The organism is Cohnella sp. OV330 (assembly GCF_900112065.1).
In the GTDB taxonomy this organism is placed as follows: Bacteria; Bacillota; Bacilli; order Paenibacillales; family Paenibacillaceae; genus Cohnella.
In genome coordinates, this window is sequence record NZ_FOKE01000003.1 from 446,957 (window position 1) to 504,627 (window position 57,671).

At 61.4% G+C, this 57,671-nt stretch carries 46 protein-coding genes (1 of these 46 cut by a window edge); 38 read left to right on the forward strand and 8 right to left on the reverse strand.

Annotation, left to right across the window (positions count from 1 at the left end; all coding sequences use genetic code 11):
* The first annotated feature begins 244 nt into the window (after positions 1–244).
* The 6 genes from BM235_RS09005 to BM235_RS09030 all read left to right on the forward strand — a co-directional run bounded on the left by BM235_RS09005 (position 245) and on the right by BM235_RS09030 (position 9,031).
* Positions 245–427, forward strand: a complete 183-nt coding sequence (locus tag BM235_RS09005; RefSeq protein WP_090111829.1) for a GapA-binding peptide SR1P — start codon at positions 245–247, stop codon at positions 425–427.
* Positions 427–3,099, forward strand: a complete 2,673-nt coding sequence (gene ppdK / locus BM235_RS09010; RefSeq protein ID WP_090111831.1) for a pyruvate, phosphate dikinase — start codon at positions 427–429, stop codon at positions 3,097–3,099. Before BM235_RS09005 ends, ppdK begins: the two co-directional genes overlap by 1 nt.
* Positions 3,100–3,236: 137 nt before the next feature.
* Positions 3,237–3,890, forward strand: coding sequence for a helix-turn-helix transcriptional regulator (locus BM235_RS09015; protein ID WP_090112258.1), 654 nt, complete (start codon positions 3,237–3,239; stop codon positions 3,888–3,890).
* 158 nt (positions 3,891–4,048) lie between these two features.
* Positions 4,049–4,663 carry a LysE/ArgO family amino acid transporter gene (locus BM235_RS09020; protein WP_090111833.1) on the forward strand — a complete coding sequence of 205 codons (615 nt, stop codon included), beginning with the start codon at positions 4,049–4,051 and terminating at the stop codon, positions 4,661–4,663.
* A 107-nt stretch (positions 4,664–4,770) separates the two neighbouring features.
* Positions 4,771–5,823: a LacI family DNA-binding transcriptional regulator gene (locus BM235_RS09025; protein WP_090111835.1), complete on the forward strand. Its 1,053-nt coding sequence runs from the start codon at positions 4,771–4,773 to the stop codon at positions 5,821–5,823.
* Positions 5,824–5,884: 61 nt separating this feature from the next.
* Positions 5,885–9,031 carry an alpha-mannosidase gene (locus BM235_RS09030; RefSeq protein WP_090111837.1) on the forward strand — a complete coding sequence of 1,049 codons (3,147 nt, stop codon included), beginning with the start codon at positions 5,885–5,887 and terminating at the stop codon, positions 9,029–9,031.
* Between the two features lie 83 nt (positions 9,032–9,114).
* Here BM235_RS09030 and BM235_RS09035 read toward each other — a convergent pair whose 3' ends face one another.
* Both BM235_RS09035 and BM235_RS09040 read right to left on the reverse strand, forming a co-directional pair.
* The gene (locus BM235_RS09035; protein WP_090111839.1) at positions 9,115–9,462 is read right to left on the reverse strand and encodes a MocE family 2Fe-2S type ferredoxin; all 348 of its coding nucleotides are present in this window, start codon (positions 9,460–9,462) and stop codon (positions 9,115–9,117) included.
* Positions 9,440–10,525: a fatty acid desaturase gene (locus BM235_RS09040; RefSeq protein ID WP_090111841.1), complete on the reverse strand. Its 1,086-nt coding sequence runs from the start codon at positions 10,523–10,525 to the stop codon at positions 9,440–9,442. The genes BM235_RS09035 and BM235_RS09040 overlap by 23 nt, the downstream gene beginning before the upstream one ends.
* A gap of 129 nt (positions 10,526–10,654) precedes the next feature.
* Here BM235_RS09040 and BM235_RS09045 point away from each other — a divergent pair, with 129 nt between their 5' ends.
* The 18 genes from BM235_RS09045 to BM235_RS09135 all read left to right on the forward strand — a co-directional run bounded on the left by BM235_RS09045 (position 10,655) and on the right by BM235_RS09135 (position 33,290).
* Positions 10,655–11,560, forward strand: coding sequence for a helix-turn-helix transcriptional regulator (locus BM235_RS09045; protein ID WP_090111843.1), 906 nt, complete (start codon positions 10,655–10,657; stop codon positions 11,558–11,560).
* Between the two features lie 400 nt (positions 11,561–11,960).
* Complete coding sequence (locus BM235_RS09050; protein WP_090111845.1) at positions 11,961–13,280, forward strand: BNR-4 repeat-containing protein; 1,320 nt, start codon at positions 11,961–11,963, stop codon at positions 13,278–13,280.
* Between the two features lie 18 nt (positions 13,281–13,298).
* Positions 13,299–14,756, forward strand: coding sequence for an arylsulfatase (locus tag BM235_RS09055; protein ID WP_090111847.1), 1,458 nt, complete (start codon positions 13,299–13,301; stop codon positions 14,754–14,756).
* Positions 14,757–14,914: 158 nt separating this feature from the next.
* Positions 14,915–16,708: a cache domain-containing sensor histidine kinase gene (locus BM235_RS09060; protein WP_090111849.1), complete on the forward strand. Its 1,794-nt coding sequence runs from the start codon at positions 14,915–14,917 to the stop codon at positions 16,706–16,708.
* Positions 16,671–18,311 carry a response regulator gene (locus BM235_RS09065; protein ID WP_090111851.1) on the forward strand — a complete coding sequence of 547 codons (1,641 nt, stop codon included), beginning with the start codon at positions 16,671–16,673 and terminating at the stop codon, positions 18,309–18,311. Before BM235_RS09060 ends, BM235_RS09065 begins: the two co-directional genes overlap by 38 nt.
* Positions 18,312–18,428: 117 nt before the next feature.
* Positions 18,429–19,805 (forward strand): ABC transporter substrate-binding protein, encoded by a 1,377-nt coding sequence (locus BM235_RS09070; RefSeq protein ID WP_090111853.1) that lies wholly within the window; start codon positions 18,429–18,431, stop codon positions 19,803–19,805.
* A gap of 92 nt (positions 19,806–19,897) precedes the next feature.
* Entirely contained in the window at positions 19,898–20,797 is a 900-nt protein-coding gene (locus BM235_RS09075; RefSeq protein WP_255374244.1) for a carbohydrate ABC transporter permease, read from the forward strand.
* Between the two features lie 166 nt (positions 20,798–20,963).
* Entirely contained in the window at positions 20,964–21,746 is a 783-nt protein-coding gene (locus BM235_RS09080) for a carbohydrate ABC transporter permease (protein ID WP_255374293.1), read from the forward strand.
* Between the two features lie 28 nt (positions 21,747–21,774).
* On the forward strand, positions 21,775–23,916 hold the full coding sequence (locus BM235_RS09085) for a heparinase II/III domain-containing protein (protein WP_090111857.1): 2,142 nt from the start codon (positions 21,775–21,777) through the stop codon (positions 23,914–23,916).
* Positions 23,917–24,031: 115 nt separating this feature from the next.
* Positions 24,032–24,355 (forward strand): cupin domain-containing protein, encoded by a 324-nt coding sequence (locus BM235_RS09090; RefSeq protein ID WP_090111859.1) that lies wholly within the window; start codon positions 24,032–24,034, stop codon positions 24,353–24,355.
* Between the two features lie 900 nt (positions 24,356–25,255).
* A complete protein-coding gene (locus BM235_RS09100) occupies positions 25,256–26,905 on the forward strand; it encodes an ABC transporter substrate-binding protein (RefSeq protein WP_090111863.1) in 1,650 nt (549 codons plus the stop codon).
* An 88-nt stretch (positions 26,906–26,993) separates the two neighbouring features.
* Positions 26,994–27,944, forward strand: a complete 951-nt coding sequence (locus tag BM235_RS09105) for an ABC transporter permease (RefSeq protein ID WP_090111866.1) — start codon at positions 26,994–26,996, stop codon at positions 27,942–27,944.
* A gap of 4 nt (positions 27,945–27,948) precedes the next feature.
* Entirely contained in the window at positions 27,949–28,794 is an 846-nt protein-coding gene (locus BM235_RS09110; protein WP_090111868.1) for an ABC transporter permease, read from the forward strand.
* Between the two features lie 314 nt (positions 28,795–29,108).
* On the forward strand, positions 29,109–30,119 hold the full coding sequence (locus BM235_RS09115) for an ABC transporter ATP-binding protein (RefSeq protein WP_090111869.1): 1,011 nt from the start codon (positions 29,109–29,111) through the stop codon (positions 30,117–30,119).
* Entirely contained in the window at positions 30,112–31,014 is a 903-nt protein-coding gene (locus BM235_RS09120) for an ABC transporter ATP-binding protein (RefSeq protein WP_090111871.1), read from the forward strand. Before BM235_RS09115 ends, BM235_RS09120 begins: the two co-directional genes overlap by 8 nt.
* A gap of 115 nt (positions 31,015–31,129) precedes the next feature.
* On the forward strand, positions 31,130–31,588 hold the full coding sequence (locus BM235_RS09125; protein ID WP_177244213.1) for a hypothetical protein: 459 nt from the start codon (positions 31,130–31,132) through the stop codon (positions 31,586–31,588).
* A 161-nt stretch (positions 31,589–31,749) separates the two neighbouring features.
* Complete coding sequence (locus tag BM235_RS09130; protein WP_090111873.1) at positions 31,750–32,346, forward strand: Uma2 family endonuclease; 597 nt, start codon at positions 31,750–31,752, stop codon at positions 32,344–32,346.
* A gap of 137 nt (positions 32,347–32,483) precedes the next feature.
* Complete coding sequence (locus tag BM235_RS09135) at positions 32,484–33,290, forward strand: polysaccharide deacetylase family protein (protein ID WP_090111875.1); 807 nt, start codon at positions 32,484–32,486, stop codon at positions 33,288–33,290.
* A 91-nt stretch (positions 33,291–33,381) separates the two neighbouring features.
* Here BM235_RS09135 and BM235_RS09140 read toward each other — a convergent pair whose 3' ends face one another.
* On the reverse strand, positions 33,382–35,328 hold the full coding sequence (locus tag BM235_RS09140) for an ABC transporter permease (protein WP_090111877.1): 1,947 nt from the start codon (positions 35,326–35,328) through the stop codon (positions 33,382–33,384).
* Between the two features lie 34 nt (positions 35,329–35,362).
* The gene (locus BM235_RS09145) at positions 35,363–36,130 is read right to left on the reverse strand and encodes an ABC transporter ATP-binding protein (protein WP_090111879.1); all 768 of its coding nucleotides are present in this window, start codon (positions 36,128–36,130) and stop codon (positions 35,363–35,365) included.
* A gap of 202 nt (positions 36,131–36,332) precedes the next feature.
* On the opposite strand from BM235_RS09145, the gene BM235_RS09150 reads away from it, so the two are divergent.
* From BM235_RS09150 to BM235_RS09160, 3 genes are all read left to right on the forward strand, one after another.
* On the forward strand, positions 36,333–37,004 hold the full coding sequence (locus BM235_RS09150; RefSeq protein WP_090112262.1) for a response regulator transcription factor: 672 nt from the start codon (positions 36,333–36,335) through the stop codon (positions 37,002–37,004).
* Complete coding sequence (locus BM235_RS09155; RefSeq protein WP_090111881.1) at positions 37,001–38,020, forward strand: sensor histidine kinase; 1,020 nt, start codon at positions 37,001–37,003, stop codon at positions 38,018–38,020. The genes BM235_RS09150 and BM235_RS09155 overlap by 4 nt, the downstream gene beginning before the upstream one ends.
* 86 nt (positions 38,021–38,106) lie before the next feature.
* Positions 38,107–39,315: a sn-glycerol-1-phosphate dehydrogenase gene (locus BM235_RS09160; protein WP_255374249.1), complete on the forward strand. Its 1,209-nt coding sequence runs from the start codon at positions 38,107–38,109 to the stop codon at positions 39,313–39,315.
* Between the two features lie 109 nt (positions 39,316–39,424).
* Here BM235_RS09160 and BM235_RS09165 read toward each other — a convergent pair whose 3' ends face one another.
* Positions 39,425–40,321: a helix-turn-helix domain-containing protein gene (locus BM235_RS09165; RefSeq protein WP_090111883.1), complete on the reverse strand. Its 897-nt coding sequence runs from the start codon at positions 40,319–40,321 to the stop codon at positions 39,425–39,427.
* Between the two features lie 185 nt (positions 40,322–40,506).
* Here BM235_RS09165 and BM235_RS09170 point away from each other — a divergent pair, with 185 nt between their 5' ends.
* From BM235_RS09170 to BM235_RS09215, 10 genes are all read left to right on the forward strand, one after another.
* Positions 40,507–41,589 (forward strand): glycoside hydrolase family 172 protein, encoded by a 1,083-nt coding sequence (locus BM235_RS09170; protein WP_090111885.1) that lies wholly within the window; start codon positions 40,507–40,509, stop codon positions 41,587–41,589.
* 139 nt (positions 41,590–41,728) lie between these two features.
* Positions 41,729–43,399, forward strand: coding sequence for a ribulokinase (locus tag BM235_RS09175; protein ID WP_090111887.1), 1,671 nt, complete (start codon positions 41,729–41,731; stop codon positions 43,397–43,399).
* A gap of 120 nt (positions 43,400–43,519) precedes the next feature.
* Positions 43,520–44,629 (forward strand): glycoside hydrolase family 172 protein, encoded by a 1,110-nt coding sequence (locus BM235_RS09180; RefSeq protein WP_090111889.1) that lies wholly within the window; start codon positions 43,520–43,522, stop codon positions 44,627–44,629.
* Positions 44,630–44,657: 28 nt separating this feature from the next.
* Positions 44,658–45,782 (forward strand): DUF4185 domain-containing protein, encoded by a 1,125-nt coding sequence (locus tag BM235_RS09185; RefSeq protein ID WP_255374250.1) that lies wholly within the window; start codon positions 44,658–44,660, stop codon positions 45,780–45,782.
* Positions 45,783–45,821: 39 nt separating this feature from the next.
* Entirely contained in the window at positions 45,822–47,270 is a 1,449-nt protein-coding gene (locus BM235_RS09190) for an ABC transporter substrate-binding protein (protein WP_255374251.1), read from the forward strand.
* A 109-nt stretch (positions 47,271–47,379) separates the two neighbouring features.
* Entirely contained in the window at positions 47,380–48,267 is an 888-nt protein-coding gene (locus BM235_RS09195; RefSeq protein ID WP_090111891.1) for a carbohydrate ABC transporter permease, read from the forward strand.
* 32 nt (positions 48,268–48,299) lie between these two features.
* Positions 48,300–49,124: a carbohydrate ABC transporter permease gene (locus BM235_RS09200; protein ID WP_090111893.1), complete on the forward strand. Its 825-nt coding sequence runs from the start codon at positions 48,300–48,302 to the stop codon at positions 49,122–49,124.
* A gap of 24 nt (positions 49,125–49,148) precedes the next feature.
* Positions 49,149–51,440 (forward strand): DUF6259 domain-containing protein, encoded by a 2,292-nt coding sequence (locus BM235_RS09205; RefSeq protein ID WP_090111895.1) that lies wholly within the window; start codon positions 49,149–49,151, stop codon positions 51,438–51,440.
* Between the two features lie 91 nt (positions 51,441–51,531).
* On the forward strand, positions 51,532–53,574 hold the full coding sequence (locus tag BM235_RS09210) for a glycoside hydrolase family protein (RefSeq protein ID WP_090111897.1): 2,043 nt from the start codon (positions 51,532–51,534) through the stop codon (positions 53,572–53,574).
* Between the two features lie 39 nt (positions 53,575–53,613).
* Positions 53,614–54,636 (forward strand): LacI family DNA-binding transcriptional regulator, encoded by a 1,023-nt coding sequence (locus BM235_RS09215; RefSeq protein WP_090111899.1) that lies wholly within the window; start codon positions 53,614–53,616, stop codon positions 54,634–54,636.
* Between the two features lie 86 nt (positions 54,637–54,722).
* Here the strand turns inward: BM235_RS09215 and BM235_RS09220 are convergent, their stop codons facing one another.
* From BM235_RS09220 to BM235_RS32000, 3 genes are all read right to left on the reverse strand, one after another.
* Positions 54,723–55,505 (reverse strand): SDR family NAD(P)-dependent oxidoreductase, encoded by a 783-nt coding sequence (locus tag BM235_RS09220; protein ID WP_090111901.1) that lies wholly within the window; start codon positions 55,503–55,505, stop codon positions 54,723–54,725.
* Between the two features lie 19 nt (positions 55,506–55,524).
* On the reverse strand, positions 55,525–56,265 hold the full coding sequence (locus tag BM235_RS09225) for a FadR/GntR family transcriptional regulator (protein WP_090111903.1): 741 nt from the start codon (positions 56,263–56,265) through the stop codon (positions 55,525–55,527).
* 237 nt (positions 56,266–56,502) lie between these two features.
* The gene (locus tag BM235_RS32000; protein WP_158543710.1) at positions 56,503–56,676 is read right to left on the reverse strand and encodes a hypothetical protein; all 174 of its coding nucleotides are present in this window, start codon (positions 56,674–56,676) and stop codon (positions 56,503–56,505) included.
* A gap of 225 nt (positions 56,677–56,901) precedes the next feature.
* On the opposite strand from BM235_RS32000, the gene BM235_RS09230 reads away from it, so the two are divergent.
* Positions 56,902–57,671, forward strand: partial view of an FAD-linked oxidase C-terminal domain-containing protein gene (locus BM235_RS09230; RefSeq protein ID WP_090111905.1) — the 5' portion only. The gene runs 646 nt beyond the window's last position; 770 of the gene's 1,416 nt are visible here — the first part of the coding sequence; it begins with the start codon at positions 56,902–56,904; its stop codon lies beyond the right edge, outside the window.

Sequence of the window (57,671 nt, forward strand, 5' to 3'; positions counted from 1 at the left end):
CGCCTCAGTTACACGGTTTTTCCGGCCAACTTGCCACTCTCGTTCCGTCAACCGTCTAAGTTACACGGTTTTACGCCTAATTCTCGAGATATTTGATTCACTTATCTAATTATTGGTCGCATTAATCATTTAATATTTATTTTAATGCTGCTTATTGCATTATTAATGACTCATATATATAATTATGACACACAATAAAATTTAAATGGCGGCATCATTCCGAACCGCCGGGAGGAGAATCAGCATGTCGAACGCCACGAACGCCTTACAGGGAACCGCGCCAGGACTCGAACTCGGTATGGTCATCTGCAAGCATTGTCAGCAGCTCATGTATACGATTCCGACCAACGGCGTGAAAAAAATATACGGCGTGTGCGGGCAGGAAGACTGCTTGGAGACGGTCGAAGCGAGCGAGGTCGAAGATTAATGAGTTTGCAATCCTGGGTTTATTCCTTTGAAGAAGGCAATGCCGGCATGCGGACGCTGCTGGGCGGGAAAGGCGCCAATCTGGCGGAAATGACGCGCGTCGGACTTCCGGTGCCTCCCGGCATCACGATAACGACGGAGGCGTGCCGGGCTTTTTTCCGAGCAGGCAACCGGATTTCGGGCGAGCTGCAGCTGCAGATGAGGGAAGCCGTCGCGCGGCTGGAGGAGAAGAAAGGGCAGCGGCTCGGCGATTCCGAAGACCCGCTGCTCGTATCCGTCCGGTCGGGATCGGTCGACTCGATGCCCGGGATGATGGACACGATTCTCAATCTGGGATTGAACGACGAGACCGTGCAGGGACTCGCCGCAGGTACGGGCAATGCCCGTTTTGCCTACGATTGCTACCGGCGGCTCATCCAGATGTTCGGTCAAGTGGTCCTCGGTATCGAGTCAATCCGCTTCGAGCGTCTGCTGCGTCGGCTGAAGCGGGAGCTTGGCGTCGAGCAGGATCAGGAGGTGTCGGCCGAAGGCTGGATGCAGCTGATCGGGGAGTACAAAGGCTGCGTCAAGGCGTATTCGGGCATCGACTTTCCCCAAGACGTGCATGAACAGCTCACGCTCGCGACCGAGGCCGTGTTCAAGTCCTGGCACAATCAGCGTGCGCAGGTCTACCGCAAGATCAACCGCATTCCCGACGAGCAGGGCACGGCGGTCAACGTTCAGAGCATGGTGTTCGGCAATAAAGGAGACGACTGCGGCACCGGCGTCGTGTTTACGCGCAATCCGTCTACCGGCGAGCGGGCGCTGTTCGGCGAGTACCTGACGAACGCGCAGGGCGAGGACGTCGTCGCCGGCGTGCGAACGCCGCAGTCGATCGCGACTTTGAAGGACGTCATGCCGCGCGTATACGAGGAACTGTCCGAGCTGTGCGCGCGCCTCGAGCTGCATTACGCGGACATGCAGGACATCGAGTTCACGGTGGAGCGCGGCGAGCTCTACGTGCTGCAGACGCGCGGCGGCAAGCGCAACGCCCAGGCGGCGCTGCGGATCGCCGTGGACCTCGCGGCCGAAGGCATCGTCTCGCGCGACGAAGCGCTGATGCGCATCGAGGTGTCCCATCTGGAACAGCTGCTGCATCGCGGCATCGACGAGACCGCGGCGGAAGAGCCGATCGCGTCCGGCCTGCCTGCGTCTCCGGGCGCAGCCGTCGGCATGGCCGTCTTCGACGCGGACACGGCCGCGGCGTGGGCGCAGGCGGGCAAGCCCGTCATTCTCGTGCGGGCCGAGACGACGCCGGAGGATATACACGGCGTGCTCGCCGCCGAGGGCGTGTTGACCAGCCGAGGCGGCATGACCAGCCATGCGGCGGTCGTGGCGAGAGGCATGGGCAAGCCGTGCGTATGCGGCTGCGAGGAGATCCGAATCGATCCGGCGCTGCGACAGGCGGCGGCAGGCGGGCGGACGATCGCCGAAGGAGATTGGCTGACGCTTGATGGCACCAGCGGCAGCATATTCGCCGGCCGGATTCCGCTTAAGGAGGCGGCGGTGACCGACGAGCTGCAGCAGGTGCTGCGCTGGGCGGACGACATCCGTCGGCTGCGCGTCTACGCCAACGCGGATACGCCGGCCGACGCCGGGATCGCGCGCGGCTTCGGCGCGGAGGGCATCGGGCTGTGCCGGACGGAGCATATGTTTTTTGCGCCGGAACGGCTGACGGTCATGCAGGCGATGATCATGGCGGAGTCGCGCGAGGAGCGGCTGGCTGCGCTGGAGCTGCTGCTGCCGATGCAGCAGGCCGACTTCGAGGGGCTGTTCCGGGAGATGGACGGATTGCCCGTTACGATTCGGCTGCTCGACCCGCCGCTGCACGAGTTTTTGCCGCATGCGGGAGAGCTGCAGCAGAAGCTGCAGGCGGCCGGCACGGAGGAGGAGCAAGAACAGCTGCGGCGGATGATACGCAAGGTTCATGCCCTGCACGAAGCTAATCCGATGCTCGGACAGCGGGGCTGCCGGCTGGGGATCGTTTACCCCGAGATCTACGACATGCAAGCCGAGGCCGTTTTCCGGGCGGCTGCGGCCTGCATCGGCGGTGGGACCTCCGTGCATCCTGAGATCATGATCCCGCTGGTCGGCGACGCGAGCGAGCTGAGCCTGCTGCGCGAGCGAGTCGACCGTGCCGCGGATCGCGTGCTCGGCGAGGCGGGCAAGAACGCGTGCGGCTACAAGGTCGGCACCATGATCGAGGTGCCTCGCGCCGCGCTGACGGCCGATCGCATCGCGGCCCATGCGGACTTCTTTTCCTTCGGCACGAACGATTTGACGCAGATGACCTACGGCTACAGCAGGGACGACGCGGAGGGCGGCTTCATGTCGCATTATTTGGAACAGAAGCTGCTGCCGCACAATCCGTTCCAGGTACTGGACCCGGACGGCGTCGGACAGCTGATCGAATTGGCGGCGACGAAGGGGCGCTCGCGCAAGCCGGGCCTGAAGACGGGCATTTGCGGCGAGCACGGCGGGGATAAAGATTCGATCGCGTTCTGCCATCGCGCGGGACTCGACTATGTCAGCTGCTCGCCGTACCGCATTCCGATGGCGCGGATCGCTGCCGCGCAGGCGGCAATCGAGAACGCGGGCGAGGACGCAAAGAGCCGGACCATTCAGGCGATCTAAATAGATATGGAAGAGGGGCAGGCAACCGGGCTGAAAAGGAGAGCCATCGTGATCCGGCGCCGATGCGCGACGGGGATGTGATCGGGACGCGGATCGGTTACAATGGGGGAAAAGAGTCGTCCAGCCTGGAGGTTGCCATGCTCGAACTATCAACGCGCCAGCTCGAGATCGTCGACTTGGTTCGCAAGCGCGCGCCGATCACCGGCGAGCAGATCGCGGAGGCGCTAGGCGTCACCCGCCCGTCGATCCGCTCGGATCTCGGCTTGCTGGCGATGCTGGGCTACATCGATGCCAAGCCTAAGGTCGGCTACTTTCCGGCCGCGGCGCCTAGCGATGCGGGAGCGTCCGGACAGGATGCCGTCCTGCGGATGCGCGTGAAGGAAATTATGGGCGTGCCCGTCGTTCTCCGCGAGACGGCGACCGTCGGCGACGCCGTCGTCTCGCTTTTCCTCGAAAACGTGGGCAGCCTGATCGTCGTCGATGCGACGGGTTCGCTGAGCGGCATCGTTTCCCGCAAGGATCTGTTGAAGGTCGCCGTCGGCAACGCGCACGCGGATGCCGTCATCTTGGGCATGGTGATGACCCGCTACCCCAACATCGTCACCGTCGCGCCGGACGATACGGTCCTCGACGCGATGCGCAAGATGATCCAGCACGAGGTGGACGGCCTGCCCGTCGTTCAAGCGCATCCGCACGGCGGGGCGCCGGCCGCCGAAGTCGTGGGCCGAATCACCAAGACGACCATCCTCAAGCTGATTTACGAGGCTGCGGTATCGAGGGATATTCCCTGAGGCCATGCTATACACCGATCGGCAAGAGCCGGAGGCGGTCCCGACGTCGCGAGCGACGCGGATCGGCCTCTTTCTCTTTGTCGGGACAGCTTTTATGAGAACGGCGCCAAGGCCGCCGACGATTCCCATCGTACCTTAGAACGGAGAGAAACCGCATCATGCTGCAAGTCGTCATCAACGCCTTTCTCCTCGCGCTCGGGCTCATCCTTCCGCTGGGCGCTCAAAATGTATTCGTGTTTAACCAGGGGGCTTTGCAGCCCCGGTACGTCCGCGCGCTGCCGATCACGATAACGGCTTCCGTCTGCGACACGCTGCTTATCTCGCTCGCCGTATTCGGCGTTTCCGCCGTCGCGCTGGGCATCGCCTGGATCAAGGTTTCGCTGCTTTCCATCGGCGTGTTGTTCTTGCTGTACATGGGGTGGGTCATCTGGCGGAGCAAGCCGAGCGCCGCGAAGGACGGACAGGCCCGGCGGCTCGGCGCGAGGCGACAGATCGCGCTGACCGCCTCTTTGTCGCTGCTCAATCCGCACGCGATCATGGACACGGTCGGCGTCATCGGCACGAGCGCGCTGCGCTACGACGGCTTGGACAAGCTCGCTTTTGCCGTTACCTGCATCACCGTGTCGTGGCTGTGGTTCCACGGGCTCGCGCTGGCGGGCAGAATCGCGGGCAAGGCCGATCCCTCGGGCCGTTTCCTTGTCGCGCTGAACAAAATCTCCGCGCTCATCATGTGGGGGACGGCTATATATCTCGGGCTGTCGCTGTTCGAATAGGCGTTGGCGAGGGACGCGATCCTGACCGAAGGGGATATCGTTCAAACGCGAAAAAAGCCGATTGCACATGGTCATAATACGTGTTATATTCTCGGTGAGGTGCGACTATGACAGGCAAAGGCAAGACGCCGAATACCGGCAAGCGAACGACGAGCTTCGACGTGGCCAAAGCCGCGGGCGTATCCCGTAGCCTCGTGTCCGCCGTCATCAACGGCACGCCGGGCATCGGCGTCGGTCCCGAGACAAGAGCAAAGGTGCTAAAGGCGATCAAAGAATTGAATTACCAAGTCGACGCGCAGGCGAGGGCGATGAAAACCGGGCTCAGCCGGTGCGTGGCCGCGTTCGGCGACATGAAAAACCCGCTCTTCCTTCAGCTGCTCGAGGGCATGCAGAAGGCGTGCGCGGAGCGCGGCTACCACGTGCTCATCAGCGGCCAGAGCGAAGACGACCAAGACAGGCTCGACATGCTCGACTTGTACCGCCAGCGCAAAATCGACGGTATCGTCACGCTCGACGATACGGACTACGAGAGCGCGACGTGGATCGAACGCGTCCGGGAATCCGGCGTCCCTTACGTGTCCGTCGAAGGCTATGCCGGAACGGAGGGCGTCGCTTCCGTGCTCGCCGACTACCGCGACAGCATTCGCGAGGCGCTGGACTATATGGGCGGTACGGCGGATCGTTATCCCGTGTACCTCGAAGCCTACGAAGACCGGCCCGAACGGAATTGGGCGGAGCGGGACCGCAATGCCGCGTACGAAGCCTGGTGCGGCGCGAGGGGCTGGACGCCCGTCGTCCATCGCTTTCACGTGCATGACGAGGCGTGGCCCGGCCGGTTCTTGGAGACGGCCGCAGCAGGCAGGGGACTGCCGCCGATCCTGATCAATTGGTCGGTGGGCGCCGTGCCGCTGTACAGGGCGGCATGGAGGCGAGGCATTCGCATCGGGGACGAGCTCGTCGTGATGGCCGGGGACAACACCCGCAGGAGCAACGCGTACATGAGTCCGTCTCTTGCGTCCGTGGAGATTCCCTATGCCAAAATGGGAGAAGAGGCGGTTCGCTTGCTGCTGGAGCCGTTGCAGGACGAGCGCGCTTCGAAGCGCTGGCTGCGTGCGTCGATCAGGCCGGGAGACAGTGCCCCTAAGGGAGCAGGCGGGTAAAGGCGCCGCTTTTTAAGCGTTTATAACACGTGTCATAATCATTTGGAGGAGGTCTTCATTCATGTTTTGGATCGTGGAGAAGCTTCAGAAAAGAATCGAGGAATTGGCCGCTTACCGCTACCGCCATGCGCTGGCGCTGGACGAATGGGAAATGCAGGAGGACGAGGCGGGCGCGAACGGCGTGCATCGTCCGCCCGAGATCGCGGGCGAGCTTCGGATGCGCAAGGGAGACCGCTGGGTCGGATACGACCGGTACGTCTGGCTGCGGCGCACGGTTCGCGTGCCCGAAGAGTGGCAGGGCCGGGAGGTCGTCGGTTTGTTCGACTTCGGCCTGACCGGATCGGGCAATAACTCTGCTTTCGAGTCGCTGCTGTATTTGAACGGCCGTCCTTTTCAAGGCGTCGACACGAACCATCAAGAGGTCTTTCTTCCGGCGGAGCTCGCGGGCAGCGAGATCGAGCTCGTCTTCCGGCTGTGGTCGGGACTCGAAGGCGGCGGAGGTCCGCGCGACCTGGAGCATCAGTTCAAGCGCGCAGAGCTTGCCGTGCTGGACGCGGCCGCCGACGACCTGTACTTCACGGGGCGAGCCGCGCTTGAGACGGCCAAGATTCTGGAGGAATCCAACACGTCCAAGCACGACCTGCTGACGGCTGCGGACAGGGCGTTTCTGCTCGTCGATTGGTCGCGGCCGGGCTCGGACGACTTTTATGCCTCGGTCGGTCTGGCTGCGGAGGCGCTTCGCACGGCTGTATCCGAGCTGGACAAGAACCATCCGGTAACCGTCCGCGCCATCGGGCACACCCACATCGACGTCGCTTGGTTATGGCAGCTCAAGCATACGCGGGAAAAGTCGGCGCGGTCGTTTTCGACCGTCCTCCGCCTCATGGAGAAATATCCGGAGTACGTCTTCCTCCAGACGCAGCCCCAGCTATACGCCTACATAAAAAAGGACTATCCCGAGATCTACGAGCAGATTCGCGAGCGGGTCAAGGAGGGGCGCTGGGAAGCCGGCGGCGCCATGTGGCTCGAGGCGGACTGCAACCTAACGAGCGGCGAATCGCTCGTGCGGCAGATTTTGCACGGCACGCGGTTTTTCCGCGACGAATTCGGCGTAGAATGCGACTACCTCTGGCTGCCCGACGTGTTCGGCTACAGCTGGGCGCTGCCTCAGATTTTGCGCAAGTCCGGCATCAAGACGTTCATGACGACCAAGATCAGCTGGAGCCAGTACAACCGGATGCCGCACGACACGTTCAAGTGGCGGGGCATCGACGGCTCGGAGGTGCTGACCCACTTCATCACCACGCCCGAATTGGCGGATCCGAACGTCTGGTGGTACACGTACAACGGCCAGATCGAGCCGTTCACCGTCAAGGGGATCTGGGACACGTACCGAGACAAGGATATCAACCGCGAGCTGCTGCTGTCTTACGGCTACGGGGACGGGGGCGGCGGCGTGAACCGGCATATGCTGGAGATGCGGCGGAGGCTTGACGAGATGCCCGGCTTGCCCAAGATCGTGCCGGGACGAGCCGGAGACTTTTTCCGCAAGCTGCACGAAACGGTAGACGCCACGGACCGGTACGTCCACACGTGGGACGGGGAGCTGTATCTCGAGTACCACCGGGGCACGTACACGAGCCAAGCCTACAATAAAAGGATGAACCGCAAGCTCGAGCTGATGTACCGCGAAGCGGAATGGCTTCACTCGTTAAGCGCGGTCGTGGGCGGCGGCGATTGGACTGCGTATCCCAAGGAGCAGCTGCACGAGGGCTGGACGACGATCCTGCGAAATCAGTTCCACGATATCATCCCGGGCTCGTCGATCGGCGCTGTCTATGAGGATGCGCGGTCGGAGTATGCCGAAGCGGAGCGCTTAGGCAAGGAAGCGATTCAGGCTGCGGCCGAGCGGTTGGCCGGGCAGGCGGACGATCCTGTCGTCAGCGTGTACAACGGTGCCGCGTTCGATCGGACCGAACTCGTCGGCATCCCGCTGTCCGAGGGCATAGGCACGAAGGGAGCATGGCTGTCCGACGACGGCCGGCCGCTCCGTGCGGAATACAACGGCAGCGAGTGGCTCGTGCTGGCGGAGAACGTGCCGGCGACGGGCGCGGCGACGCTGCGGTTCGATCCGTCCGCCGAGCCGCTCGCGGCGGCCAAGGCGTTCGAATGGGAGGGCGGCGTGCTTCGGACGCCTCATTATGAGCTGGCGTTCGACGGGGCCGGCCGCCTGGTCCGACTGTACGACCGCGGCCTGTCGCGCGAGGTGCTGCCTCGGGGGGCTCGCGCCAACGAGCTGCAGGTGTTCGAGGACAAGCCGAAAATGTTCGAGGCGTGGGACATCGACTTGTTCTATCAGGAAAAGCAGCGGGAAGTGACGGATCTGCGCAAGTTGGATCTCGTCGAATGCGGCGCGCTGAGCGCCGTACTGCGGTTCGAGTGGGCGTACGGCGATTCCGTCATCGAGCAGCGGCTAACCGTCTACGCGCACGACCGGCGGATCGACTTCGCCACGCGGGCGAACTGGCGGGAGCGCCAGCAGCTGCTGAAGGTCGCGTTCCCGGTCGAGGTTCGCGCCACGGAGGCGACCTACGACATCCAATTCGGCAACGTGAAGCGTCCGACGCATTGGAACACGAGCTGGGACCACGCCCGGTTCGAAACCGTCGGCCATCAGTGGGTCGATCTGTCCGAGCGCGGCTACGGGGTCAGCCTGCTCAACGACTGCAAGTACGGCCACGACATTAAAGACAACGTCATCCGCCTGTCGCTCATCAAATCCGCGATCGATCCCGATCCGAATGCCGACCAGGGAGAACATCTGTTTACGTATTCGCTTTACCCGCACGCGGGGGATTGGGCTGCCGGCGGAACGGCGACAGCGGCATGGGCGCTCAACAATCCGCTGCTGACGATTCCGGGCGCGAGCGCGTTCGCGGGCAAGTCGCTGCTGCGCGCGGACGGGGAGCATATCGCCTTCGACGCGATCAAAAAAGCGGAGGACGAGGACGCGCTGATCGTCCGGCTGCACGAATACGCGGGCGGGCGCGGCGTCGCGACGCTGACGTTGGGCTGCAAGATCGCTTCGTGGCAGGAGTGCGACCTGCTGGAGCGTCCGATCGGCGAGCGTCATGACGGCGCCGAACCGCTGCAGTTTGCGCTGGCGCCATACGAGATCAAGACGTTTATGATTCGGCTTTGCGATTGACGATTCGCGAATAGCAGCGCCAAAGGCTCCCTTGCAGCAACGCGAGGGGCCTTTTCTTTGCTTCGTCCCGCGCTGACGGCCGATCAGGGAACGTCGCCCTTATCCGCGCCGCCTTCGATGCCGATATAGACGCTCCCTCCGTCGACGCGGACGGGATGCGTCCGCAGATTCACGCAGGCGGGCGCCCGCTTGGCCTGTCCGGTCGGGATGTCGAAGCGCCCGTTGTGCTTGGGGCACTCGATCGTCCGTCCCGTCACTAGACCATCCGCCAGATGGAAGCGGCCGTGCGTGCAGTGGCCGTCCGTCGCATAATAGGCGTCGTCCTCCGTCCGGTAGACGGCATAGGTCGCGTCGTCGTAGTCGAACCGGATGACGTCCTCGCGGTCGATATCCGAAGTTGCGCAAGCTTTAACCCATCGAACGGATGCCATCGTTCGTCTCCTCCTTTCGTCGCGCAGCCGTTTCCGCGAACGCGCGGATGCGGGGAACGATATAGTCCGGGTCCCGCCGGATTCGCCGCAGCGCGGCGACCGTCTCGCGCACCGCGGCGAAAAAGCTCGGCGCGGGGACGGGACAATCGTGCTTGATCTCCTCATGCAGCGCGGGCAGATTGTAGTAGGGGACCATCGGGTACATGTGGTGCTCTACATGATAGTTCATGTTCGTGTACAAAAACCGGATGACGGGATTCGCGTAGAAGGTGCGGCTGCAGAGCCGATGGTCGAGCGTATCTTCGTACAAGCCCAGATGCTGGGTCCAGATGAGCAGGGCGTTCAGGTAGACGCCGTAGAAAGCGGGCAGGCCGACGAACATCAGCGGCGCGATTGTTCCTCGGGCGATGCAATACGCGGTCAGCGCGGCGTATACAGCGATCATCGCCTGCGCTTCGATAAAAAGTTTGCGATGCTCGGAAGCAGGTATGAGCTCGCGCTCCTCCGGCGTCATCCGTCCGATCGCGTGCAGGAACAGGCCGTTGAACGTCGGCAGGACATTGTCCCGGAGCAGCTGGCGCAGCAGCCGCCTCCAGCGCGCGGGACGCGGCTCGTTGATCTCCGGATCGCTGCCCACGATGATCGTGTCCGAGTGGTGACGGACGTGCGACCAGCGGAACCCCGTAGCCTGATACAGGATCAGGCACGAGCATATCTGATAAATCGCTTCGTTTAGCCAAGCCGTGCGAAACGGCGTCCCGTGGCAGAACTCGTGCCACTTGGAAGTGGCCGAGGTCGTGTAGACGCCGCCGTACACGGCGAACGCCAGAACGTACCACCAGGTCCCCCAGGACAGCCAGGCGATCCAGCCGGTCGCGCCCAGCGCCCACAACCACAGCAGCGTATCGCGCGCAGCCGGTCCGTTCCTGCGCCGCATGAGCGCCTTCAGCCGGTCGCGACGGACGGGCGTTTGATACCACTCGGCCGATACCAGGCCCTTGGCGATCGCTTTGTCTCTTTCCGGTCCGAGAATGCTGTAATCTCTAAGTGTCGCTTGCTCCATCGCGCTTCGTTCCCTTCTCGCCGTCGTCGTTTATGCCTTGAGTGTAAGAGATTTAAAAAAGATTGACTTCCCGAATCCCGTTGAATAGGATCAGAAACATCGGGAGGATGCGAAACGGAGGAATCCGGCATGTCCATACATCTCACGGACCCGCACAGGTGGGTGCTGCGCCCGGAACGGGAAGACGGCATGGAAGCGGCCGATTCGCCGGCGCCGGCCGAGCTCGTCCAACTGGGTCGCCAGCGTTATTCGGAGGCCTATCCGATCGGGCCTCATCGCCACGACGGCGCCTACGAATTCGTGTATGTAGAGCGCGGCGCCGTCACTTGGGAGGTCGGCGGATCGACGTATTCGACGATGGCGGGTCAATGGTTCATTACGCATCCCGGCGAGCTGCACAGCGCGCGGTTCGACCATATGGAGCCGAGCCGGATCTGGTGGTTGATCCTGGCGGCGCCGGACGAACGGCCGGGCTGGCTGCGGCTGTCGGAGGAGGAGCGAAGCTGGGTGAGCGGCCGGCTCGGCGGACTGCCCCGGGTATTTCCGGACGCGGGACGGGCGCGCGAGCAATTGGCGGAGCTCAAGTCCGCGCTGGAGGCCCGGGGCGCGGAAGGCGCGCTTGGCGCGAGGCATTGGCTGCTCGATATCGTCCTCGGCTTTTTTCGCGCGCCGGCAGCCCCTGCCGATTCGGCGTTGCTCGAGGCGATCAGGCGGTCCGTCGCGGACGCGGCTGCGCGGCCGGAGCAGCGCGTGACGGTGGCGGAGCTTGCGAATGCCGTGCATTTAAGCGAGTCGCACTATTTCAAGCTCTTCCGCGCGCTGTTCGGGTTGTCGCCGGCCGTCTATCTGGATCGGGCGAGGATGGAGCGCGCGTGCGAGCTGCTGCGGGCGGGCCGTTCCGTCACCGACACGGCCTTCGAGCTCGGCTACAAGACGAGCCAGCACTTCGCCACTTCGTTCAAGAAGACGATCGGACGATCGCCGCAGCAGTGGAGAGCCGATGACGAAAGGGGGCGCGGGCACGGGGGCGAATAATCGCCGGATGCGGAAGGGCAATGCGTGCGCGCCATGGGATAAGGGAGGCGATTGGCATATGATCCGGGAGGGCATGCTGGAGGAAGGGCTCATCGCCTTCACTACATGAGAGTAATGTTTATAAATGATAGCGATTCTATTAATAAATGATACTTTTATGGTACATGTTTGATAGTGAAATGGGATAACCAGTAAGCTCAGAACGTTGAACTTACTGGTTTTTTCATGAAATCGTTTATCGAAAGTTCGATCATCACGTTGCAGGACAAGGTATTGCAAAAAATCTGCAGATAGCTTCCCTAATCCAGTTGTTTTACAACATCTCCATCGTTTTTGCTCTGTGTTATAGTAATGACACCTACCGCAGCGTAGGCCCATTATTGAGGAGGTCGATGATGGCATGGCTGAGAGAATGAAAACGGCTCGTAAGATCATGTTGACTGTACTCTGTTTATTAAGTTTGGTGTCTGCCGTCTCTGTCGCATCTGCGGAAAGCATATCAACCATCGAAAGCAATGCTTCCTATCATGCCAAAAGAACTTTTGGCAGCGGGTTGTATGACAGTACGGCGAATAAGACCTTCGTGACGTATAGCGGTCCCCAGATGGACGTTTATGTAAAGGCTTACAACCATTCGACGAATAGCTGGGAATCGGCTATCAAAGTGTATGATTGGAATGACTCTTCCACGTATGCTTATCATGACTATCCAACGATGGTGCTGCTGCCGGACGGGAAGCTGGGCATATTCATCAACGATCACGCCACGGCCGCCTATTTGATTAAGGCCCCGAATGTGCATTCTTTATCCGGGACATGGGTGCGAACGCTGATTAGCAGCGATAAAAATGCTTATCCAATGCCAGTCATCTCCGGTTCCACCGTATATTACTTCTACTCAAAAAATGACGATCAATCCTTCCCCTATCGAAGCTATAAATATATCAAGTCGACGGATAGCGGTGTGACATGGTCATCCCCGCTTGCGATCATCGACACCCAAAAAACGAATGGCCAGTTTGACGAAGTCTATGCTTACGGCGTCGCAGAGAAAAATGGAAAGATCTATATTACATGGTCGATGTCAGGCGGAAGCGGCGGACACGATCATTCTTCAAAAAATTTATATCTTGCTTACTTGAATACAGCCGACGGAGCGATGTACAACGTTGCCGGAACGACGGCAGGCAATGTGGTCAACACCTCGGATCTCGCGGGCTGTCTCATCACGGAGGCCGAACCGCTCACGACGAGCAACGTCTATAACGATCGCCATCCCATTTCGAATTCGGCCCCTTCGGTTGCCGGCGACGGGACGGTCGTAGTGGGATTCGGGCAACAGAATACCGATGGTTCCGGCACCAAGACGATCAAGCTCGCCTCCTTCCTGAACGGGGTATGGTCATTTAAAACGGTAGATACGGCCGCTTCCGGCTTTATGGACCTGGTCAAGAGCGGATCCGGCGCGCAGCAGTTCGATATTCTGTTTAGCTCGTCAACAGCGACTGTGCTGACCAGCAAGCAAACGACAGATCTTGGGGGCAATTGGACGAATTTATATACCTTTAACGTTCCGTTCTCCTCCAATGCAGACACGATGGTATACGCCAACTTTATCGAGAACAGACAGACGGTTCGCGTTGTCGGAGGAACGATTAATACGAGCGAACGACAGACGGATTATACAGGAAAATGGAACATATTCGGAGTTCTTCAATAAACCATAGGGAGTTGGACAGTGAACCGGCCAAATATTTTGTTACTAATGACGGATCAACAGCGTTGGGATTCGCTTGGTTGTTACGGCAATTCCCTCATCGAGACGGCGAATCTGGATTGGTTGGCGTCCGAAGGTACCGTGATGACGCGCGCATACACGCCAAGCCCTTCGTGCATTCCAGCCAGGGCAAGCCTCCTGACGGGGATGGATCCCTGGCATACCGGGGTGCTGGGAATGGGACGCGGTCAAGGGCCGATGGGCACCGGCTTCAGCCACACGCTGCCAGGCGAGCTGGCCAAGGCGGGCTACCATACGCAGGGGATCGGGAAAATGCACTTTTTTCCGCAACGTTCGTTAAACGGTTTCCATCATACGCTGCTGGACGAATCGGGCAGAGTGGAGGATCCCGGATTTTTGTCGGATTACAGAGCTTGGTTCGAGCGCAATAAGACAGGCGATTACGGCTTCACCGATCATGGCATCGGTTGGAACTCCTGGATGGCAAGGCCCTATCACGCGCCGGAATTTTTACACCCGACCAACTGGACGGTGAATGAGTCGATCGCCTTCTTGAAGAGGCGGGATCCTTCGAAGCCGTTTTTTCTGAAAACGTCCTTCGCGCGGCCCCACTCTCCCTACGATGCGCCACCCTTTTACTTCGAGATGTACCTCGGTCGCAGCTTGCCTGAACCTGTCGTCGGCCAATGGGCCGAAAAGCATGACCGCCCGGAGGAGGCCTGCAAGCCGGACGCATGGAGAGGCGTACGCAACACAGAGGAAATAAAGCGCGCGCGCGCCGGATACTACGGTTCGATCCATCATATCGATCATCAGATCGGACGCTTGTTCCAGTATATGATTCAAGAAGGGCTGATGGACAATACGATGATCGTATTTCTGTCCGATCATGGGGATATGCTGGGAGATCACAATCTGTGGCGCAAAACCTATGCATATGAAGGAGTTGCCCGAATTCCGTTTATCGTTCGTCTGCCTGGATCCTTCGGCATGTCGGCCAAACGGATCGACGTTCCGGTCGCGATCTGCGATGTCATGCCGACGTTGTTGGAGGCCGCGGGCGTTCCGATCCCGGCATCCGTAGACGGGGTCAGCCTGCTGCCGGCGCTCAGTGGCGAGGCGGTAGGTTGGCGCGATTATATTCACGGGGAGCATAGCGCTTGCTATGCGGAAGAGCAAGAGATGCAGTATGTGACCGACGGCAAGATGAAGTATATTTGGTTTCCAAGAATCGGTTCGGAGCAGCTATTCGATCTGACGGAGGATCCGATGGAGTGCAACGACATCGCCGGCAAGAGAGAATATGCGCAACAGCTCAAGCATTGGAGAGACAGGCTAATAACGGAGCTTGAGCCTCGCGGCCTCGGACTGACGGACGGAGACCGGCTGGTCTGTCAGGCAGGCAAGCCGCCAATCATTTCTCCGCATTACGAATTGCGAATGAGTGGAAAGATTTGAACGAGTCTAAAAGCTGACCCTGCCCACACGGCGGGGCGGCTTTTTTGCGCAAGGGTTAATGACAAGCCCGGAAGAGGTTGTTATGTTAAAAGAAGACGGCCGTTTCGTTAAGCGCATATAAACTTCGATTCTCTCTCTGCAAGGAGGAGCCCGCATTCATGAAGCAATGGTTGTTCCGGTTATCGTTCAAGCAGCGGATCTGGGTCTCCTTCGCCATCCTCACGGCTGCCGCTGTCGCCGTCACGGGCTGGGCCTCCCACGCGATCTCGTCCCGCATCGTGGAGAAGAACGCGCTCCAGCTGCGGCAGGATACGATCAACAAGTCGGCGCAGGTGCTCGACGAGAAGCTGAAAAAGATCGTTCTGTCCATCTTGTCTCTGAAAATGAGCGACCCGTATCAGGACATGCTCCGGGATACGACGAGCGGCGACGCCAGCCATTACTACGCCCGATTGACAGCGCTTCAACCTATGTTGGCCCAGCTAAAGTTTATCGACAACTTCATTCAATCCATTCTGATCACGACCCCTATTGGGGATTTCTATCCTACCACCTATAGCAGACTAAGCGAGAACGCATTCCGGGATACCGAGATGTACAGGCAAGCCAAGGCGCTCAACCGGTCGGTGTGGATGCCCGGACACGAGGATGCGCTGTTCTACGGAAGGGAGCAGGTGATCTCCCTCGTGGTGGACGGCTCCGGCTCCCAGTACCTGTCCGACGTCTATATTGTCGTCAATATCAAAGTCCGGGACCTGCAGAATCTGATCGACAGCGAGATCAGCCACTCTAAAGGGTATTACCTGATCGACCGCAACGGCGACGACGTTCTGGGCGACGGTTCGGCGCTTCCGGGAAACGGCAGGCCGGATTCCTCCTTTTTATCTCTTTTCGAGCAGAAGCGGCAAGGCGACTTCAACTACGAGAACGGCGAAGGGACGTATCTCGTGAACTACGCGGGCCTGGACATGGGCGAGGATTGGGTGCTCTATGATATGCAGTCGAAAAAAGTCGTGCTGCAGCAGGTCGAGGCGATCAAGTGGGCGACGATGGTCGCGATCGGCGGGGCGGTGCTGCTCGTCCTGCTCTTGTCCAACGGCCTCACGAATCTGCTTTTGCGACCGCTGAGAAGACTCCAGCAATTAATGAAAAGGGTTGAACACAACGACCTGAACGTGAGATACGAGAGCGATTACCGGGATGAGGTATCGCAGGTGGGCATGCGCTTTAATTTAATGCTCGAAGAGATCAAGAAACTGATCGAACAGGTGAGAAGGGGGGAGGAGGAGAAGCGGCGTACCGAGATTAAGGCGCTGTCCGCGCAGATGGAGCCTCACTTCCTTTACAACACGCTCAACACGATCCATTGCAAATCCCTTCTTGGCAATATCGACGACGCGAACGAGATGATTCTGGCTTTGGCTTCGTTATTTCAGTTAAGCCTTAACCAGGGCAAGGACATTTTGAGTCTCCGGGACGAGTTGACTCATGTAAAGTATTATCTGACGCTGCAGCAGATGTGCTATGAAGATCGCTTCGACTATCGCATTGAGGTCGAGGACGAATCTCTCCTCGATTACGCCATTCCGAAGCTCACCTTGCAGCCGTTGGCGGAGAATGCAATTCTCCATGGCTTCAAAGATATCGAGGAGGGCGGATTGATCCGTATCGCGATCGCCCGGTTCGAAGGGGAACAAGCGATGCGTGTCGTCGTCGAAGACAACGGGGCGGGTATGGAAGGGGCCTTCCCGATAAAGACGCCCGGAGGCTTGCACAGCGGGTATGCCCTTCAAAATATCAAAGACCGTCTAAGGTTGTTCAACGGGAAAGAAGCGCAGATACACTTCACCAGCAAGCCGGGTTGCGGCTGCCGAGTCGAATTCGACATTGCGCTGCGTAAGGAGGACTCCACGAATGACAGCGACCGATCAGACGATTCCATCGCCATTTAAGCTCTGCGTGATCGACGACATTCGGAGCACCGTCGAGGTGATTAAAAGCAAGATTCCTTGGTCGGCTTACGGGATCGAAGTCGTCGGCACGGCCAAGAACGGACAAGAGGGGCTGGCGCTAATCCGAGAGACGCGGCCCGATATCATCGTCACCGATATCCGCATGCCCAAGATGGACGGACTCGAGATGACCAGACAGATCGTCGACACACTCCCACGCTGCAAGATCGTCATCCTTAGCGCCTATGCGGACTTCGAATACGCAAAGCAAGCGATCAAGCTCGGAGCCTTCGACTTCGTCAAGAAGCCCTTCGCGATCGACGAGCTGACCCGGGTCGTCCTGGACGCGACGAAGGCACTCGAGAAAGAGAGGGAGCTGGACCGGCAGCTGAGGACCATGGAACGGCAAGTGCAAGAGAGCTTGCCGCTTTTACGCCAGGAATACATGGGACGGTTGCTGCGCCATGCGCTTACCACGGAGGAAGCGGAGCGATATTGGACCGAGATGCAGGCGGGTACGGTTCCGGCATCATTCGCCGTCTTGCTCGTTGAGATCGACGACGTCGCTTATTCGTCCGCGCCCACGGCGGAAGGGGAGCTTGCGAGATTCGCGGTAGGCCATATTCTTGCCGAGACGCTGCGTCAAGCAGGCGGCCTCGTCTGCCGGGACGGGCCGAACGAGTACGCCTGCCTCATCCCGTGCGGGGAGACGGATACGGCAAGGGGGGTGGCGGAGACTTGTCGCGCAAGCATCGCGGAGCATACCGTCTTCTCGGTCTCGATCGGCATAGGCAAGCTCGCGCGGAGTCTGGGGGAGCTGCCCGATGCCTACAAGTCGGCCATGGCCGCGCTGGCCTTTCGGAAGCGGGAGGAAGGCAGCCCCGTCTTCGATTATGCCTCCGTTCGCCAAGCCGATACGGCGCGAACGCCTGCCGACCGCGACAAGGAGAGGGAGCTGGAGAAGGAGCTGCTCGACGCTCTGCGCGTAGGCGACCGGGAGCGGGCTTACCGGGCGCTGGATGCCATCTTCGCCGAGATGAACCGGCTTGCGCCGCTGCCCGACTTGGCCTATGAGCGGAGCCTCTATTACGAGCTCGCGCTTATCGTGCTTCGTTCTTTGCGTGAATGGGTTCCCCAAGCCATCGTGCAACCGTACGACCGGGCGATCCGTGGACGTAGCGGTCAAGAGCAGTTCACGGTCCAGAGCTTCCGGCAACTGCTGCGGGATCTATGCGCGGACGGCAGCGCCTGGATCGAGAGAGAGAGGGCAAGCGATTCGGAGAAGGTGATCTACCGGGCGATCGAATATATAAGGGCCAACCTGCATCTGGATCTATCTATCGAGCATTGCGCGAGACAGATGAATCTGAGCGGAGGATACTTTGCGAGCTTGTTCAAGAAATACGTGGGCACGACGTTCAACCAGTTCGTCACCGGAGAGCGGATCGAGAGAGCCAAGCAGCTGCTGATCGATAACTATCAGGTGCAGGAGATCGCCGAATCGCTAGGCTACGAACACCGGCGTTACTTCAGCGACGTCTTCAAGCGCGTGACGGGATCGACGCCGTCGGAGTTCAAGGATAACTATCGCAAGGAGAGATAAAGGGCGGATTTCTGCCCTTTATCTTTGTTTCTCCGCATTACGATCCGCCCGCTCTCCATTTAGAATAGGGTCAAGTACTACGGCATGAACACCAATGAACAAGGGGAGAAGCGGTGCATGAAGAAGAGCGCTTTGCTGGCAATGGGATTGGCGTTAGCCTTGGGAGCCACGGCTTGCGGGGGAGACAACGAGACTTCGAAGGAATCGGCGGAGAGTTCCGGCGGCGCCAAGACGGGGGAGAAAATCAAAATCTCGTATTGGACGATCGACCGTCACGACGCCGATTACATCAAGCAGGTCGTCGATGAGTTCAACGCGACGAACACCGACAACATCGAGGTCGAGTACGTCGTCAAGGCGGACGATTACGCGCAGGCGCTCGACCTGGCGTTCACGGCCAAGCAGGCGCCCGACGTGTTCCGGGCGAAGGAAGGCACCATTCAAACCTACTACAAAAAAGGTTACATGGCTCCGCTGGACGACTATATGACGGAAGAGCAAAAGAAGGAATTCCAGGCGATACCGGACCTGAACCAGTTCGACGGCAAGATCTACAGCTTCCCGAACTACGGCAGCACGATGCGGCTCGTCTACAATAAGGATCTGTTCGCAAAGGCAGGTATCGCGAACCCTCCGACGACGCTGGCCGAGTTGGTCGAAGACGCGAAGAAGCTGACGGAGGCGGGCAAAGACATCGGCGCGTACGGCTTCGCTCTTCCCTTTAAGAACGCGGGCAGCGCCTGGAACAGATCCGCGAGGGTGATCGCAGAGCTGAGCGGCTACGGAGGCTTCGGCTTCGACTTCAAGACTGCGCGTTACGACTTCTCGGGCTTCAAGGAGATCGCCAAGGCATTTAAGCAAATGGTGGACGACGGAAGCACGCTGCCGGGCATGGAAGCGCTTGATATCGACCCGCTGCGGGCGCAATTCGCGGAAGGCAAGATCGGCATGTACCTGTCCTACTCCTCGGAGCCGGGCGTCTACAAGACCCAATTCCCCGCGAAGATCGACTGGGCTGCGGCGCAGGCGCCGACAATCGACGGCACGGTCAAAGGCGCTTCCGGCTTCCTCGGCGGCCAATGGCTCGCCATCAACGCCAATTCCGAGCATAAGGACGCGGCGTGGAAGTTCGTGAATTACATGTACGGCAACGAGATCCTTAAGGAATATCAGGAGAAGGGCTACGGCATCTCGATGGTCGCCGACATCATCTCCTCGGCCGAGAAGCCGGACATCAACGGCATCGAAGGCTTCATGCCGAGCAAGTACGACGGCGTCTGGCCGGTGCAGCCGACGGTGACCGTCGAAGGATCCAAGGCCGAAGACGCGTTCTGGAAATACATCCTGGTCGGCGGAGACCTGGACCAGATTGTCGGGGACCTGAACGATCGCTACAACAGCGCGCTGGACAAGGCGATCGCCGACGGAGACGTGACGATCGAGCCCGACCCGGACTTCGATTCGACGAAGCTGGCGGGCGCGTTCGCGGAATAATCCATCTCAAGCCGGAGCCGGCTGCGCAGTTGCCGCGGGGCTCCGGTTTCTTTATACCGCGGCGCATTCATCTTTGAAGGAGGGACCTGCCCGTGCATCAGATTAAAAGAAAACTTCCGGGCTTCTGGTTTACGTTGCCCAGCCTGACGCTAACCGTCGTACTCGGCGTCTATCCCATCCTGTGGGCCATGCGCTTCATGTTCTTCGATTACCAAGGTTTCGGAGCCGAGAGGTTCGTCGGCTTCGCCAACTTCGACCGTCTGTTCTCCGATCGGGAGTTCGGGACGTCCGTTGCGAACACCTTCGTGTATGCAGGTGGCAAGCTCGCGCTCACGCTGCCGCTGTCCCTGTTGCTGGCCGTACTTTTGAATCGGGCGTTCCGCGGGCGTAATCTGCTGCGGGCGATCTATTTTCTTCCTACCATTATCAGTGCCTCGGTCATGTCGATCGTCTTCTTCATCCTGTTCAACTCGTATAACGGCGTCATCAATCAATTCCTGCTTAAGCTTGGCGTCATTGACGATAGTATCGCTTGGCTCGGCCCGGACAAGGCGATGCTGACCGCCATCCTGATCGCGGTCTGGGGGGCGGTCGGCAATTACATGCTGTTGTTCATCGCGGGGCTTCAGGGCATTCCCGCCGACGTGTACGAGAGCGCGTCCTTGGACGGGGCCAATGGCGCGCAGAAGTTCTGGTTCATCACGATCCCGATGCTAGGACCGGTGCTTCAGATGGTCATGATGCTGGCCATCATCAATTCGCTCAAGGGCTACGAGAGTATTATGGTGCTGACCGAGGGGGGACCGATCGGCAAGACGGAGGTTATGTTCCTTTACGTGTATAAACTGTTCTTCCCGATCTCCACCTCGGGCAGCTCAGACGTTCAGCAGATCGGTTACGGGAGCGCGGTCGGCTTCGCCACGGCCGTCATCGTCGGCGTCGTGACCCTGGTTTATTTTGCGGCGTCCAAGAGGTTGAATCGTCTTTATTGATCTACGGAGCCGTTTTTCGTTGCGCTATCGAGCCAGTCTATCGAACAGGAGGATTACGATGACCGTCAAAGCATATGAACTTAGGCGCCAAGTCGCACGGTCGACGAGCAAGCATCGATGGGGGCCGGGACTGGGCAAGCTCGCGTTATGGGCCTTTCTGATCGGGATGGCGGCCGCCCTGCTGTTTCCCATCGTGATTGCTTTTTTAGGCTCCTTCAAATCCAACGCGGAACTGACCGCCGGAGCGACCTTCCTGCCTTCCGAATGGCACTTTTCCAACTACGGCGAAGTCTGGGAGCAGGCGCATTTTTCCACTTATACGTGGAACAGTGCGTTCATTTCCGTCTTCTCCACGATCGGAACGCTTTTGATCGCTTCTCTTGCGGCTTACGCGGTCGATCGGATGGATTTTCTCGGCAAAAAAACGTACGTTATCCTGCAGTCGGCAACGATGTTCATCTCCATTGGAGCCGTCGTGCTGCGTCCGCAATTCGAACTCATGGTCAACCTGGGCCTGCATACTTCCTTGTGGTCGGTTATTCTCATTTTGATCAGCGGGCATGCGTCGACCTTTTTTATCCTGCTGAGCTTCATGAAGGGAATTCCGAAGGATCTCGACGAATCAGCCATGATCGACGGTTGCTCGAGACTGTGGACTTACTCCCGGATCATTCTTCCTCTGCTGGCTCCGGGACTCGGGGTCGCCGGGTTGTTCGCCTTCCGCCACGCCTGGAACGAATACATCCTGCCGCTCGTCTTCACGATGAGCCAGCCGAACCTGCAGGTACTGACGGTCGGTCTGGCCGGTCTCCGGTACGGTATCTCGTCCGCGGCGCAGACGCACTACATGATGGCCGGCGCGTGCTTATCCATACTTCCGCTGCTGCTCGCATACGTCTTGGCCAACAAATCGTTCATGCAGATGACAGCTGGCTCGGTCAAGGGCTGAGGAGCGCGGAGAAGCAGGGGAGGCAGCCATGAATCGAGAGCGAATGAATCGAATCCTTTTGCAGGCTGCGGATCCTGTTTATACGGCCGCGGTCGAACGGCTTCGGACGGAGGCGGAGACCGCGCTGCGAATCCGTTACGAGATAGGTTCGAGTGAACGGTGCGACTGGTCGCACTACTATTATTGTCCGAAGGACGGGACGCGGCTGGTCTTCGACTGGGATCGTCCAGGCGAGCACCATTGTTCCTTCTGCGGCACGGTCTGCCAAGGCGAACCTTACGATGGGGCTTGGAGGAAGCTCGCTCACGAGCGAATCGGCAAGGGCGCCCGTGCCGCTTCGATCTACGGATTTCTGGCGAACGACGCGGTCGCAGCGGAGTGGGCCAAATCCGTTCTGCTCGCGTATGCCGAGCACTACGAAGGCTGCGAGATTCACGGGGGCATCCCGTACAACGGTCCCGGCAAGCTATTCGCGCAGACGCTCGACGAAGCGCATTGGATCATCGATTTGTGCGACGCCTTTCGCTTTGCCGAATCTGCGCTAACGCGGGAAGAAAATGCGCGGGTTCGCGAAGGGCTTCTGCTACCGTGCGCACGCTTCCTCGCGGCTTATCAGGAGGAGCAGATCCACAATCACGCGGTGCTGATCGCTTCCGCCCTTTCCATACTGGGTCACTTGCTCGGCGACCCCGGGATTATTCGAAGCGGACTCGAAGGTCCTTACGGGCTTCTCAAACAACTGGAGAGGGGCGTCCTCGAAGACGGGATGTGGTACGAAGGCAACTTCCACTATCACTTCTACGCGTTCGAATCGCTGCTGCGGTGCGCCATGATGGTCGAAGGGACAGGCTCGCAGCTAAACGGCCTTCCCGTGCTCGAGCGCATGTTCAACCTGCCGCTCGGCTATGTTCTGCCGGACGGCCGGCTACCGAACGTCAACGACGCCAGCTACGGGATGACGCTGGCCGACTTAGCCCCCTACTACGAGATCGCCTACGGCTGGTTCGGGCGCGAACGCTACGCCGACGCGCTTCGGCTGGCTTACGGAATGGACAGCAGGGGAGTCTTAGGAGCCGGGTTTGCCCCTGCGAAGCGCGATTCGTTCCAGGCGCTGGCTTATGGACACAAGCTGTCCAACGACAGCGACGGTCCCTCCGATTCTCCGGTTTCGCTTCGTCAAACCGTACGATCGGATGCCTCCTCCCCATACTGCGGGCTGACGAAGCTAGTCAATCGGCAGGGCTGGCATTTGCTCGTCAAGCATAGCCCGTTCGGCGGCGAACACGACCATATGGATCGGCTCGGGCTATCGTTCTCGGTCGGCTCGTTGCCGCTTTTTGTCGATCCGGGAACGACTTCGTACGCGGTGCCTGCCCACTATGGCTGGTTCAAGCACACGTACTCGCACAATACGGTCTCGCTTAACGGATGCGATCAGCCTCCGGCGGACGGAGAGCGGGTTCAGTACCTGAAGGAGACTTGGGGCTCGTGGGTGGAGAGCCGGGTGGAATGGGCGGATGACGACGACCCGTCTCGTTATCGAATGAAGGGAGCGATCGTTCTGCCGGCGGAGATGTGCACCTGGGACGAGGACGCGTACCGCGGAGTCCGGATCGGTCGCATCGACATGCTGACGGACGAGGCGTTGCTCGATATCGTGCGGGTGTCGTCCCCTGCAAAGCGAGATGTGGATCTCCTGTACCATATGAGCGGCGAGTTAGAGGAGGAAGGCCCCGAATGGAACGAATGGTACGGCCGCTTAAGCACGGGATCGTCTGACTGGATCAACGAGGTGCGGCGGCGTCCGGACGAAGCCGAAAACATGCAACGATGGCGGGTGGAGGAGGGGGCGCTTCTACAAGCCGGCTGGTGTTCCCATCCTTCCGAGGTTCTGCTCGCGCGCACGCCCGACAATCCGCCGAGCAGGCAGCGACGGACGTGGATCCGCCGCGTCGCCGACGCAAACGGACGCGACGTCATTTTTATCCATGCGTTTGCCTATGAATCGAATGCCTCCTCGGCGGAGCCGAGGGAAGGGGCGTCTCTCTCGCTTTGCGTCGAGTCCAGGGAGGAGGGACGATTGCACATACGGCTAAGCGCGGGCGGATCTGAGCGGGAATGGGAGTTGGACTGGCAACACGCTCAAGCGTACTTGAGATTAATAGAATAGAATGATAGACGATCCGGGATCTCTGGCTGTAGGGCTCCAAAGTGCAAGAAATCCCGCACATCGGCCGATGGCGGCGATCGTGCATTAAAAGGAACCGACGAGAGGAGGACAGAACATGCCGTACGAGAAGGACGATTGGGAATCGGCGGAGCCCGGCATCAAACGCCGGGTGTTCAAGCCGGGAAGATCGCTAATGATGATGGAGGTGCATTTCGAAGAGGGCGCCCAAGGTTACGCGCATTCCCATCCGCACGAGCAGTTGACTTATTGCTTAAAGGGAAGCTTCGAGTTCCGCATCGATGGCGTCAAACATCTGCTCAAGCAAGGCGAGACGCTGGTCATCCCGAGCGGTGCCGTCCATAGGACGACGGCGATCGAAGAAGGGACGCTGCTCGATACGTTCACGCCGCTTCGAGACGACTTGCTTAAACGAGTTTGAATCGCCGGAGGAATCGCGGATTGATTGGAATTTGCGCCATACGCCAGCCCGGCTCGTATGCGAATCTGTCGTGTTTGACCGTCGGACCCGCAATGGCATGCCGCATTGGGCTTCATGAGAACGATTCTGAATGAGATGAAAGAAAGCATTATCTCAAGCGAATGAAGAGCGTTGTTTATAAACATTACCCACACGTGTGTTCGAAGTGAAGCTGTTTCGCGATCCGGCGAACGGCTTCTTTTTTTGCATAACAGCCTTGTGTTCCGGAGCGTCCCCTCATCCATTTTAAATCTTATAGCAGGGATCAGAGGCGATCGGCCTCCAGGCGCGTGCATGATGCTTCATCGCCTTCCCTACAGGAGGCGATCTGCCTTCGTGCACCCGCATGATGCTCATCGCCTTCACTACAGGAGGCGATCGGCCTCCAGGCGCCCGCATGATGCTCATCGCTTTCCCTACAGGAGGCGATCGGCCTCCAGGCGCCCGCATGATGCTCATCGCCTTCACTACAAGAGGCGATCGGCCTCCAGGCGCCCGCATGATGCTCATCGACTTCACTACAAGAGGCGATCGGCCTCCGTGCGCCCGCATGATGCTCAGCGCCTTCACTACAGGAGGCGATTGGCCTCCGTGCACCCGCATGCCTACGTACTTCCGCGTCCGCAATTGCTAGCCTCGGTTCGACCGCCCGCGCATACTTCATTCCGTCTTGTGGGATACCATAATTAGTCAACGTGGTTGCCGGGCACCGGCGCGATCGTTATAATAAGGAAGTTGTCGGTGTATTCGTCAGCATTCGACAAAAACTTTTGAAATAAATCTTGCAATCCCGAGTAAGCCGATGTACTATAATAAAACTGTTACAAAAACAGATACAGAGATACAGTGGAGGGTGAAACTATGCTTAACCGCAACAAAAAACGCTTTAGCGGCATCATCGTACTTGCGCTGCTGACCATGCTCGCAAGCGCGTGCTCCGGCAACAACAACGCGAACAACGCTTCTCCGAGCGCTTCGGGCACTGCGTCCGCCACCGCTTCGGCTTCCGGCTCGCAGCCGGCGGCAAGCGGCGAAGCCAAAGACGGCGGCAGCCTGATCCTCGCCGTCGCCGCGGATCCGGTCATTCTCAATCCGAACTACGCTGGCGACCGCGTCAGCCTGACGATCGACCAGGCGCTCTACGCGCCGCTGTTCCAGGTGAACAACGGCAAGCGGACGTACTATCTCGCAGACAGCCTCGACCTGTCCGAGGACAAGCTCACGTATACGATGAAGCTGAAGAGCGGCCTGACCTGGCATGACGGCCAGCCGCTGACCGCGGACGACGTTGTGTTCACGATCGACAAGATCCTCGACGAGTCGCAGAACAGCTTCCTGCGCGGCAATTTCATCATCGGCGGCAAGCCGGTCCAAGCGGTGAAGGTGGACGACACGACCGTGCAGCTCAAGCTGCCGCAGGTCGCGCCGGGCTTCGAGGCGACGCTGGTCCAGGTGTTCCCGATTCCGAAGCATATCTACGAGAACGAAGCGAACATCGAGAAGAGCCCGAAGAACCAAGCACCGGTCGGTTCCGGCGCGTTCAAGTTCAAGGAATACAAGACCGGCGAGTATCTGACGCTCGAGCGCTTCGACGGCTACTTCGGCGGCAAGCCTCATCTCGACTCGATCACGTACCGGATCGCCAAGGATACGAACGCGGCCAACCTGGCGCTGCAGAATGGCGAGATCAACGTCAAGTATCTCGATCCGCAGGACGTATCGACGATCCAGGCTTCGGGCAACTTCGAGATCCTGCCTTATAGCGAAGGCCGCCTCGCCTACATGCTGTTCAACCACAACAGCGCTTCGGGCTTGCTGGCCAAGAAGGAAGTCCGCGAGGCGATCGGCTACGCGCTGAACCGCGAAGAGCTGATCCAGGTCGCCTATGCTTCCGCCGACTATGCCGATCCGGCCCACTCGTTCTTGACGCCGGACGTGCTCTACCAGACGAACGACGTACCGACCTATGACAACGACGTCGCCAAGGCGAAGGAACTGCTGCAGACGGCGGGCGTGAAGAACGCGAAACTGCGCTTCATCGTATCGAGCGGCAACAAGGTGCAAGAAGCAATCTCGCTGTACGTGCAGCAGAAGCTGAAGGAAGTCGGCATCACGGTCGAGTTGAACAGCATGGACGCCTCGGCGTTCGGGGCGAAGTTCACCGATCCGAAGGCAACGGACTTCGATCTCGTCGTCGGCGGCTACATTATGGGCTTCGATCCGGATGCGTACAGCATGCTGTTCACCTCCGACGGATCGGCCAACTACTCGCACTACAGCAATCCCGAGGTGGACGCCCTGTTCAAGCAAGGCTCCGGCGAAGGGGATGCGGCCAAGCGCGAAGAGATCTACAAGAACGCCCAGAAGCTCGTCGCGGAGGACGCCGCGATCTACCCGATCGCGTACACCAAGACGATCGTGGCGGTCGACAAGAGATACGGCGGCATCGAAGAAGCCGTGCTTAAGCCGGTCGTCATCTTCGAGGATCCATCCAAGCTGTACGTCAAATAAGACGCTGTTGAAATACCGGACGCGCAAGAAAATAAGCTGGTTCGTCCAGCTTATTTTTTTGTACGTCTAAGGCCTGGGAGCGTACGGAATGAGACAACTCTTAATTAGAAGGCTGCTGCAGACGGTCCCGCTGCTGCTGTTCGTGTCGATCGTCTGCTTCGCGATGATCAAGCTCGCGCCGGGCGATCCGGTGCTGTCGTTCGTCACGCCGAACATGCACCCCGAGGACATCGAGCGCATCCGCCACAACCTCGGACTGGACAAGCCGGCTTACGTCCAGTACTTCCTGTGGATCAAAGAAGCGGTGACCGGCAATCTGGGCTACTCGCTGGTCAATCATCAGCCGGTCATGGATCAGATTCTGGACCGCCTGCCGGCGACGGCGGGACTCATGGGCTCCGCGATCGGGCTGGCGGTGCTGCTGGCGATCCCGCTCGGGCTGGCGGCCGGCGCCTACCGGGGCCGCTGGATCGACAAGCTCGTCAACCTGGTCGCCTACGTCGGCATCTCGGTCCCGCTGTTCTGGCTCGCCATCCTGATGATTTACTTTTTCTCCATCCATCTGCACTGGCTCCCGAGTATGGGCATGCGCACGATCGGCGTGAACAGCGCATTCGACGTGCTGAAGCACGGCATCATGCCCTGCGCCGTACTGGCATTCAGCTTCCTCGCGGTCTATGTCCGCTACATTCGCTCCAGCACGATCGGACAGCTGCGGGAGGATTACGTGCAGATTCAATACGCTTACGGCTCGACCAAGCGCATCGTGCTGTTCAGGCACGTGATGAAGCACGTCCTGCTGCCGATCATCACGCTGCTCGGCATGTCGATGGGCGAGCTGGTCGCCGGCGCGATCGTGACGGAGACGGTCTTCTCCTGGCCGGGCATCGGCTCGCTCGGCATGACGGCCGTGAGGGGCATGGACTATCCCGTCATCATGGGGATCACGCTGTTCTCATCCGTCCTGCTCATCCTGGGCAATCTGGCCGCGGACCTACTGTACGGCATCGCGGACCCGAGAATCAAATCGAAGAGGTGACCACATGAACCGGAGCAAATGGCGCAGCGTCGCGGGCGAGCTGCGGTCGAGCGCGTTCGGCATCGCCGGCATTATCATCCTTGTCCTGTTCACGATCGCGGCCGCGCTGGCCTTCCTGTCTCCTCACGATCCCAACGCGCTGAACGCGCTCGAACGGCTGAAGCCGCCGAACGCCGACCACTGGTTCGGGACGGACGACTACGGTCGGGATTACTTCACCAGAGCGCTGTACGGCGGCCGCGTCTCGCTGACGGTCGGCTTCGCGTCGATGATCCTGGCGACGGGCATCGGCGTCATCGTCGGCGTCGTCAGCGGATACTTCGGCGGATGGATCGACAACCTGCTTATGCGGCTCGTCGAAGTCATCATGTCGATCCCGTCGTTCCTCATTCTCCTGCTGCTGAGCGTATTCCTGAAGCCGAGCGTCGGCAACATCATTATCATCATCTCGCTCCTGATGTGGATGAACATCGCGCGGATCGTCAGGGCGGAGACGATGTCGCTCAAGGAACGGGAGTACGTGCTGTACGCGCGCGCGTCCGGGCAGGGCGCCTTCGGCATCGTCCGAAGACATATTTTCCCCAACCTGATGCCGGTCGTCATCGTCGGCGCGACGAACAACATCGCCTCGGCGATCATGATGGAGTCGTCGCTCAGCTTCCTGGGCTTCGGCGTCCAGGCGCCGAACGCGACGTGGGGCAGCATGCTGAACAACGCCCAGGGGCTGATCGGGCAGGCGCCTTATCTCGCGGTGTTTCCGGGCTTGTTCATCCTGCTGACGGTGCTCAGCTTCAACGTGCTGGGCGACATCCTGCGCGTCGGCTTCGAGCCGAAGCTCGTCAAGCGCTAGGAGGTTCAGATTCGCGCCACGCTGCCATGACGCAGTTGCTGACAAATGAGCTTTTCGGACACACGATCCGTTATTTTGCCAAAAGGGCGGCTAAGGCGTGGTAAGCGGACTACAGATCCGTTAAACGTGGAATTGAGCGCGGAATTCGGTATTTTCGGATCAAATAGCGGATCCTGGGTCCGCGGCGGACCGGATTCGGTTGCGGTTGAGAGGAATAGCGGAAGCTGTGTCCGTTCGATACGGCAGTTGAGGTTTGATATAGCGAGGAAGATCAAAGGCAAGGCACCATCCAATGTAAAAGGAGGGAACGGGGCATGACGGAACGGCTGCTTGAAATGGAGGATCTCCGCGTGTCGTTCTACTCCCGGAGCGGGGAGAACCAAGCGGTGCGGGGCGTGAGCCTGCACGTCGACGCGGGAGAGACGGTCGGGATCGTCGGCGAGTCCGGCAGCGGCAAGAGCGTGACGGCGAAGGCGGCCCTGGGCCTGATCGGCCCGCCGGGCCGCGTCATCGGCGGCGATATCCGCTACCGCGGCGAGAGCCTGCTGGGCTGGTCCGACAGCCGCTGGCGCAAGCTGCGGGGCAACCGGATCGCGATGGTGTTCCAGGATCCGATGACGGCGCTCAATCCGGTAAAAAAGATCGGCGCGCAAATGACGGAAGTAATCCGCAGGCACCGCGGGCTCGGCAAAGAGGCCGCGAGGCTGGAGGCGGTCGCCAAGCTGCGCGAGGTCGGCATCGGCGAGCCCGAACGCCGGCTGGAGCAGTACCCGCACGAGTTCAGCGGGGGCATGCGGCAGCGGGTCATGATCGCGATGGCGCTCTCCTGCGAGCCGGAGCTGCTCCTCGCCGACGAGCCGACGACGGCGCTCGACGTGACGATCCAGGCGCAGATCCTCGACCTGCTGAAGGATATCAAGGCGAAGTCGAACATGGGCATCGTGCTGATCACGCACGATCTCGGCGTGGTCGCGCAGGTGTGCACGCGGGTCGTCGTCATGTACGGGGGCATGGTGATGGAGGAAGGGACGGTCGAGGACATCTTCTATCGCCCCGGTCATCCGTACACGCAGGGGCTGCTGAAGTCGGTGCCCAAGCGCGGAGGAGGCACGCGCGAGCGGCTCGTACCGATCGAGGGGACGCCGCCGGATCTGCTGGATCCGCCGCCGGGCTGCCCGTTCATCGAGCGCTGCCCGCACGCCTTCGGCAAATGCGTGGAGCGGCCGCCGTTGTTCGAGCTCGGCGAGGGCCACCGCGCGCTGTGCTGGCTTCACGATGCGGAGCATTCGGCGGCGAGAAGCGGGAGGAGGGATTCGGATGGATAAGGCGGCCAAGACGCTGGTAGACGTCCGGGATCTCAAGAAGCATTTCGTCAAAGAAAAGGATGTCTGGGGCAGAACGACGCAGGTGTTGAAGGCGGTCGACGGCGTGAGCTTCGGCATTCGCAAAGGCGAGACGTTCGGCCTCGTTGGCGAGTCGGGCAGCGGAAAGTCGACGGTCGGGCGCTGCCTGCTGCGGCTGTACGACTATACGGAGGGCGAAGTTTTATACGACGGCCAGCCATTGTCCGCGCTCGACGACAAAGCGCTGCGTCCTTTCCGCCGGCGGATCCAGAGCATTTTCCAGGACCCGTACTCGTCGCTGAACCCGGGCATGAACGTGCTCGAGCTGATCGGCGAGCCGATGGACATTCACGGCGTGCATGCCGGGAGCGCCCGCAAGGAAGCGGTCGCGGACCTGCTCGTCAAGGTCGGGCTTAAGCCGGAGCATCTAACCCGTTATCCGCATGAATTCAGCGGCGGCCAACGGCAGCGGCTGTCGATCGCAAGGGCGCTCTCGGTTCGGCCGGAGTTCGTCGTGTGCGACGAGCCGATCTCCGCGCTCGACGTGTCCGTGCAGGCCCAGGTCGTGAACATGCTCGAGGACCTGCAGGCCGAATTCGGCCTGACGTACCTGTTTATCGCGCACGACCTGTCGATGGTCCGCCACATCTCCGACCGGATCGGCGTCATGTACGCGGGTCGCCTCGTCGAGGTTGCGGACAGCGACGAGCTGTACGACAACCCATTGCATCCGTACACGCAGGCGCTGCTGTCGGCGATTCCGGTGCCGGACCCGCGTGCCGCGGCCAAGCGGATCGCCTGGGACCGCGCGGCGTGGACCGGCGAGGGCGCACCGCTGCGCGAGGTCGGGCCGGGGCATTTCGCTGCGATTCCGTGAAGGACAGCGCGGCTGCACCGCGAATCGAGCCGCGTAAGCGAGGAAAGCGCAGTTGCGTCATGAATCGAGCCGTGCTATCGGAGCATTTATAGTGTCATTAAAGGAGCGGATGAACATGAGCACGACAAGTCAGGCGAGGCTGTCCCAGTGGGACGCGCTGTTGGTGGAGTCGTTGAGGTCGCTGGGATGGTCTAACGAGGAGCTGTTCGCGCGCGTCCGTTCGGGCGAGCTGCCGGTCGACGAGAGTCCGTTTCAGTTCAAGTACGAGGCGCTCTCCGCCTTCGCCGCGGAGGAGCCCGAGACGTTCGAAGCGGCCGTCACGCAAGGTTACCAGATCAAGTACAACACGGTGCGCGGCATTCACAGCTGGATTCGGGTCGCGCTCGGCCTTGAGCCGGAGTTGCTGCTGGAGGCGGGAGCCGAGGCTGTCCGCGCTTCGCTGAGTACCGACGAAAAGGCGCGCTTGGCATCCGTACTTTCCTTCGGCTGGCGCGTTCGCGAGGAAGAGGAAAAGGCGGCGGAGGTTTCGGGCGAAGGACGCAGCGTCTACGTGATCGAACCGATCCAGCGCTGAACGCAGCGGCATGATTGCTGAGTTGAAACTTCGTTGACAGAATATCCAGTCTTGTCCATAATAAGTACAGAAGAAATGAACGCGGGGAAGCGCCCCGTCAGAGCCGAACACGTCACGTGTCGCTTTGACGGGGCTTTTTTGCTAAAGGGAGGGTGCTTGCCATGGATAAAAAAAAGGAATGGGAAGCGGCGATCAGACAGAAGCGCGTGACGTACGACATTTACGCGGAGCTGCCGGAGGACGGGCAGCGTTACGAGGTGCTGGACGGGTCGCTCGAGCTGATGTCGGGTCCGTCGCTCGTGCATCAAATGCTTGGTGCCAAGCTGCATCTAATCACGCAGAGTTGCAGCTCGGAGTACTTTATTTTGCTTGCCCCGCTCGATGTCATCTTAAGCCCGAGAAATGTCGCGCAGCCGGACGTCATCTTCATTCACCGGGGCAGGACCGACATCATGACGATGCGCGGCATCGAAGGCGCGCCCGATCTCGTCGTGGAGGTGCTGTCGCCCGGTTCCAGGCACAGGGACAAGGTGCGCAAGCTGGACATCTACGGGAAGCATGGCGTGCAGGAGTATTGGATCCTCGATCCGGTGGCCCGAACGCTCGAGCGTTATGAACAAGAGGGCAACCGCCTGACGCTGACCGAGTTGTTCGAGGGAGAAGACCGCGTCGTATCGGACAAGCTGCCGTGCATTTCGTTCGCGCTCAGCGAACTGTTCGCGGAGGAGCAGATCGGTCGCTTGCTCGCAGGCGGCTGAGGCCGAACGATGCGCGCTTCAGCCCGGCAAGGTCAGTCCAGGCATGACGTTTGACTTGTTCATTCATGCGCTTATATATTAAGGCGGTAAAGGATTAAAGCCGCTATTTTCATAGCCGCTATCGCCATAGAGGAGAGATGGAACGCGTGAGCATTCAATTCAAGTGTTTTCCGGGAGGCCGGCGCAAAGCGGTCACGTTCAGCTTCGACGACGGCAGGACGCACGACCGCAGGCTGGTTGAGGCGATGAACCGCTATGGTCTCAAAGGAACGTTTCACCTGAACGCAGGCAAGCTGGGGTTGGAGGGCTACGTCGGCGCCGACGAGATCGCCGGCTTATTCGAGGGGCACGAGGTGTCTGCGCATACGATCAACCATCCGTTTCTCGACCTGCTCCCGACCGACGCGCTGGCCGGCGAGATCTGGGAGGACCGCAAGGCGCTGGAGCGCTTGACGGGCTATCCCGTCCGCGGCATGAGCTATCCGTTCGGCACGTACGACGACCGCGTCGTCGCGGCGCTGCCCGCGTTCGGCATCGAATACGCCCGCACGACGAACAGCCATGGCGGCTATAGGCTGCCGGCCGATTTCCTGCGCTGGCATCCCACCTGCCACCACAAGCAGATGGTCGAGCGCACGGAGGACTTCCTTGGCTATCAGGACCGCTTCGGCAGAATGTCGCTGCTCTACATTTGGGGGCACAGCTACGAGTTCGAGTCGGACGACAACTGGCATCTCGTCGACACCGTCGGCGAGCAGCTGGCCGGCGCGGACGACGTGTGGAAGGCGACCAATGCCGAGATCGTCGCCTACAAGCAGGCGCTCGACCGGCTGCGGTTTTCCGCTGATTGCACGATCGTGCACAATCCGTCCGCGCTCGAGGTTTGGATCGCGGCCGACGGAGAGGCCGTTCCGGTCGGGCCGGGCGAGCTGAAGCGTTTGTAAACATAAGCACGCTGGATTCCGCCGCGCGCGTACCTGAAGCAGAAAAAGCAGAGACCGCGCGGTCTCTGCTCTTTGCGCCGCAAGTACCCCGTCACGCCGGATTCAGAATCCGGTCGTTCGAATAGACGCATACCGCATAGTAGACGAAGTATACCGCGACATACGCGCCCATCGACAGCAGGATCGGGATCGTGAAGTTCATGCCGACGAGTCCGGCGGTGAATACCTTCATGATCACGTAGCCGTGAGCGGTGCCTACGGCGAGCGGCAGGACGAAGACGAACAGCGTCTGCCAGGCGATCGTCCGCCGCAGCTCCCGGCGGCTGACGCCGAGCTTGCGCAGCACCGCGTACCGCCCGATGTCCGCGTGCGCTTCCGTCATTTGCTTGAAGTAGATCATGCTGCCCGTGGCCGCGAGGAAGACGAGCCCCAGGAAGCCGACGATGAACAGAAACAATCCCGACTCTTCCTGCGTGCGCTTGTATTCCGCGTAGAACATGTTCAGGCGCGCATCGTCGCGGCCCGCGGCCAGCGCGCTTAGCCGGTCGGCGGTCGCGCCCGCCTGTTCCTGTCCTTCGACCCTGTAGACCTCGAACACGGTCGGCGCCGCGGCCTTCGCGAGCTCGGCCCATGTCCCGTCGTCCACGACGGCGAACAAGTCCGGGAACCGCCAGCTCAGCACGCGTCCTTCCAGCAAGGCCACGAAGGGCAGCGCTCTTTTCCCGTCTCCGATGCGCAGTTCAAGCGATTGCCCGGCGTATTCCGCAAAAGTTTGATCGTCCAGCATCGGCCGGATGGCCGCTGCTTCTCCTGACGCCAGCCGGACCGTCTCGTGCCTTCCGAGCGCCTTGGCCGCCTCGTTGTAGGCGCTGGCGGACAATATCGAGACAGACTTACCCGGCTCGGCGTACGAATAGTAGTGAATCGGAATGTCGCGCAGGTTGGTCAGGCTCGCGTCCAGCTCGACGACGGGAATCGAGAGATGCGAGACGACCGGGTGGTCCCTGTCCGCGCCGATGATATTCCGGACGGCTTCGTCGAACGCGGGATCGACGGACGCATGCTCGTAGCTGAACGGCCGGCTCTCGGCGGTGCTGCGTTCCGCGAAGTAATATTGGATGTACACGATGCTGAAAATGCCGAGGGTGATGCCGCTTAGCAGCGCGATCATCGAAAAGGTGCGGACATGGCCGCGCACGCGGAACAAGAGCTGCGAGACCCCGATCATGGCGGTGCCCCGGTAATAGCGGGATTTATTCCTGCGCCAGGCGGCGAGCAGCGCCGGCACGGCCGCGCGGAACAGCAGCCAGGTGCCGAGCAGGATGCAGACGAGGGCGATGCCCATATTGAGCGCGAACTGCTCGGTCGTATGAATCTCCCGAAGCGCCGCGATGTAGCCCGCCGCGATTAACAGCGCGGCAGCGAGCGCCGCCCACACCGAGACGCGGGGCGCAGGCTCGCCCTTTTTGTCCGCTCTGAACAGCTCGATGAGCGGAAACTTATAGATGAGCCGGTAGCTGTGGAGCGAGGTCGCCAGTACGATAAGCGCGAACACGGCGATCGTGTTCGCCGCCGCTTCGAGCGAGAGTCCGAAGCCGACGGCCGTCGTCGCGCCCGTGCCAAGCAGCCGGACCAGGATCATGCCGAACAGCTTGGACAGCAGCGTGCCGAGGCCGATGCCTGCGGCCAGCACGAGGGCGCTCAGGATCAGATTCTCGTAGAGCAGCATCCGTCCGATCGTCTTGCGCCGTACGCCGAGCAGCGCGTACAGCCCGATTTCCTTTTTGCGGTTGCGCGTGAAAAAGGCGTTGGAGTAGCCGATGAATACGGCAGCGAACAAGGCCAGCACGACCGACGAGCCCATGAATACCGTGCGCAGGTTTTGAGAAGAAGCCATCCCGGCTTCGATATCTTTGTTGTATTGAAGGCTGACGAACGTGAAGTAGATGACGACGCTGATCAGCATCGAGACAAAATAAATGCCGTAATTACGGGCGTTGCCTTTCATGTTTTTCTTGGCCAGATCCCATGGCGTCATGCCGAGCCTCTCCTTTCCGCGATCGCGCGGAGAATCATCCGCCGACCGGCGCGCCGCCGCCGAGTACCGACAGCACGTCCATGATTTTTTTGAAAAACAGCGGCCGTGCCGTCTCGCCTCTGCCGACCTCTGTGAAGACGCTGCCGTCCTTGATGAACAGCACGCGGGAGCAATAGCTGGCGGCGAACGGATCGTGCGTGACCATGAGGATGGTCGCGCGCTCGCGCATATTGAGCTCCTGCAGGCACTCGAGCAGGTCCGTGGCGGACTTCGAATCGAGCGCGCCGGTCGGTTCGTCGGCCAGCACGAGGCTAGGCTTCGCGACGATCGCGCGGGAGGCCGCCGTGCGCTGCTTCTGCCCGCCGGAGATCTGGTACGGGTACTTGTCCAGAATGTCCCGGATGCCGAAGCGCTCGGCGATCTCAAGCGCGCGGCGCTCGAGCTCCGCGAGGTCGGCGCGCGCCAGCGCCAGCGGCAGGACGATGTTCTCCCGGACCGTCAGCGTATCGAGCAGATTGAAGTCCTGGAAAATGAAGCCCAGCCGGTCCCTGCGAAATGCCGACATCCGAGCCTCGTCCATATTCAGAATGCTGACGCCGTCCACCTCGATCTCGCCCGAGGTCGGCCTGTCGATCGTCGACAGCAGGTTCAGCAGGGTCGACTTGCCCGAGCCGGACGGCCCCATGATGCCGACGAACTCGCCTTCCGCGACGGTCAGGTCGATATGCTGCAGCGCGGTGAACAGATTGCCTCTCGCGCCGTATGTCTTTTGCACGTTTCTCGCTTCCACGATCGTTTTCATCTTCTATTCCTCCATCTCCGCCATTCAAGAGCGTCAGGCCTGCGATATTTATTGTACAGGATCCCTTATGCGTTCAACCGAACAGCCGGGGCGCCCAACCTAACAATATTGTCACATACGGCGTGTTGCGCGGGGGGCGGCGGGGATGGTATGAATGACTCATGCGAAAAGGCGAACGGCCTGGGGAGGCAAGCGTATGAGCATGAAAATCATGATCGTCGAGGACGATCCGACGATCCGGGAGCTGATCGCCGAAGCGCTCGGCAAGTGGGGCTTCGAGACTTGTCTCGCGGAAGACTTCGGCCAAGTGCTGGCGGCATTCGTCCGGGAGTCGCCGCATCTGGTGCTGATGGACATCAACCTGCCTTCGTTCGACGGCTTCTACTGGTGCGGCCGGATTCGGGAGATGTCTAAGGTCCCCATCCTGTTCCTCTCCTCGCGGGACACGCCGATGGACATGGTCATGTCCATGAATATGGGCGGGGACGACTTCGTGCAGAAGCCGTTTCATATGGACGTGCTCGTAGCCAAGATCCAGGCCCTGCTTCGGCGGACGTATACCTATCTCGATGCGCCCGCCAGCGTCATCGAGCACGACGGCGTCGTGCTCGACCTTAAGGACGGGACTGTCATGCGGGGCGACAGCCGGGCGGAGCTGACCAAGACCGAATTCGCGATCCTGAGCCTCCTCATGCGGAACAAAGGCGCCATCGTCGGCCGCACGAAGATCATGCGCGCGCTTTGGGAGGACGAGAGCTTCGTGGACGAGAACACGCTGACCGTCAACATCGGACGGCTGCGTCGGAAGCTGGCGGAGCTGGGCCGTGAGGATTTCATCGCGACTCGCAAAGGACAGGGGTACATCGTGCCATGACATTCGCCGATTATGCCAGAGACAAAGCGCCTTTTTTTGCGTTCGCGGCAGGCCTGACGGCATTCGTCGCCTTGATGATGGCGGTCAGCGGCGTCGATTCGGGCACCGTCCTGTATACAGCCTCCGCTTGCATCGTTTTTACGATCGTATATGCATGCGCGGGCTACTTGCACCGAAGAGGGTTTTACCGGGAGATTGAGCTGAGCATGGACGGCAGGGACGTCAAGGTCGACCATCTGCCGAAGCCGCAGACGCAGGGACAAGCCCGGCTGCTGGCCTTCGTTCGGCGTCGTCAGGACGAGCACGAGGAACGGCTGAACAGTCTGCGGGCCGAGATTCGCGAGCATCAGGACTTCGTCATGTCCTGGATTCACGAGGTGAAGCTGCCGATCGCCGCCGTTCGGCTGCTCCTCGAGCGGGAGGAGGCGCTGCCCGAGCCGCTCGCGGACAAGCTGGAGGACGAGATCGCCAAGATCGACAGCTACGTGGAGCAGGCGTTGTATTTCTCGCGCATCGATTCCTTTTCCAAAGACTACTTTATCGCCGAACTGCCGCTGCAGACGGTCGTCAAGGCCAGCGTGCGAAAATACGCCAAGCTGTTCATCAACAAACGGATCGCCTTCGAGATTCAGGAGGGGGAGTTCCGTGCGCACAGCGACGGCAAGTGGCTCGCCTTCATCGTCGAGCAGATTATGGCCAATGCGCTTAAGTATACGCCGGAGCAGGGCCGGATCGCGGCGGGCTGGGACGAGGACGCGGCGGAGAAGCGGCTGTGGATCGAGGACGACGGTATCGGGATTCCGCCGGAGGAGCTGGGCCGCGTCTTCGACAAGGGCTTCACGGGGACGAACGGCCGCAATCATGCCAAATCTACGGGCCTGGGCCTCTACCTGGCACGGCAGATGGCGCACAAGCTCGGGCATCGGCTGTCGGTAAGCTCGGAGCCGGGCGCGGGCACGCGGCTTACGATTCATTTTCCGAAATTCAGATCGTACATGGACGTCGGTCCGCGCTGAGACAAACTTGCCCTTGCACCGGGTCGCGAATAGGCGTTTACTAGGTGGAGGAAGTGCGAGGCATCTAGAGGAGGAGGATCGACACCGTGAACCAACATACCGATATCGTCGCATTCGTCCAGCAAGGGGCGGCGGCGAGAGGCATTCGTCTGTCCAAGGTGGCTTTTCCGGACGAGATCGTCCTAGCGCCGGGCGCGGCCGCGCGTTTGCCGGTCTACTTGAAGGAAAAGGGCCATCGTCGCGTGCTGCTGGTCGGCGACCCGATCACGATGGCAGCGGCGAACGGCGAAGGGCTGGCCGAGGCGCTCCGCGGGCTGGGGATCGTCGCCGAGGCGACGCTCGTAAAGCCGAACGCGGCGGACGACGTCGTGGCGGACGAAGCGTCAATCGTGCAAACGCTGCTGGACATCCAGAAGCACGGAGCGGACGTCGCCGTAGCGGTCGGCGCGGGCACGCTGCACGACATCGCGCGCTATGCCGCATACGCGTCGGGCCTGCCGTTCGTCTCGATGCCGACGGCGCCGTCGGTCGACGGCTTTACCTCGAAGGGCGCGCCGCTGCTCATTCGCGGCGACAAAATCACGGTCCCGGCGATCGGCCCTTCGGCGATTTTCGCGGATACGGATATTCTGGCGCAGGCGCCGGGCGCGATGGTCGCAGCCGGCTTCGGCGATATGCTCGGCAAGTACACGTCCTTGTTCGACTGGAAAGTCGGACACGAAATCGGCGGCGAGGACTACGATCCGTATGTCGCCGAGCTGACCGCCATGGCGCTGGAAGAATGCGTCGCGAACGTCGAGGCGATCGGCGGCCTGACGCCGGCGGGCATCGAGACGCTGACGCGCGCGCTGATCGTATCGGGACTCGCGATGCTCATCTTCGGCCAGTCTCATTCCGCCTCGGGCGCCGAGCATCATCTGTCGCATTATTGGGAAATGGAGCTGCTGCGGACGGGGCGGCGGCAGGTGCTCCACGGGGCTAAGGTCGGCGCGGCATGCGCCGTTATCGCGGACCATTACCGCATCTGGCTGGGACAAGCATCGGAGCCGCAGGCTTCGGGTCCTGCTGCTGCGCTTGCCCTGCGGCTTGGCGACAGGCTGCCGGAGATTGCCGGCTGGCTCGGCGAGCTCCCCGATGCGGCGCGCATCCGGGAGCTGCTGCGGATCGCGGGCGGGCCTGCGTTGCCGGAGGCGCTCGGCATCGGCGACGAGCTGGTCGCGCGTTCGCTGCGCGAAGCGGACGAGATCCGTCCAAGCCGCAAGACGCTGCTGCGTCTCATCAACGGCAGACCCTGAAGAAGCTGCTCCGCTGCCGCAAGCCGGCGGCGGAGCAGTTTTTGAGTCGCTAAGCCGCAAGAAGTTCCAACCAAGACCACTTTGCCCCGCGAACCCGCCTGCCAGCCCCTCACTCTCCCAGATACGCGCGAATGTACTGCCGGGGCGACACGCCCTCCGCCTGCTTAAACGCCTTGCTGAACGCGTACACGCTTCCGTACCCGACCTCCTCCGCGATCGAGGTGAGCGAGCGCCGGCCGTAGATCATGAAGCCCTTCGCCTTCTCCATCCGCTGCCGGACCTGGAATTGATGCGGCGACAGCCCGAACTTCTCCTTGAACAGGCGGGAAAAGTGGAACACGCTGAGACAGGCCAGCTTGGACAGCTCCTCCAGGCTGACGGTCCGGTTGTAGTGGTCGACGATGTAGGTGACCGCTTGCTCCAGCGTTTTTTCGTGCAGGCTTAAGTGTGCCTTGTGCTGCGCCTCAAGTCCCGTGAGCAGCAGGTGCAGGATGTGCAGGACGAGCGATTTTTGCAGCACGATAAACGCTTCGTCTCTCCGGTCGTAAGCGTGGATCAGCTTCATCAGCAGCCGATGGATCTCTCCGTGTCCGCCGATCCGAATGACGTCGGGCATGCCGAGCACGCTCCCCAGGTGATCGGGGCGAATAAGCCGGGCTTCGGCCTCGGAGCATTCGGCGCGCGTCTTGAAGTTGACGGGGACGTCCTCGAACGACGCGTCGTCCAGGACGTCGAAGTGAATATGCGGCATCCAGCATTCGCCCGACGAGCCGAGAAATTCGTGCTCGACGCCGGGCTTCAGCAGCAAAATGTCGCCGGGCGCGAGCGTATGCAGCCGGTCCTCGATGCGGAGCCGCAGCTCGCCTTTTTCCAGATAGAGCAGCTCGTAGTCGAAAATGATGCGCGGCTTGAGCTGCATGCCGACGGCGCGATGGTTCCAGGCCCGGCGCACGTTGGGAGACATCTGTCTCATCAGCTCGCGCACGGCATCGGGTGCAGCGACCATGATGTTCCTCCTCCATAAAAGCAAGATTGGATAAATAATCACAATCCGCAATAAGGAACTTCCCTTAACAATTTGCTAATATCTTTGTTGCAAGCGCTATCACGGATAGCAAGCTTTATTATAATCCCGGACGCCGATCCTGGCTACGGCATACGCGATTCGCATGGGAAAAGGAGCTGGCTGCATTGAACGGTTTTAACGGACTGAACCTGGGCCTCGGCAATCTGGCGAGGCTGTCGGACGCGAAGTCGCGTTCGATAAGCGCCGAGAACTTTACCGGCGGCAAAGGCCAGGGGGCCATGGCGACCGAAGGGACGGGCGCGAACTGCGCGCGCGAGCTCGGCGTCGGCTGGAAGGTGTCTCCTTCCGTCGAGATCGGGCCGAACGCCACCTTCGTCATGGGCGAGATCGAAGGGCCGGGGGCCATCCAGCATATATGGATGACGGGCGCGCCGCATCATTGGCGCAACATGATTCTGCGCGTTTACTGGGACGACGAGGAAGAGCCTTCCGTCGAAGTGCCGATGTGCGACTTTTTCTGCAACGGATGGCAGGAGCGCGCGGACGTCAATTCGCTGCCGATCGCGGTCAATCCGGCGGGCGGCTTCAACAGCTACTGGCAGATGCCCTTCCGCCGATCCGCGCGCATCACGATGGAAAACCGAAATCCGGATAAGGCCGTGCTCTATTACCAGATCGACTACACGCTCACCGAGGTGTCGGAAGACGCGGCATACTTCCATGCGCAGTGGCGTCGCAGCAGCCCGGTCGCATACAAGGACGTGCATACGATCCTGGACGGGGTCCGCGGCAAAGGCCATTACGTCGGCGTCTACCTAGCCTGGCAGGTGAACAATACGGGTTGGTGGGGCGAAGGCGAGATCAAGTTTTATATGGACGGAGATAAGGAGCACCCGACGATCTGCGGCACGGGGACCGAGGATTACTTCGGCGGCGCCTGGAATTGGGAACAGCCGCAGGGCACGTATCGGACTTATTCGACCGCCTATCTGGGCATGCATCAGGCCATTAAGCCCGACGGTCTGTATCGCAGCCAACAGTGCTTCGGCATGTACCGCTGGCATGTGATGGATCCGATCCGCTTCGACAGCGATCTGCGGGTGACGATTCAAGATTTGGGCTGGCGTTCGGGCGGCCGTTACCTACCGCAGCAGAGCGACATCGCGTCGACTGCGTTCTGGTACCAGTCCGAGCCGCACGCGCCGCATCCGCCGCTGCCGGATAACGACGCACGCGAGGTCATTTAGCGAAGGACGAAGAGCGAAGGGCGGGCAGCAGACCGGACATCCGTTGTCCGCTTCCGTTCGACAGCTTTCTGCAATCGATTGCAGCAACGAGCCACGCAAACGCACAAGACAGACATGAGCCAGAAAGGAGAGGAACCCGGTGAAAAAGCAGTATGCGCTCGGCATCGATTACGGCACGGCGTCAGGCCGCGCGCTGCTCGTCGACATCGGCAGCGGCGAAGAGCTCGCCACCCACGTGACGGAATATCCGCACGGGGTGATCGACCAGACGCTGCCGGGCTCCGGTTTGCGGCTGGAGCCGGATTGGGCGCTTCAGCATCCGGACGATTATATCGAAGTGCTGCGGCGATCGGTTCCCGCCGTGCTCCGCGCGGCGGGAGCGGATCCGGGTAGCGTCATCGGCGTCGGCATCGACTTCACCGCATGCACGATGCTGCCGCTGGACGCCGACGGGACGCCGCTCTGCCTGAGGCCCGAATGGCGGGATCGGCCGCATAGCTGGACGAAGCTGTGGAAGCACCACGCGGCCCAGGACGAGGCGAACCGCATCAACGAGGCTGCGGCACGGCGCGGCGAAGCGTTCCTCGCCCGCTACGGCGGCAAGACGTCGTCCGAATGGATGCTGGCGAAGGCGTGGCAAATCCTGAACGAAGCGCCGGACGTGTACGAAGCCGCGGACCTGTTCATGGAGGCGGCGGACTGGGTCGTCATGCGGATGACCGGCAGCCTCGTCCGCAACAGCTGCACCGCAGGCTACAAGGCGCTGTGGCACAAGGGCGACGGCTACCCGCCGGCGGACTTTCTCGCTGCGCTTGATCCGAGACTATCGGACTTCTACGAGACGAAGCTCCGAGGACCGATCGCGCCGCTCGGCGCCAGGGCAGGCGGGCTCTCGGGGGAAATGGCGGAGCTGACGGGCCTGCGGCCGGGCACGGCCGTCGCCGTAGGCAATATCGACGCGCACGCCATGGTGCCCGCCGTCGGCGTCGTGTCGCCGGGCAAGCTGGTGCTGGCGATGGGCACCTCGACTTGCCACCTGCTGCTGAGCGAGCGGGAGGCGCCGGCGGAAGGGATCTGCGGCGTCGTGGAGGACGGCATCGTGCCGGGTTATTACGGCTACGAAGCGGGCCAATCCGCCGTCGGGGACATCTTCGCTTGGTACGTCGACGAAGCGGTGCCCGGCTACGCGCAGCTTGAGGCCGCGGAGGCAGGCGTCTCCGTCCACGAGCTGCTGGAAACCAAAGCGGCGGCGTACGAACCGGGCGAGACCGGCCTGCTCGCGCTCGATTGGTGGAACGGCAGCCGGTCGGTGCTGATGAATGCCGATCTTTCCGGCCTGATCGTCGGCCTGACGCTGCAGACCAAACCCGAGGAGATCTATCGCGCGTTGCTCGAGGCCACGGCCTTCGGCACGCGCTGTATCATCGAGGCGCTGGCCGCGGGCGGCGTCGCCATCGACGAGCTCTACGCATGCGGCGGCCTGCCCCGGCGCAACCGGCTGCTCATGCAGATCTACGCGGACGCGACGGGGCGCGAGATCCGCATCGCGGACTCGGCCGAGACGGCCGCGCTCGGCGCCGCGATGTTCGGCGCGGTGGCGGCGGGAGCCGAGCGCGGCGGATACGCGACGATCGCCGATGCCTCGCGGCGCATGGCCCGCGTCCGCGAGGAGACGTTCAAGCCGGATCGCGGTCGAGCGCTCGTCTACGACCGGCTGTACGACGAGTATATCCGGCTGCACGATTGGTTCGGCCGCGAAGAAGACATGATGAAGCGGTTAAAAGCGCTCAAGCGGCGCAGTTCCTCGTAAGCGACACCCCCTTTTTCCCGATCTGCAATCGATTGCCGAATCGCCGGATTACGCTCATGAACCGGTCCTGTTGCCCGCTTGCACGCATCCGCACTCCCAGACACAAAGGAGAACGTTCCCATGGAAATGCAGCAAAGCTTATCGACGCTCAGCCGGTCCAGAATCGGCAAAAGAAAACGCGAATCCAGCTACGATCGCACCGGAGGCAATAAAGATTATTTCTCGATCCGGCCGGGCGACAACGCGGAGATCTGCACCCTCCAGGGCGCGGGCGCCATCACGCACATCTGGATGACGATGGCGACCGACGCGCCTGCCGAGGAGGCTTATCTTCCCCGCAAAATCGTGCTGCGCATGTATTGGGACGGCGAAGCCGAGCCCAGCGTGGAGGTGCCGATCGGCGATTTCTTCGGGATGGGACACGGCATCACCAGAAACTATACGTCGGCGGCGCTCATGATGAGTCCGGAGGACGGCAAGGCGTTCAACTGCTTCTTCCGGATGCCGTTCGCGAGCGGCGCCCGGATCGCGGTCGAGAGCGAGGCCGACCATCCGATCAAATTTTACTTCTACGTTGACTATGAGGCTTACGACAGCCTGCCGGCGGGAGAGCTCCGCTTCCATGCCCAGTGGCGGCGGGAATGCCCGACGGAAGGCATCTCGGAAAATGGCGCGGACAACGCCGAATTCGAATTCGGCGGCAAAAACACGACGGGCGACGGCAATTACGTCATTTTGGAGGCGGCGGGCAAGGGTCACTACATCGGATGCAACTTCAACGTGCACAATCTTCGCGAGACGCGGGAATGGAACTGGTACGGAGAAGGCGACGACATGATCTTCATCGACGGCGAGCCTTGGCCGCCTACGCTGCACGGCACGGGCATGGAGGATTACTTTAATACCGCGTGGTGTCCGCAGCAAGAGGTGTGCACGCCCTATCACGGCATCATTCTCGGCGGCGGCCCCAATTGGAGCGGCAAAATTTCTACCTATCGCTATCACGTCCTCGATCCGGTCATGTTCGATTCCAACATCCGCGTCACGATCGAGCATGGCCACAACAATCACCGCAGCGACGACGTCTCTTCCACCGCTTACTGGTACCAGAGCGAGCCGCATCAAGCGTTTCCCGCGCTCCCCGGCGTCGCCGGCCGGCTGCCGCTGCCCGACATCAAGCCGTTCGATCCGGCCTCGCTGGGCCGCATCTTCGGCCATTCGAATCCGTAATGCCCATGTTGCGAAAGGAGGTGGGGGCTTGAAGCCCATCGCGAGCTCGGCTGCCTTGGCCGCCGTTCTTTTACTGGCGCTGACCGGCTGCGCGAGCGGCTCATCGGAAGATCCGATGCTGACGTCTGCGGGCAAAAGCTTTGTATTGCGCGGCATCTCGGGCGTGTTGCAAGTATCGCAGATCACGGGGGCGGATTCGCCGAACAAGACCGACCGCTATGCCGTCTACGGCACCGATCTGGGCTCTATGATGAACGACGGCGACCGGACGTACTTCGTCTTCGGCGACACGTTCGGGGAAAGGTCGGCGGACCAGATCGGCGGCGGCGGAAGCTTCTGGCGATCCAATACGCTCGGATTCACGAAAGACGACGATCCGTCGGACGGCATCGCGCTGAACGGCATGATCGCGGAGGAGGACGGCACGGCCAAGGAGCTGCTCCCTTCCAGGAAAATCGACTACGACGAGATGACGAAGATTCCGACGCACGGCGTGGCGGCGAACGGCGCGCTCTACCTGTACTACATGTCGGTGAGCCATTGGGGCGACCCGGGCCGGTGGGATGCGGGCTACGCGAGCTTGGCCAAGTCCGCGGACCAAGGACAGAACTGGACGCTGATGGACGGCGTGAGATGGCCGGGCGACAGCGGCTTTATCCAGGTGAGTCCTTATAAGGTGAATTCGGACGGAGGCCAATCGGAAATCTACTTCTGGTGCATCCCGGCCGGACGGTTCGGCGGCGTGAAGCTGATGAAGGTCGCGGAGGCCGACATCGAGCGGCAGTGGGCCTACAAGTATTACGCAGGCCTGGATGACATGCAAAAGCCCATCTGGAGCGAGGACATGGCGCAGGCCGCCACCGTCGTGGACGATACGGCAGGAGAGCTGTCCGTCGTATGGAACGCCTATCTCGGACGGTGGATCATGACCTATCTGCAGGAAGGGCGCGGCGTCGTCATCCGCGAAGGCTTGGCGCCATGGGGACCATGGGGCGAAGCGATCGATCTCGTAACGAAAGAAGAGCAGCCCGGTTTGTACGGACCGTACATGAACGACCGCTACGCGGAAGGCGACGGAAAGACGATCTACTTCTCGCTGTCGCTTTGGGATCCGTACAACGTCTTTTGGTTCAAGGCGACGCTCGAAAAATGAAAGCGCAAACAGAGAACGAAAATAGGGAGGACTTAATTCATGCACGCTAAAAAGGGCAAAAAGCTCCAATCTCTGACGGCGATGTCTTCCGCGCTCCTGACTTTGTCGCTCGCGGTCACGGCCTGCGGGGGCTCGAACGGCTCGGGCGAGGCCAGCCCGAGCGCATCGGCCAGTTCCAGCGCTGCCGCAAGTCCGAGCGCGTCCGCATCCGCATCTCCGTCGGCATCCGCGAGCGCCTCGGAGAGCGCCGCGCCCGCTGAGAAGGTCAAGATCGATTTCTGGACGCAGAAATTCGAGGATACGACCGACGCCTGGTTCAAGAAGTACGTCGACGCGTACAACAAGTCCCAGAGCAACGTCGAGATCAAGCTCACGATCGTGCCGGGCGACGCCTGGGACCAGAAGATGAAGGCCGCCCAAGCCGCTGGCAAGGCGCCGGAGATCCGCACGATCAGCTACGGCAACATCGCCAACGCCGCCAAGACGGGACAGATCCTGCCGCTCGACGATCTCATGGCCCCGGCCGTCTTCGACGACCTGTACGACAACGTCAAGGAATTCGTCAACGTCGGCGGCAAATATTATGCCTATCCGAAGCTCGTCGAGCCTTCGTCCGTCATGTTCTACCGCAAGGATCTGTTCGAGGCGGCCGGCCTCGACCCGGAGAAGCCGCCGACGACCTGGGCGGAGCTGCTCGAAGACGCCAAGGCGCTGACGAAAAAGGGCGTGTTCGGACTCTCGATCGCGCAGAACGCGCCGGACCTGGGCTGGTCGAGCTGGGGGCTGCAGTACAACGCCGCGGGCCATCTTGCGCTGACGGACGACTGGTCCAAGGCCGACATCAATAACGACGGTTACAAGGCCCTCTACAAGTTCTATCAGGACGCCTATCAATCCGGCGCCATGCCGAAGCAGCAGCTCGCGCCCTATGCGGACATCAAGGGCTTCGGCGAGGGCAAGGTCGCGATCCAGATTTGCGGCTCCTGGGCGATCGGCCAGCTTCGCAACTCTTACAAGAACCTGATCGACAAAGTCGGCATCGCCCCGATGGCCTCCATCGACGGCGACCAGACGAAGCCGACGGCGACGCTCGGCGGCTGGACGCTCGCCGTCGACGGCAAGGCGGGCCACCCTCAGCAGGCTGCCGACTTCATCTCGTACCTGCTGGCCGGCGACCCGCAGATCATGATCGACTTCTTCAAGTCGGCGCAGTTCTCCAAGTTCTCGCCGCGCAAGTCCGTCGACGAGGCGATGAAGACCGATCCGGACGCCTCCAAGGATACGTGGCGCGCGCTGATCGCGGAGAAGATCATCCCGTACGCGAAGGCGGAGCCGCTCTATCCGTGGGACGTCGCCCTGGCGGTGTCCACCGGGATCGAATCCGCGATGAAGGGGACCAGCGTCGACAAGGCGATCGCCAAGGCGGAGAAGGACGTCAACGACTTCATCGCGAAAAACAAGCTCGCCGGCACGAATCCGCGGGCATAAAGCGCGAGAGGAACGACTCCTCCGCAAGACAGGCACATGCGCGAGGACGGCGGACGCCGCGCGTCCGCCGTCCTCGCGTCCTCATCCCGAGCCATGGCGGTGATCAAGCATGCGAAAGACCCCAACGAAGCGGGACAACGGCCCTGCCTATCTCCTGCTCGCGCCCATATTGATTTTGCTGACGATCTTCGTCGTCATTCCGTTTTTCTATGCGCTCGTCGTGAGCTTCTACGACTGGAGCTTCTATCAGGAATCCGCGTTCGTCGGCGTACGCAACTATTACCTTGTCCTGACGGACGACTTGTTCCTCGAATCGGTCTGGACCGGCCTCAAGTTCGCGCTGATGGTCGTGCCCGCGATGCTGATCCTGGCCTTCCTGTTCGCGAACGTCGTCAAGAACCTGTCGCCCCGGTTCTCCGGCTTCGTCAAGACGTCGATCTACATCCCGACCATCATCTCGGGGATCGTCGCCTCCGTCATCTTCGTCTTCATCTACGACTATACCGCCGGCTTGGCGAACTATATTCTCGGCTGGTTCGGCATGGAGCCGAAGGCCTGGCTGGCGGAGGTGGGCACCGCGCTGCCGAGCATCGCCGTGCCGGCCGTCTGGCTGGGCTTCGGACTCACCGCGCTCATCATGCTGTCCGGCCTGCACGACATTCCGGAGAGCTATTACGAGGCGGCGGCGCTCGAAGGGGCCGGCACTTGGGCCAAGATGCGCCATATCACGATCCCGCTCATGCGCAACGTCATTCTTTATTTGCTCGTCACCGGCTTTACTGCGCAGATCTCGCAGTTCGAGCTGTCGCTCGTCATGACGAACGGAGGTCCGCTCAGCGAGACGGTGACGCCCAACCTGTACATCCTGAATCATTTCCGCAACGACGTGATGGTCGGCAATTCGATCGCCGCCTCGCTCCTGCTATTCGTGGTGCTGGGCAGCATCTCGGCTGTCATTTTCAGAGTGCTCAATTCGGAGAAAGCCGTCGACGGCTGATCCGCGCTACCGCAGAAAGGAGGATGCCTAGCATGCATACACTCACTCGCTTGCAAAAGTCGCTGATCGCGACAATCTCGGCGGTCGTGACGCTGGTCGCGCTTTTCCCGCTGCTATGGGTCGTCATCGCGGGCTTCAAGGAGCGGGCGGAGGTGCTGGCGACGCCGTTCCGCTTTTTCCCGAAGCGCTGGCTCGTGCAAAACTACACGGACATCCTCGGCGACGGGACGTTCCTGAAGTCGATGGCGGTCACGTTCGGCGGCGCCGTCCTGTTCGCCGTGCTCAGCCTCGCCGTCAACTCGGCGGCCGCTTATGTTTTCGCCAGGCTTGATTTCCGGTTCAAGCGGTTCCTCTGGGTGTACGTCATCACCACGATGTTCATTCCCGGCATGGCGATCCTGCTCACCTCCTTTATCGTCGTGAACAAGATGGGCATGCTCGATACGCTATGGGTGCTCGTGCTTCCCGGGGTCGCCTCGGCGGGCCATATGTTTTTTATCCGGCAGTTCTACTTGAACATTCCGCTCGCGCTGGAGGAGGCGGCCCTGATCGACGGGGCCGGACGGATCAAGATCTTCACGGCCGTCTTTCTGCCGATGTCGTTCCCCGTGTTCGTCATCGTCGGGATCGGGTCGTACCTGGGTTACTGGAATTCGTTCGTGTGGCCGACGATGACGATCACCAACCCGAACCTGTTCCAGATCATGCAGTACCTGTACACGTTCCGCTCCGAGCGGGCGACCGAGATGGGGATGCTCATGGCCGGTTCCGCCTTGTCCGCGCTGCCGACGATTATCCTGTTCCTGATCTTCCAGAAGCACATCATCTCGGGCATCAAGATATCCGGGTTGAAATAAGCGGGCGCGCGGAGGCGGCTATCGATGATCGTACTGGAAAATGAACGGCTGCGTCTGGAATTGGGGGAGCGCGACGGCGCGATTCGGGGTCTTCGGGACCTGAGGCGCGGCATCGATTATACGGCGGGAACGAGCGCCGCGCCTGTCGTCGCGTTCCGGGTGGAGACGGACGACGGCTTCGAAGAAGACTTCGAATCGTTCGAATGGTCGTGGACCGGCGAGACGGAAGGGAATGAGGCCGGGGAAACGCAGGGACAGGCGGGGAAAGAGCGCGGCGTCGCGCTCGTCTGGCGGACGTCCGGCGGCGTCACGGTGCGCGCGGAGGTCTCGCTGGAGGCGGAAGCGGAGACGCTCCGTTTTCGCTGCTCGGCGGACAACGCGTCGCAGGGGCGCCTGCACAGCCTGGAATATCCGGTGTTTCCGGATCTCGTCTCGCTGACGGCGGGCGGAGAGCAGGACTATATCGCGCATCCGTTCGCGACCGGCGTCCTCGTGCGCAATCCGATGAAGCATTTCTCGGCGAACGGCGCCGGTCTCCGGTACATGCCGTATCCCGAGAGTTTTTCCGGCGCATCGATGCAGTTTTTCGCCTATTACGGCGCGGGCAGGGGCGGATTGTACTTTGCGGCGCCAGACGGGAACGGGCATCCCAAGTGGCTGAATTTCTACAAAAACGGCGGCGGTCTGCTGGAAGCGTCCTTCATCCACGGATGCGAGGATATCGGCGCGGGCAAGGGTATCGCGCCGCCGTACGAAGTGCAGGCCGCCCTCTTGGACGGAGAGGGCTGGCACGAAGCGGCGGAGCGCTACAGGCAGTGGGCAGAGCGGCAGTTCTGGTGCGCGAAGGGCAAGCTCGCGGACCGCGCGGACGAGGACGGCGCCTGGCTGTTCAGGGACATGGGCGCGGCTACGTTCGGCATCAACGCGGGTGCGGATCGGACGGCTTGGCTGCATGCTTACCACGCGCGCATCGGCACGCCGATGTTCCACGTGCTCGGACCGGACTGGACGAACGCGCCCCAGACGTTCGGCAGCGGCGTGCCGGGGGGCATGGCCGATTGGTTCCCGACCCGCTTCAATCGCGCCAATCTGGACGTCATGAAACAATACGGAGACAAGTACGCGCCCTTCGAGTTCGACTATCTGTACCATTTCGGAGGCGCCGACGGCGAGTTGGGCCGCGCGGCCGCGCAGGTTTTTCCCGACAACAAGAAGAGCATCGATGCGTACCGTTTTCCTTTTCTGTGCCCCGCCCATCCGTACGCGCACGATTTTCACGTGCGGCGGGACGCGGAGCTCGCGCGGACGACCGACGTCGACGCGATCTATTACGATATCTCGGCGAACAACATTCTCAAGGTTTGCATGGACGAAACCCATGGTCATCCGGTCGGCGCAGGGCGCGCGATCGAGGAGGCTTATCGCCGCAACTACGCGGACACGAAGGCCGCCATGGACAGCATCGCAGGCCGGTACGTCCCGATGGGCACGGAAATGATGAACGAGACGATGCTCGGACGCATCGACTTCTACCAGGCGCGCGCGGGCGGCCAGCCGGCCGCGCCGCTGGAGATCTATCCGATGCGCGACCTGCTCAAGAGCGGGGACGCGGAGCTGATCCCCCTGTTTGCCTACGTGTACCACGACTACGGCATCTTGCGCCTTGACGGCTGGGGCAAGCTCGCGCGGGAGATCGGCGATCTGTTCTATTTTACGGTCGCTCGCACGTATCTATGGGGCGGCCTGTACGAGCTCAACTACGAGTACAGCCCGATGGAGTCGCTGGACGGCGCGGAGAACGCGCCGGAGGAGCACTATTATACGTTCGAGCCGAGGGGCTATGCCTTCGATGAATCGCGGGCGGATTACGTCGGCGTCTATGCGCGGCTTCGCGTCGGCGCGGCGAACAAGTACTGGGCGTTCGGTCGGATGCTGCGCCCGCTCGAATTCAAGCCGCCCCGCGTCGCGCTGGACTGGTTTCACTATAACCACGGCACGGAGTCGCCGGAATACAACGACGCGGGCACGCTGACGGTGGACGCCGTCGTTCATTCGGTCTGGCGGTATAAGGAGGAGAGCGTCGGGCTGTTCTTCGCCAACGCGAGCGGCGATCCGCAGCGAGTGAGCGCTGGGATCGATCCCGCCGACTATGGGATGTCGCGTATCGAGGCGTCCTTGCACGGAGCGGAGACCGCGGACGTCCCGCTGCTCGAGCGCGAGCCTGACGGCAGCTTGGCATTCGGGATTCCGGCGCGGGCGCTTCTCCTGATCGAGCTGTCCGGCCCGATTCATCGCGAAGAAGGCGTGGTACGATGAAGGCATTGGTCGGCATAAGGACGTGCCGGGCCGTCGTTTAATCTCGGCTAGCTATATAGTTGCGCTAAGGCGCAGACAGGAGGCCTGCCGTTTGAAGCAGACCGAATTCACTCATTTGTTCGATGGCAGGTTCGTCCGGCAGGTTCTCTGCGATTCGCTCGGAGCGGCGTCGCCCGAGGTGACTGTCGATTCGCATGAAGGGGAAGCGCTGCATTGCACGATGACCTTCACGCTCGGCGCGCCGACCCTGCAGGACGACTGGCGCCTGCGCCTCGAGCCGGCGTTCGAGCCGGATTTTCGCTGGGCGCCGCATCTGACGCCGACGGACCGGCATGTCATCGACCAGCATTGCTTCCGTTCGCCCGCGCTCATCGTCGGGAATCGGCAGCGAACGTTGATCCTGATCCCGGATCTCGATCTGCTCGCAGCGGATGCGCCGGTCAGCTGGTACATGGACCTCGACGCGCCGCGCAATTCGCTGACGCTCGGCATGAGCCGCAGCCGGCCGGAGGAGCATGTGCTGTTCGTCCGGGAGCCGGGAGCCGCTTATCCCGCGGGGACGGTGCGGATCGGCTTTTACCTCATGGCGTTCGAGGATGAGGCGGTCGCGGCGGACCCTTGGCGTCCCGCGCTCGCTTTCCTGTGGCGGCGCTGGGGCGCGGCCCGCATGCGCGCGGGCGCGCCGGAGACGGCGCCGCTGCAGCGATACGTCGAGCGGACGTACGCCTGGGCGTTCGATTACTGGGCGGACGCCGTCTGGCAGCAGTTCGAGCTGAACGGCCGGGAGGTGGGCGCGTGCGCGTTCATCGTCGACGCGAGCCAGAGCCCGAACTTCCCCGGGCAGGCCAACGAGCGGGAGCCTCGCTCGATCTGGAACCAGGCCTGGTTCAGCTCGCTGCGGTCCGCGCAGGGCATGTACCGCCACGCCCGCCGGACCGGGGACGAAGATCTGCTCCGCCGCGCCCGCCTCGCCAAGGAGCTCGCGCTCTCCGCGCCGCGGCGGGACGGCCTTTTCCCGTCGGTCGTCGCGACGGAGATGGAGCGCGTCATGGCATCGGACGGGACCGAGGTGAACCGCTCGCAGAGCTGGGAGGAGGCGTTCTGGGGCAACTCGAACCGCAACCCGCAGCATCCTTGGACGCTAGGCGGCACGATCCGGGAGGCGCCCTATCATATCCTCGACATGAGCTGGACCGCCTTCCTCATGCTGCGATGGTACCGGGAGCTGGAGCCCGACGAACGGCTGCTCGAATACGCCCGATCTTACGCAGAGGCGCTGCTCGCGCTGCAGGATGCCGAAGGATACTTTCCGGCCTGGCTGGACCAAGCGACCCTTCGGCCGCTCCCGGAGCTGGCGCAGTCCCCGGAAGCGTCGATGTCCGTTACGTTCCTGCTGGCGCTGGAGGAGATCTTGCCCGATGCCGGATACAAGGAAGCCGCGCTGCGGGCGATGGACGCCGTGCTCGCTGACATCGTGCCGGAGGGCCGGTGGGAGGACTTCGAGACGTACTGGTCCTGCTGTCCGTACGGCGCGGATTCGCTGCAGGGACGGCGGGTGACGCGCAACGGCATGTTCAAGCAGTGCAACCTGTCCATGTTCTGGACGGCGGAGGCGCTGCTCGCGAGCTGGCAGGCGACCGGCGAGCGGCGCTATCTCGCGGGCGGCGAGCGCTGCCTCGACGAGCTGCTGATGACGCAGGCGTCCTGGCAGCCGCCCTATATCTACGTCGAGGCGCTCGGCGGCTTCGGCGTCATGAACGCGGACGGCGAATGGAACGACGCGCGCCAGAGCCTGTTCGCCGAGCTGATCCTCCGGTACGGCATGGAGCTGGACCGGATCGAATACGTCGAGCGTGGCGTCGCGGCCCTGCGGGCGTCCTTCGTCATGATGTATGCGCCGGAGAACGCGAGGACGAAGGCGCAGTGGGAGCGGGCCTTTCCTTTTTTCGGAGAGGAAGACTTCGGCTTCATGATGGAGAATTACGGGCACGGCGGGCAGACGGGGCCGGACGGCCTGGGGATGGGCGGCTTCACGATCTTCGATTGGGGCAACGGCGCCGCGGCCGAAGCGTACCTGCGCATCCGGGACAGGTTGGGAGACGAGCTCGAGCGGCGTTACGGGCTCTGCTTTTAACGAGGAACGGGGAAAGAGGAAGGAGGTCGGAGGAACACGGTGGATAAGCATACGATCTATCATATCGCCGATCGGGTCGGCATGTCGCCTTCCACGGTATCGCGCGCCCTGTCCGGCCGAGGCTACTGCGGTCCGAAGACGAAGGAGAAGATTCTGGCGGTCGCCAAGGAGCTCGATTATGCCCCGGACAATGCGGCCAAGATGCTCAAGACGGGCCGGACCAACAAGATCATTTTCGCCGTTCCCGACATCTGCAACCCCTTTTACTTCGACATGATCAACGGCATCAACCAGGTGCTGGAGGCGCACGGTTACCTGATGATCCTTTTTTACACGAAGCACAGCCTGCAGGACGAGCTCAAGGCGATCCAGAATTTGCGCGAAAAGGTCGCCGACGGCATGATCATGGTATCCTTCAACTTCTGCGACGACAATATCGGCGCGATCAACGCGACGAACGCGCCCGTCGTGCTCACCAACGCGTACCGTTCTCCGCAGGGCGCCGACCGCTTCGACTTCGTGTACGTCGACACGTACGAAGGCATCCGGCTGGCGACCGCGCATCTGCTGGACCAAGGCATCGAGCGGATCGCTTATCTGGGCGGAAGCTTGAGCGAACAGACCGGCTATCAGCGCTTCTGCGGCTATCGCGAAGCGATGCGGGAGGCGGGCGTGCCCCTCGAAGACGCGTTCATCGCGGAGTCGGACTACACGGAGAAAGGCGGGTACCGGACCGCGCGCGCCTGGTTCCAGGGACCGGATCGGCCGCAGGGCATCGTGGCCGCCAACGACCTCATGGCGATCGGCGTCATGAAGGCGTGCGAGGAGGCCGGCTTGCGCATTCCCGCGGACGTGACCGTCGTCGGGATGGACAATCTCGACATCGCCTCCAGGGTCTACCCCAAGCTGACGTCCGTGGCGATGCGGCAGGAGGAGATCGGGAGGCAGACCGCCGAGGTGCTGATGGGGCGCCTGCAAGGGGACCGGTCGCGCCAGCAGGGCGTGCGACTCGCTCCTGCGCTCGTCGTGCGGGAGTCGAGCCGGCGGGCGGCGGCGGAATAAGGAAGCGGTATCGTCTTATTCAGCATAAAAAAGCGGCACGCCGCCAAGCCGGATCAGATTCCGGGAGGCGGAGGCCGCTCCATATGTTACAGCGCCGGGGCCGAACCGCCGTCGATGTTGACCGCGGTGCCGGACACGTAGGAGGCGGCGCCGGATACAAGGAACGCGATGACGCGCGCCGCTTCGACGGTATCGCCGATGCGGCCGAGCGGGATATTGTGCTTCGGATCGCGCGCGTATTGCTCCCAAGGGATGTCCGGCGCTTCGCGCCGCCACCGGGCTTCGAGCTGGTCGCTGCGGATGAGCCCGATGCAGACGGTATTGACGCGAATGCCGTCCGCGGCCAGATCGCGGCTCAGCGCTTTGGTCAGCGCCAGGCCGGCCGCGCGGCTGACGGAGGTCGGGAGCGAGGATGCGCCGGGCGTCTTGGCGAAGTTGGCCGTGACGTTGACGATGGCGCCCGCGCCGCTGCGCTTCAAGTACGGCAGCGCCGACTGCGTGAAGCGGATCGCGCCGAACAGCTTCAAGTCCAGGTCGTCGCGCCAGACGGACGGCTCGACCTTTTCGAACGGCGCCGCGTTCGACGTCCCTGCGTTGTTGACCAAGATGTCGATGCCGCCGAAGCGCTCCGCCGCTTTGACGACGGCGTATTCCACGTCGCTATCGCTCGTCACGTCGGCGACGATCGCGAGCGGCTCATGCCCCGTTTTCTCCTTGATGAGCGCTTCGGCCTTCTCCAGCTCGTCCGCTCCGCGGGCGACGATGACGACGTTCGCGCCTTCTTCCGCGAGCAGCAGAGCCGTATGTAGCCCGATCCCCTTGCTCCCGCCCGTGACGATCGCGGTCTTGCCTTTCAATCCCAAGTCCATGCCCGTACCTCCTCGTTAACTATGCTTGCGCCGCAGCGCCGTCCGGCTTCCGGTCGAGCGCCGTCCGCAGCACCTTTTCCACCTTGGATAGATGCAAGCCGATCCGCTCCGAAGCCAGGGCGGCCTCGCGCGACGCGATCGCGTCGTAGATGCCCCGGTGCTCCTCCAGCAGCCGGGAGGCCTCGGCCTGCTCCTGATAGAACCACAACTCCCGCGTCCGGCCGATCGTCTCGGACAGCCGCTGCGAGATCGAATCCATGAGCTGGTTCAGCACGGGATTGCCGGAGGCCGCCGCGATCGCTTGGTGAAACGCGAGGTCGGCGCGCTCCCCGCCTTCCGCATCGTCCTCCTGAAGCGCCCGCGCCATCCGAGCCAAGATCTCGCGCAGTCTCGCCAAGTCCTCTTCGCTTCGTTTCACCGCCGCCAGCTCGGCCGTTCCGCGTTCGAGTATTTTGCGCACCTCCAAAATCTCCATCACCGCTTCGGCGCCTTGGGACAGATCGAAGAGGGAGGGCGGCTCGCCGGGAAGCGACTTCGCCACGTACGTTCCGCCGCCGTGCCGCACGTCCAGCCAGCCCATCGCCTTGAGCGCGCTGATCGCCTCCCGGATGGTCGAGCGTCCCACGCCGTAGGCCTCGGCGAGCTTTTCGAGCGAAGGCAGCTTCTGCCCGGGCGCCAGCTCCCCGCGTTCCAGCTGCTGACGAATATGGCGCGAGACGATCTCATGTCCTTTTTGCGTCTCGATCTTGGTCGGTCGCATGTCCAGCGCTCCTTGCGTGTTCGGTATCGTCGGACGGCGTTTGAGGCCGTTGATATGTATTAGCATAAATGATTTATCCCGAAAAGTCTTGGCGCAGGAAACAAAGCGGTTCCGGACGCGGGAACGGCAGGAGGGACGGCAGCTTGCGTTGATTGGCTTCGGCCGCGCCGAAGGCTCGGTTCGCCGGAAACGTACGAAAGAAGCCGCGACGAACCGCCGCGACTTCCGCGAAAGCTTTTATTTTTCTTGTTCTTCGGCGGATTTGCGATGCGTGAACGTCTCCTCGACCGAGTCGACCATTTCTTCCACCGCGCCGCTCACCATGTCCGTGGGCGTGACGTCCTCTTGCCCCTCGGGCGTGGGGGCCGAGGCTTCGGTATAGGATTCGACGTCTCCGTCTTTGCGAATCATAGGAATCCCTCCTTGTTCTTCTTAGTTAAGATTACCCAGACTCGGCCGGCCATACCCAGATAGCGACAAATAAGCGCTGCTTGATCGGGCGAAAGGATCGTTGCCGTCGAAGCGTAACGAGCTGGCGCGTGCAGGATTTCGCGGAAAAGGGGATTTACGAATCGGTTCATTGCCGTTACAATAAAAGTCATCAGATGACCTGAACAATTAGGGGTGAAAAGTAACATGGCGGAAACGGCGCTTGCGTCCAAACTGCGTGCCATTGTCGGCGAACGTTACTATAGAGAGGATATGGAGGCCCGCGTCGCGCATTCCTACGACGGGACGCCGATGCTGCAGGCGCTCCCCGACGGCGTCGTCTACCCGGCTTCGACCGCCGATGTATCGGCTGTCATGAAGGTTCTTGCCGAGCACCGCGTGCCGCTGGTCAGCAGGGGCTCCGGATCGAACCTGTGCGGGGGCACCGTTCCGCTCGAAGGCGGCATCGTCATGGTCATGCACCGCATGAACCGCATTCTCGAGGTCGACCTCGAAAATCTGACGGCTATCGTGCAGCCGGGCCTTATTACGGCCGAGTTCATCGCGCATATCGAGTCGCTCGGGCTGTTCTATCCGCCCGATCCGAGCAGCATGCGCATCTCGACGATCGGCGGCAACATCGCGGAGTGCTCAGGCGGCCTGCGAGGCCTCAAGTACGGCACGACCAAGGACTACGTCATCGGTCTCGAAGCCGTGCTCGCGAGCGGCGAGATCATCCGCACGGGCGGCAAGCTGATGAAGGACGTGGCCGGCTACGACCTGACCAAGCTGCTGGTCGGCTCGGAGGGCACGCTCGCCATCATCACCGAAGCGACGCTGAAGCTCGTGCCGCCGCCGCGCGCCAAGAAGACGATGCTCGCCATGTACCGCGACCTGTATGGCGCGGCGCGCACCGTGTCGCGCATCATCGAGGCGCGGATCATTCCGGCGACGCTCGAGTTCATGGACAATCCGAC

What these genes read in the sequence shown, in the direction of transcription:
- BM235_RS09100 (WP_090111863.1), top strand. Translation starts at nt 25,256, where the DNA reads ATGCTTAACCGCAACAAAAAACGCTTTAGCGGCATCATCGTACTTGCG.
- BM235_RS09155 (WP_090111881.1), top strand. Translation starts at nt 37,001, where the DNA reads ATGACATTCGCCGATTATGCCAGAGACAAAGCGCCTTTTTTTGCGTTC.
- BM235_RS09035 (WP_090111839.1), bottom strand. Translation starts at nt 9,462, where the DNA reads ATGGCATCCGTTCGATGGGTTAAAGCTTGCGCAACTTCGGATATCGAC.
- BM235_RS09140 (WP_090111877.1), bottom strand. Translation starts at nt 35,328, where the DNA reads ATGACGCCATGGGATCTGGCCAAGAAAAACATGAAAGGCAACGCCCGT.
- BM235_RS09040 (WP_090111841.1), bottom strand. Translation starts at nt 10,525, where the DNA reads ATGGAGCAAGCGACACTTAGAGATTACAGCATTCTCGGACCGGAAAGA.
- BM235_RS09025 (WP_090111835.1), top strand. Translation starts at nt 4,771, where the DNA reads ATGACAGGCAAAGGCAAGACGCCGAATACCGGCAAGCGAACGACGAGC.
- ppdK (WP_090111831.1), top strand. Translation starts at nt 427, where the DNA reads ATGAGTTTGCAATCCTGGGTTTATTCCTTTGAAGAAGGCAATGCCGGC.
- BM235_RS09020 (WP_090111833.1), top strand. Translation starts at nt 4,049, where the DNA reads ATGCTGCAAGTCGTCATCAACGCCTTTCTCCTCGCGCTCGGGCTCATC.
- BM235_RS09105 (WP_090111866.1), top strand. Translation starts at nt 26,994, where the DNA reads ATGAGACAACTCTTAATTAGAAGGCTGCTGCAGACGGTCCCGCTGCTG.
- BM235_RS09225 (WP_090111903.1), bottom strand. Translation starts at nt 56,265, where the DNA reads ATGCGACCGACCAAGATCGAGACGCAAAAAGGACATGAGATCGTCTCG.
- BM235_RS09120 (WP_090111871.1), top strand. Translation starts at nt 30,112, where the DNA reads ATGGATAAGGCGGCCAAGACGCTGGTAGACGTCCGGGATCTCAAGAAG.
- BM235_RS09115 (WP_090111869.1), top strand. Translation starts at nt 29,109, where the DNA reads ATGACGGAACGGCTGCTTGAAATGGAGGATCTCCGCGTGTCGTTCTAC.
- BM235_RS09050 (WP_090111845.1), top strand. Translation starts at nt 11,961, where the DNA reads ATGGCTGAGAGAATGAAAACGGCTCGTAAGATCATGTTGACTGTACTC.
- BM235_RS09165 (WP_090111883.1), bottom strand. Translation starts at nt 40,321, where the DNA reads ATGGTCGCTGCACCCGATGCCGTGCGCGAGCTGATGAGACAGATGTCT.
- BM235_RS09015 (WP_090112258.1), top strand. Translation starts at nt 3,237, where the DNA reads ATGCTCGAACTATCAACGCGCCAGCTCGAGATCGTCGACTTGGTTCGC.
- BM235_RS09085 (WP_090111857.1), top strand. Translation starts at nt 21,775, where the DNA reads ATGAATCGAGAGCGAATGAATCGAATCCTTTTGCAGGCTGCGGATCCT.
- BM235_RS09145 (WP_090111879.1), bottom strand. Translation starts at nt 36,130, where the DNA reads ATGAAAACGATCGTGGAAGCGAGAAACGTGCAAAAGACATACGGCGCG.
- BM235_RS09220 (WP_090111901.1), bottom strand. Translation starts at nt 55,505, where the DNA reads ATGGACTTGGGATTGAAAGGCAAGACCGCGATCGTCACGGGCGGGAGC.
- BM235_RS09070 (WP_090111853.1), top strand. Translation starts at nt 18,429, where the DNA reads ATGAAGAAGAGCGCTTTGCTGGCAATGGGATTGGCGTTAGCCTTGGGA.
- BM235_RS09205 (WP_090111895.1), top strand. Translation starts at nt 49,149, where the DNA reads ATGATCGTACTGGAAAATGAACGGCTGCGTCTGGAATTGGGGGAGCGC.
- BM235_RS09005 (WP_090111829.1), top strand. Translation starts at nt 245, where the DNA reads ATGTCGAACGCCACGAACGCCTTACAGGGAACCGCGCCAGGACTCGAA.
- BM235_RS09180 (WP_090111889.1), top strand. Translation starts at nt 43,520, where the DNA reads ATGGAAATGCAGCAAAGCTTATCGACGCTCAGCCGGTCCAGAATCGGC.
- BM235_RS09110 (WP_090111868.1), top strand. Translation starts at nt 27,949, where the DNA reads ATGAACCGGAGCAAATGGCGCAGCGTCGCGGGCGAGCTGCGGTCGAGC.
- BM235_RS09090 (WP_090111859.1), top strand. Translation starts at nt 24,032, where the DNA reads ATGCCGTACGAGAAGGACGATTGGGAATCGGCGGAGCCCGGCATCAAA.
- BM235_RS09080 (WP_255374293.1), top strand. Translation starts at nt 20,964, where the DNA reads ATGGCGGCCGCCCTGCTGTTTCCCATCGTGATTGCTTTTTTAGGCTCC.
- BM235_RS09200 (WP_090111893.1), top strand. Translation starts at nt 48,300, where the DNA reads ATGCATACACTCACTCGCTTGCAAAAGTCGCTGATCGCGACAATCTCG.
- BM235_RS09195 (WP_090111891.1), top strand. Translation starts at nt 47,380, where the DNA reads ATGCGAAAGACCCCAACGAAGCGGGACAACGGCCCTGCCTATCTCCTG.
- BM235_RS09135 (WP_090111875.1), top strand. Translation starts at nt 32,484, where the DNA reads ATGGAACGCGTGAGCATTCAATTCAAGTGTTTTCCGGGAGGCCGGCGC.
- BM235_RS09030 (WP_090111837.1), top strand. Translation starts at nt 5,885, where the DNA reads ATGTTTTGGATCGTGGAGAAGCTTCAGAAAAGAATCGAGGAATTGGCC.
- BM235_RS09125 (WP_177244213.1), top strand. Translation starts at nt 31,130, where the DNA reads ATGAGCACGACAAGTCAGGCGAGGCTGTCCCAGTGGGACGCGCTGTTG.
- BM235_RS09130 (WP_090111873.1), top strand. Translation starts at nt 31,750, where the DNA reads ATGGATAAAAAAAAGGAATGGGAAGCGGCGATCAGACAGAAGCGCGTG.
- BM235_RS09150 (WP_090112262.1), top strand. Translation starts at nt 36,333, where the DNA reads ATGAAAATCATGATCGTCGAGGACGATCCGACGATCCGGGAGCTGATC.
- BM235_RS09065 (WP_090111851.1), top strand. Translation starts at nt 16,671, where the DNA reads ATGACAGCGACCGATCAGACGATTCCATCGCCATTTAAGCTCTGCGTG.
- BM235_RS32000 (WP_158543710.1), bottom strand. Translation starts at nt 56,676, where the DNA reads ATGATTCGCAAAGACGGAGACGTCGAATCCTATACCGAAGCCTCGGCC.
- BM235_RS09060 (WP_090111849.1), top strand. Translation starts at nt 14,915, where the DNA reads ATGAAGCAATGGTTGTTCCGGTTATCGTTCAAGCAGCGGATCTGGGTC.
- BM235_RS09190 (WP_255374251.1), top strand. Translation starts at nt 45,822, where the DNA reads ATGCACGCTAAAAAGGGCAAAAAGCTCCAATCTCTGACGGCGATGTCT.
- BM235_RS09045 (WP_090111843.1), top strand. Translation starts at nt 10,655, where the DNA reads ATGTCCATACATCTCACGGACCCGCACAGGTGGGTGCTGCGCCCGGAA.